The organism is Sphingobacterium sp. BIGb0165 (assembly GCF_024810095.1).
Lineage (GTDB): Bacteria > Bacteroidota > Bacteroidia > Sphingobacteriales > Sphingobacteriaceae > Sphingobacterium > Sphingobacterium detergens.
Genome location: NZ_JANUEB010000003.1, coordinates 230687 through 288357 on the forward strand (window position 1 = coordinate 230687; position 57671 = coordinate 288357).

Annotated in this window: 34 protein-coding genes (2 of these 34 running past the window's edge); 18 read left to right on the forward strand and 16 right to left on the reverse strand. The window is 40.4% G+C overall.

The window, feature by feature from the left end; genetic code table 11:
• Positions 1-996: the 5' portion of an aminopeptidase P family protein gene (locus M2408_RS07580; protein ID WP_259180504.1), read on the reverse strand. 393 nt of this gene lie to the left of the window's left edge; 996 of the gene's 1389 nt are visible here — the first part of the coding sequence; its start codon is at positions 994-996; its stop codon lies off the left edge, out of view.
• Between the two features lie 481 nt (positions 997-1477).
• On the opposite strand from M2408_RS07580, the gene M2408_RS07585 reads away from it, so the two are divergent.
• A complete protein-coding gene (locus M2408_RS07585; RefSeq protein WP_120260770.1) occupies positions 1478-2362 on the forward strand; it encodes an AraC family transcriptional regulator in 885 nt (294 codons plus the stop codon).
• A 334-nt stretch (positions 2363-2696) separates the two neighbouring features.
• Here M2408_RS07585 and fabF read toward each other — a convergent pair whose 3' ends face one another.
• The 3 genes from fabF to M2408_RS07600 form a co-directional block, all read right to left on the reverse strand.
• Complete coding sequence (gene fabF, locus M2408_RS07590) at positions 2697-3935, reverse strand: beta-ketoacyl-ACP synthase II (protein ID WP_259180506.1); 1239 nt, start codon at positions 3933-3935, stop codon at positions 2697-2699.
• A gap of 62 nt (positions 3936-3997) precedes the next feature.
• A complete protein-coding gene (locus M2408_RS07595) occupies positions 3998-4591 on the reverse strand; it encodes a TetR/AcrR family transcriptional regulator (RefSeq protein WP_259180507.1) in 594 nt (197 codons plus the stop codon).
• Positions 4592-4676: 85 nt separating this feature from the next.
• Complete coding sequence (locus M2408_RS07600) at positions 4677-5303, reverse strand: metalloregulator ArsR/SmtB family transcription factor (RefSeq protein ID WP_259180509.1); 627 nt, start codon at positions 5301-5303, stop codon at positions 4677-4679.
• A 197-nt stretch (positions 5304-5500) separates the two neighbouring features.
• On the opposite strand from M2408_RS07600, the gene M2408_RS07605 reads away from it, so the two are divergent.
• From M2408_RS07605 to M2408_RS07625, 5 genes are all read left to right on the forward strand, one after another.
• Positions 5501-6127: a superoxide dismutase gene (locus M2408_RS07605; RefSeq protein WP_259180511.1), complete on the forward strand. Its 627-nt coding sequence runs from the start codon at positions 5501-5503 to the stop codon at positions 6125-6127.
• 45 nt (positions 6128-6172) lie between these two features.
• Positions 6173-6664, forward strand: coding sequence for a DUF2480 family protein (locus M2408_RS07610; protein WP_259180513.1), 492 nt, complete (start codon positions 6173-6175; stop codon positions 6662-6664).
• A 6-nt stretch (positions 6665-6670) separates the two neighbouring features.
• The gene (locus M2408_RS07615; RefSeq protein WP_259180516.1) at positions 6671-7243 is read left to right on the forward strand and encodes an NADPH-dependent FMN reductase; all 573 of its coding nucleotides are present in this window, start codon (positions 6671-6673) and stop codon (positions 7241-7243) included.
• Positions 7244-7526: 283 nt separating this feature from the next.
• Complete coding sequence (locus tag M2408_RS07620) at positions 7527-9449, forward strand: sensor histidine kinase (protein ID WP_259180517.1); 1923 nt, start codon at positions 7527-7529, stop codon at positions 9447-9449.
• Between the two features lie 14 nt (positions 9450-9463).
• On the forward strand, positions 9464-10087 hold the full coding sequence (locus tag M2408_RS07625; protein ID WP_259180519.1) for a response regulator transcription factor: 624 nt from the start codon (positions 9464-9466) through the stop codon (positions 10085-10087).
• A gap of 18 nt (positions 10088-10105) precedes the next feature.
• On the opposite strand, the gene cydB is transcribed toward M2408_RS07625, so the two are convergent.
• Both cydB and M2408_RS07635 read right to left on the reverse strand, forming a co-directional pair.
• Entirely contained in the window at positions 10106-11182 is a 1077-nt protein-coding gene (gene cydB, locus M2408_RS07630) for a cytochrome d ubiquinol oxidase subunit II (protein WP_259180521.1), read from the reverse strand.
• 6 nt (positions 11183-11188) lie between these two features.
• Entirely contained in the window at positions 11189-12526 is a 1338-nt protein-coding gene (locus M2408_RS07635) for a cytochrome ubiquinol oxidase subunit I (protein WP_259180523.1), read from the reverse strand.
• A 136-nt stretch (positions 12527-12662) separates the two neighbouring features.
• Here M2408_RS07635 and M2408_RS07640 point away from each other — a divergent pair, with 136 nt between their 5' ends.
• Positions 12663-13649, forward strand: a complete 987-nt coding sequence (locus M2408_RS07640) for a hypothetical protein (RefSeq protein ID WP_259180524.1) — start codon at positions 12663-12665, stop codon at positions 13647-13649.
• A 291-nt stretch (positions 13650-13940) separates the two neighbouring features.
• Complete coding sequence (locus M2408_RS07645) at positions 13941-15305, forward strand: sulfatase-like hydrolase/transferase (protein ID WP_259180525.1); 1365 nt, start codon at positions 13941-13943, stop codon at positions 15303-15305.
• Positions 15306-15638: 333 nt separating this feature from the next.
• On the opposite strand, the gene bglX is transcribed toward M2408_RS07645, so the two are convergent.
• The 5 genes from bglX to M2408_RS07670 form a co-directional block, all read right to left on the reverse strand.
• A complete protein-coding gene (bglX, locus tag M2408_RS07650) occupies positions 15639-17915 on the reverse strand; it encodes a beta-glucosidase BglX (RefSeq protein WP_259180527.1) in 2277 nt (758 codons plus the stop codon).
• Between the two features lie 255 nt (positions 17916-18170).
• Positions 18171-19556, reverse strand: a complete 1386-nt coding sequence (locus M2408_RS07655; RefSeq protein WP_259180529.1) for a glucoamylase family protein — start codon at positions 19554-19556, stop codon at positions 18171-18173.
• 77 nt (positions 19557-19633) lie between these two features.
• Positions 19634-21064, reverse strand: coding sequence for a RagB/SusD family nutrient uptake outer membrane protein (locus M2408_RS07660; RefSeq protein ID WP_223582504.1), 1431 nt, complete (start codon positions 21062-21064; stop codon positions 19634-19636).
• A 21-nt stretch (positions 21065-21085) separates the two neighbouring features.
• Complete coding sequence (locus M2408_RS07665; protein WP_259180531.1) at positions 21086-24190, reverse strand: TonB-dependent receptor; 3105 nt, start codon at positions 24188-24190, stop codon at positions 21086-21088.
• A gap of 265 nt (positions 24191-24455) precedes the next feature.
• The gene (locus M2408_RS07670; RefSeq protein WP_259180533.1) at positions 24456-27341 is read right to left on the reverse strand and encodes a triple tyrosine motif-containing protein; all 2886 of its coding nucleotides are present in this window, start codon (positions 27339-27341) and stop codon (positions 24456-24458) included.
• A gap of 320 nt (positions 27342-27661) precedes the next feature.
• Here M2408_RS07670 and M2408_RS07675 point away from each other — a divergent pair, with 320 nt between their 5' ends.
• From M2408_RS07675 to M2408_RS07720, 10 genes are all read left to right on the forward strand, one after another.
• Positions 27662-30763 carry a TonB-dependent receptor gene (locus M2408_RS07675; RefSeq protein WP_259180534.1) on the forward strand — a complete coding sequence of 1034 codons (3102 nt, stop codon included), beginning with the start codon at positions 27662-27664 and terminating at the stop codon, positions 30761-30763.
• Between the two features lie 116 nt (positions 30764-30879).
• Positions 30880-32394 (forward strand): RagB/SusD family nutrient uptake outer membrane protein, encoded by a 1515-nt coding sequence (locus M2408_RS07680; protein ID WP_259180535.1) that lies wholly within the window; start codon positions 30880-30882, stop codon positions 32392-32394.
• A 289-nt stretch (positions 32395-32683) separates the two neighbouring features.
• Positions 32684-35773: a TonB-dependent receptor gene (locus tag M2408_RS07685; protein WP_259180536.1), complete on the forward strand. Its 3090-nt coding sequence runs from the start codon at positions 32684-32686 to the stop codon at positions 35771-35773.
• 11 nt (positions 35774-35784) lie between these two features.
• Positions 35785-37353 (forward strand): RagB/SusD family nutrient uptake outer membrane protein, encoded by a 1569-nt coding sequence (locus tag M2408_RS07690; RefSeq protein ID WP_259180537.1) that lies wholly within the window; start codon positions 35785-35787, stop codon positions 37351-37353.
• 18 nt (positions 37354-37371) lie between these two features.
• Positions 37372-38826 (forward strand): alpha-L-fucosidase, encoded by a 1455-nt coding sequence (locus M2408_RS07695; protein WP_259180539.1) that lies wholly within the window; start codon positions 37372-37374, stop codon positions 38824-38826.
• The gene (locus M2408_RS07700; protein ID WP_259180541.1) at positions 38819-41338 is read left to right on the forward strand and encodes a glycoside hydrolase family 2 TIM barrel-domain containing protein; all 2520 of its coding nucleotides are present in this window, start codon (positions 38819-38821) and stop codon (positions 41336-41338) included. Before M2408_RS07695 ends, M2408_RS07700 begins: the two co-directional genes overlap by 8 nt.
• A 4-nt stretch (positions 41339-41342) precedes the next feature.
• The gene (locus M2408_RS07705) at positions 41343-43913 is read left to right on the forward strand and encodes a glycoside hydrolase family 95 protein (RefSeq protein ID WP_259180544.1); all 2571 of its coding nucleotides are present in this window, start codon (positions 41343-41345) and stop codon (positions 43911-43913) included.
• A 19-nt stretch (positions 43914-43932) separates the two neighbouring features.
• Positions 43933-45120 carry an alginate lyase family protein gene (locus M2408_RS07710; RefSeq protein WP_259180547.1) on the forward strand — a complete coding sequence of 396 codons (1188 nt, stop codon included), beginning with the start codon at positions 43933-43935 and terminating at the stop codon, positions 45118-45120.
• Positions 45121-45193: 73 nt separating this feature from the next.
• Positions 45194-47899 (forward strand): glycoside hydrolase family 88 protein, encoded by a 2706-nt coding sequence (locus M2408_RS26305; RefSeq protein WP_310446526.1) that lies wholly within the window; start codon positions 45194-45196, stop codon positions 47897-47899.
• A 62-nt stretch (positions 47900-47961) separates the two neighbouring features.
• Positions 47962-52137, forward strand: a complete 4176-nt coding sequence (locus M2408_RS07720) for a hybrid sensor histidine kinase/response regulator transcription factor (RefSeq protein ID WP_259180548.1) — start codon at positions 47962-47964, stop codon at positions 52135-52137.
• Positions 52138-52406: 269 nt separating this feature from the next.
• Here the strand turns inward: M2408_RS07720 and M2408_RS07725 are convergent, their stop codons facing one another.
• From M2408_RS07725 to M2408_RS07745, 5 genes are all read right to left on the reverse strand, one after another.
• A complete protein-coding gene (locus M2408_RS07725; RefSeq protein ID WP_120260794.1) occupies positions 52407-53606 on the reverse strand; it encodes an MFS transporter in 1200 nt (399 codons plus the stop codon).
• A 198-nt stretch (positions 53607-53804) separates the two neighbouring features.
• Positions 53805-54863, reverse strand: a complete 1059-nt coding sequence (locus M2408_RS07730; protein WP_259180553.1) for a dihydrodipicolinate synthase family protein — start codon at positions 54861-54863, stop codon at positions 53805-53807.
• Between the two features lie 18 nt (positions 54864-54881).
• The gene (locus M2408_RS07735) at positions 54882-55904 is read right to left on the reverse strand and encodes an NAD(P)-dependent oxidoreductase (protein WP_259180555.1); all 1023 of its coding nucleotides are present in this window, start codon (positions 55902-55904) and stop codon (positions 54882-54884) included.
• 7 nt (positions 55905-55911) lie between these two features.
• The gene (locus M2408_RS07740) at positions 55912-57141 is read right to left on the reverse strand and encodes an Nramp family divalent metal transporter (RefSeq protein WP_259180556.1); all 1230 of its coding nucleotides are present in this window, start codon (positions 57139-57141) and stop codon (positions 55912-55914) included.
• Positions 57142-57145: 4 nt separating this feature from the next.
• On the reverse strand, positions 57146-57671 hold the final stretch of the coding sequence (locus M2408_RS07745; protein ID WP_259180559.1) for a PQQ-dependent sugar dehydrogenase. The gene runs 998 nt beyond the window's last position; 526 of the gene's 1524 nt are visible here — the last part of the coding sequence; its start codon lies off the right edge, out of view; its stop codon occupies positions 57146-57148.

Below are 57671 nucleotides of genomic sequence, written 5' to 3' on the forward strand. Positions count from 1 at the left end.
GAATAAGGTATGAGCATGGTTGGCAACAGCATCTTGAGAGTTGCCTTTCATAAACCCGACCTGTATCAGTCCCTCCACGAGTGCTTCACAGGCTTTTAGATGGATATCTTTAAAACGGATTCCCGGGCTTAATAACTGTTCAGCGGATTTAAATGCGTGTAAAACGACTTGGTAAATTTCCTCCTGTAAAGAGGTAAAACGTTTACCAACAGGAAAGGTACGCGTTAAGTCGGAAGCATATCCCAATGATGTTTCAACCCCAGAGTCATTCAGAAGAAGGTCGCCTTCATGAACTTGATGGAACTGCATATGGTTGTGCAAGATTTCACCTCTTTTGGTCACGATTGGTGGATAAGAAAAAGACATACCCTGATCCTGTGCAAAATGCTGCATGGCATTGCTAATTTGATATTCATAACGCCCGGGTTTGGTCATCTGGATAGCTAGACGGTGCATATCTACAGCAACATCTACAGCTTTTTCCAGTTCGATAATTTCCTCCACTGATTTAATGCTGCGTTGTGCAGCAACCGCTTGAATTAAAGCTATAGATGGTTGAAGCAGATCAACGGGGCAATTAAACAATTTCCCAAGCAATATTTTATTGTGCGATTGATAGGGGGGAAGGTAATGGAGTGTATTTTGATCGCTTTTTTTCAGATAGTCGAAGAGTTGATCAAATGGTAGTAATTTACTGATCCCCGAAAGAGCCGCTTTTTCTGCTAAGGTCTGTTGTTGTCCCATCCAGACGATATCGTCGATGGTCATTTCATTACCAAATAGTAATGTTTCTCCCAAATCAATATCGAGTACAGCAGCTAGTCGCGGGCTTTTTATACCGATATAATATAAAAAACTACTGTCTTGACGAAAAGGATAGGTATTGTGTTCGAAATTGATTGGGTTTTCAATATTTCCTAAAAAAAGGATTTTTCCAGAAGAAAATTTTGAAATGAGTTCGTTTCTGCGGGTAGTATAGATTTCTTTCTTAAACATATTTGTGAAAATTAAGAGAGGCAACGTATAATTAAGATTTAAAGCGATATTATTTGCATAAATAATACAGAAGCTAATATCGCAAAATTTAATCTTTTAATCTTGAAGACTCTTATTCAATAACGGTATTATGGTTGGTATTTTAACGTTGTTACAATTGCTTATTTTTAATGATTGATACATGAAAATAAAATAATATTGGGATTTAATAAAGTTCTAGGTTTCTATTGAATATTAATTATCACAATTTATCAAAGTCTAATTGTATTTTAACCTTGTTTTTATAAGATATCAAGTTTTAATACTTGATTTTATTAAATACTGAATGGAAAATCTGTCGATTGCTAAATATTATCACATTATATACATATTTTGTTTTTATTTTTTCATGGATTATGATTGATATGTTTACTTGTTTCGTAGTTGTTATATTTATATTAACTAAACAGTGGTAATTACAAATATAAACTTATGAAAACCTATGAAAGCGCTCCAATTTAATGTGCCGACAATGCAAGGCCAAAGCCTAACTATACAAGAAGATATTTTAGAAACTTTTTATCCGCACCTACATAGGCATCAGGAAGCACAGCTCATGTGGATAGTAAAGGGAAGGGGAGTGTTGATTGTTGAAGATACTTTACATCCTTTTAAGGAAAATGATATTTTTTTTTTAGGGGCAAATCAGCCACATGTATTTAAGTCTTCTTCCTTGGATGGTTTTTCAAATGAGTCTCGTTCTATCTCGATTTTTTTTGATCCGAATGGTAAGCTCAAGTTCTTGTTCTCATTGGAAGAATTTGAATCATTAAATCAGTTTATTTATACTAATTCCTGTGGTTTTAAAATTCCAGTGGAATACTTTGATCAAATTTCAGAACGAGTACTACAACTGAAATCTTCAGATCAAATGGATAAATTGATGCATTTTTTCTATCTATTAAGATCTTTGGCGAATATATCAAGGGAGACAGATCCGCTTTGTGCAGAAAGAGCAGAGGTAATCTTAGATACGATTCATAGTTCAAATCGAATCAATATAATCTGTAATTATATTAAAGAAAATCACAAACACGACCTTAGTCTGGAAGAAGTTGCTGATTATGCAAATCTTACACCACAGGCTTTTTGTCGATATTTCAAAAAACATTGTGGCGTTACCTTTGTAACTTATCTCAACAGAATTCGAGTGAAAGAGGTCTGCAATCAACTGACCGAAGATCACTTAGATAGTGTTTCGTTTATCGCATACAGTTGTGGATTTAATAGTATTACAAATTTTAATAGAGTATTTAAACAGATCATTGGCTGCAATCCAAAAGAATATGTACAACAATATAAGCAAACACTGTATTCCGTTATATAACCGGTAAGTGAAATGAGTCGTTCCCAAAATAACGGTCTTCTTGATCTTGGGAATAGAATCAATTATCATCGCGTAGGTGTGTGGGGCATTTCGATGGCTTTCATAGCAGCAGAGATGGTCAAAATGTTGATTTATAAACACTTTTCATTAGGTCTATTGTGTAGGGAAAATAAAGATGGTCCGATTTATCTATCTTTAATGAAGTTGAATAGGCATAAAAAAAGGTTTTCAAACGGGGAGAATAAAAACCTTAAATAACCAATTATAAACCTAAATTATGATACAACAAAGATAGTGTGTTTATTACACTTTGTCAAGATATTTCTAAAAAATATTAAATCTTTTTAAAGAGAATACTTGAATTGTGCCCACCAAAGCCGAAAGCATTGCTCATTGCCGTTTGAACAGTCTTTTCCATGGGTTGATTGACAACGATATTGATGCCTTCAGGAATTGCAGGATCAATATTTTCGATATTTATCGTTGCTGGAATTACATTATTGTTGATTGACTTTATGGCGATAATTGCTTCAATTGCTCCTGCCGCACCGAGTAGATGCCCAGTCATTGACTTGGTTGAGCTGACCCAGAGGTTTTTGGATTTGCCAAATGCAAGTTGCATAGCCTTTAGTTCAGCGATATCACCAACAGGGGTAGATGTGGCATGAAGATTCAGATAGTCCAATTGGTCACTGTTGATTTGAGCTTCTTCCATTGCAAGTGACATTGCCTTAGCTGCGCCTATGCCTTCGGGATGAGGTGAAGTCATATGGTAGGCATCGGCAGTCATCGAAGCACCGACAAGTTCGGCATATATCTTTGCACCTCTTTTCTTAGCATGCTCATATTCTTCCAATATCAAAGCTCCAGCCCCTTCACCCATGACAAATCCATCGCGATCCCGATCAAAGGGTCTACTTGCCGTTTTAGGATCATCATGTCTGCTGGACATTGCTTTCATTGCGGAAAAGCCGCCAACTGAAGCCGGAGTAATAGGAGCTTCTGAACCGCCACTAATAAAAACTTTAGCCTTGCCTAATCGAATATAATTGAATGCATCCATGAAAGCAGTATTGGAGGTCGCACAGGCGGATACCGTTGTATAATTAATTCCCTTCAAGCCAAATTTCATCGATATCATTCCTGAAGCCATATTGACAATCAGTCTAGGGACGAAAAATGGACTAAACCGTGGAATATAATTGCCTTTTACATAACTTTCAACTTCATTCTCAAAGGTTTCCATTCCGCCCTGACCAACACCCCAAATGACCCCAATATCAAATGGATCCATGCTGCTGGGGTCTAAACCGGAATCTTCTAAGGCCTGAGATGCGCTATACAAAGCATATTGCGTAAATAGGTCACTTCTCTTGATCTCATTTCTATCCAAGTATTTCTCCGGTTGAAAGTTCTTGACTTCACTTGCGATTTGCGTTCGAAACAGAGACGCATCAAAACGGCTGATGATCGCTGTGTGATTTTCACCACGTAAGATATTATCCCAGAATATATCAACGTTCTCTCCCAATGGGTTAATTGTTCCCATGCCGGTAATTACAACTCTTTTCATTTTTTTGTTTTTTTAGAATTAATGTGTCAATATACCGATTGGTATCTGTTTTGTTAAAAAAATTAAATTTTGATCTCCCGATCTACCATTTCTTTCATATTGTCTAATACGATGGTAAGATCTTTACCCCGCCCAGAGATTTTTGCAAGTAAAATTCCACCTTCAATCATCGCCATGAAGGTAATCGCAAAGTGTTCAGCAGAAATATGCTGTTTAAACTCTTCATTCGTAATTCCTTCTTCTAATATTGAAATCAATCGTTGCCGCCAAAGCGTAAATGATCGTTTAACTTTTGGCGTTAAAAAAGGGAGCGAATCATCTGCCTCAATAGCAGCATTCATCAATGGGCATCCTCCTGATGCAGCGATGTTTTTGAAATTTTCTTTGTAAAAATCAAAAAATGCGAAAAGCTTTTTTAAAGCTGTTCTGTGTTGGCTAAGCTGTTGATCTACGCCGTCAGCTATTTTTTTACTTTGATAGGTATAAACCTGAAGTGCCAAGTCATCTTTGTCTTTAAAATTACCATAGATACTGCCTTTAGTTAAACCTGTAGCTGTAGTGATGTCTGAAAGTGAGGTAGCATAGTATCCTTTTTTATTAAAGATAGAGGCTGTCTTTTCAATGATAAATTGTCGGGTCTGTTCTGCTTTTGACATGATGAGACTGTTCTTTGGTTTCAAAGATAAAAAATACTTTTTGGTATATTATTGATTTTTGTAGGATGCGACTGAAAAAGTTACATTATTTTCTTTCCGTTATACGATAAGTGCAACGGGAACCGTTTTCGATAATGTATTCTATTCTGCTGATCGAATATGATGGGCCGATAAGTTGTTGAAAATTGTGAAGCTCTGAACGACAAAAACCTTGACATTCAGTAGCTGCGGCACATATGGGACAGTGATTTTCAATAAGGAGATAGGACTCGGCTTCTTTTTTCCATTCGGCCATATATCCCTCTTCCGTTCTCTTGCTTGCGATAATATCCAGTTTTTTTTCGATTGATTTGGTATTCGACAAGGCATTCATATATTTCTGATATACTTTAGATTCTCGATCTGTAATCAATAGATCCAAGGCATTCTCACCAAGCAATTGTTTTATGGATTGCAGGAGTTGTACGGTAATGTCAGCATGACTATCTGGAAATTTTGCGAGCCCTAATGTTGAAAGGCAATAGTAGGTAGATGGTCGGCCTATGCCCTCACTTCTCGCATAAGATTCGATTAGGCCCTGATTGGCAAGATTGAGCAGGTGTTTGCGGGCGCCCTCTTTTGTAATACCCAGCTCTGCAGCAATAAGCGCAGCGGTAACCTCGCCTCGCATTTTTAATAACATTAATATTCTATCTGCTGGAGTCTTCTGCATTTGGCAATTAAAAAGTTGTTTTAATGTTTTCTAAACAAAGATACTATTTTTTCAATTGTTGCTATAATGAATAGCATTAAAGTTTTTTTCTAGTAAAGGCGTAATTTTATGACATTAATAAAACAACTAAATAGTTGTTTTATTAATGTCTATTATTTAGTTTTGATTCATTATTAAAACAATAAAACTAAAATAACATGAGCAAATTTCAATTACCAGATTTATCATATGCCTATGGGGCACTTGAACCTTATTTTGATCAGGAGACAATGACGATTCATCATCAAAAACATCATCAGGCCTATGTTGATAATTTGAATAAAGCCATGGTCGGTACAGGGGCTGAAGGTGTTGAATTGCAAGATATCCTAGCTCAGGTGAGTCAATATAGTCCTGCTATTCGCAACAATGCAGGCGGACACTACAATCATTCCTTGTTTTGGAAAATTTTATCAGCAACACCGAAAACAGTGCCTACCGGAAAGTTGGCAAAGGAAATCGATGCAACTTTTGGTTCTTTAGACGAGTTGAAAACGAGGATAAAAAACGCGGGACTTGGACAATTTGGCTCTGGATGGTCTTGGCTTTATATCAAATACAATGGTACTTTGGACGTCGTAGCGACACCTAATCAGGATAATCCATTGATGGATACACAATTGACGAGTAGAGGTCTGCCAATCTTGGGTGTTGATGTATGGGAACATGCCTACTATTTGAAATATCAGAATAAAAGGGCAGATTATTTGGATGCGTTTTGGTCTGTCTTAGATTGGTCTGCCGTCGAAAAGCAGTATGAAGAAGTGATAGATAAATTGATTTAAAACCTTGAAGATTCGATCAAGCGGAGATAATAATTATAAAATAACATGTTTGTAAATAAGGTTGAAAATTCGGGTATATTGGCGCTCGATCTCATTGATTTCAAAACCACACTTGAGATTATAGAATTTGACATCAAGATACTGTTTTACCAAGAAATGATCGTCAAAGAAAAGGAGTTTAAAGCGGCTCTTGCTGCATTGGAATTGACACCCTTTATAGGCAAAGCCGTTGCTTTTACTTGTTCTGTTGATGCCATCATTCCCCCTTGGATCTATATGGCTTTAGCCGATAAATTCCATCCTGATGTGGCTTATTACGATTTTAAAAGTGTGGAAACATTGGAATTGGAATTATGGACCCAGAATTTGAAGCGGGCAGATTTGTCTCAGTATCAGGATCAAAAAGTGGTTGTGAGGGCAAGGCCAAATATGCCAGAATCACTTTATATGCTAGCTTCTGCACGCTTAATTCCGATTGTTACAACATTGATGTACGGAGAGGTCGGAATGCCAAAGGTTATTTTTAAAAGAGCATAAGAAACAATGAAAGCATTAATATTTAATGGCGCCTTGGAGCGTAGGCAAGAATCTACTTCCGGAGTATTGTCTAATTATTTCGCTGAACAATTGAATCAGCTTGGTGTTGAGAATAGAGTTTTTAACCTTGCGGATAGTGGAATACCACTATTTGATACAAGCCTCAGCAGGATACCCAATAGTGTAAAGATCATGAACAATCTCTTTCTGGAGGCAGACGTGCATTTTTGGTTATCTCCTTTATATCACGGAAGTGTACCGGGGGTAATGAAAAACTGTTTGGATTGGCTAGAGATAAGCGCAAAGAACAGTCCGGCATATCTCACCGATAAAAATATAGGACTGGTTTGTTGGGCGGATGGCGTACAAGCTCTACAAGGGATCAACGCTATGGATGCAATAGCAAAATCATTACGGGCATGGACTTTACCTTTTAGTGTACCTATTGTTAAAAGGGAACTATTTGAAAACACAGGCTCAAAGGAGATATCGTCGGATTATAAACGTAAATTGGACCTGTTGATCAATATCGCAACCACACGTGCAGCAGTATTTGAAACACTGTTGGGACGTTCCTGAAAATAGTATTTTCCTAAAAGCAGTTTAAAAATTATTGCTGCATCATTAATAATAAAGCACCTCGATCTCCATTGAGGTGCTTTATATGTTTTCAAAATTGCTTAGTTTTGAGAAACTGTGTGTTGAAGTGTTCGTAGTATCCACTCAATTTTCCAGAATAGCACATCTATAGCGTTGCATCTCAAAAAAATGCAATAAACTGTTATTATTGTTTCATATTATATAAGGTATCTGATTAATGAGGTTACATTGTAGAGTTTTGTTAAAGTTAATTACCTGTTGTATGCTGTGTTTCACTATACAGCTTACATATGCCCAAAGTTTTCTGCCATTAAATGAGGATAAATATCGGGCGGATGCCGAAATGCTATTGAAGTCGACCTCAAGTGATAGTGTACAGGCACTACAATACTTTTATCTGGCAGATTACTACCGCTTTCGGGATACTGTGAAATTCTGGGAAAATATGCGACAAGGGGAGCGATTGGCTAAGCCTTTTCGAAGCCTTCACGCAATGGGTGCGCTTTACAAAAGCTTCTACTATGGACAATTTTTAGACAGTAAACGTGCTGGGATTGAAGCTCAAAAGTGCGTAGATATTCTTGGAGATGCCAAACAGCCTTTTCAACAGGGACTTTTAGCCAAAGCTTGGTATAATCTGGGGCTAATTCGATTTCCAAAAAAAGGTTTTGCTGATTTACTGGATATACTCAATGGTAAATGTATGCCCTATGCCAAGGCACACGATCCTCTCATGGAAGGTGCAATAAATACCATGATCGGTATGGCCTTTATGTCATCCAATCAATTGGCAAAAGCAGATGAGTATCATCAGATCGCGATCAAACAGTTGGAACAACAACCAGAGAGTACAGCACTACTGGTAGCCTATTTAAATGCCGTTAGCAACTATTGCTACCAGGTTAAATCAAAAGAGGCCCGGCAATTGTTAGATAAGGTCAAGGCAATGTTGGGAGACAAGCCCAACTCTGCCCAACTCCCCAATTATTATTATAATGAAGCGCTCTATTTTACGACAAAGCAACAGACAGATGAAGCGTTACGTATGTTGAATATTGGTTTGGAATGGTCGAAGAAAATGAACAATTGGAAATCCTATCAGATGATGCTTTTTAGAAAGTTTAATGTCTATTTGATGCAGAAAAAATATGCTGAAGCGAAATTGCCATTGGAGGAGATCATAAAAAATGGATTGTTGACACGCGATCTTTACAACAGTAAAATTGTTTATAGCCAATTGGCTGCTGTGAATGAATTGATGGGGGATTACAAAGAAGCACTTAAGATGTCCAATGTAGCGGGTAAACTCTCTGATAGTATTCAGAAAGTCCAGCTTTTGGAGAAGATGAACGAAATGGAGGCGAAATACAAAACCGTAGAAAAAGAAAAATTGATTTTAAATCTGCGCGCTGAGAAAGATCGCAATCAATTTAAGATCTTTCTTGTTTTAGGCATTGCTATTTTACTTTTCATCGTTGTTTTATTCGTCACCTTTTCCTATCGAAAACAACGGAAGTTGAATCGACAGATCCAGATCAATCATGAGATTGCTTTGGAGAAATTGGCGAAGGAAAAACAGTTGCAAATCTCCGAGTCCATGCTCAAAGCTGAAGAACAAGAACGGCAGCGTATTGCGCAAGATTTGCACGATAGTATTGGTGGTATGTTGACAGGATTGAAATATAGGATCTCTGGGGAGCAGAAGGGCGAATTCGATTTGACGAATGAATTACCGCACAAACTGAACGATATTTTGGGTGAAGTTCGACGAATATCGCATAATCTGATGCCCGATTCATTACGGCAATTTGGTCTAATAGCAGCATTGGAACAATTATGTCTTTCGATGAGAAATAATAAGGTGCAAATCCAATTTGAAAATTATGAGGACGACGTACGTCTGGACTTTCAAAAAGGGTTGGCAATATATCGGATCGTCCAGGAAGCGATCTCAAACGCATTGAAATATGCAGATGCAGACCTTATTATTGTTCAGGTAAGTAAATCACAGGGAATATTGCAGGTTTTGATAGAAGACAATGGAAAAGGGTTTGACTCTTCTGCGGCAAATTATGGAATGGGATTAAATAATATGGTCAACAGAATCAAATGGATCAATGGATCTATTGATATGCAGAGCAAACTTGGATCGGGCACACAGATTGAAATAGGAGTAAGAGTTTAGTTAAAAACTAATGTATGAAAATTATCGCGGTGTTAGACGATCATCCCTTATTATTGGAAGGGGTGACTTCTTTTCTCAATAACCAAATCGGGTATAAAGTATATTCATTTCTGGAGGAAGTATCATTGATCGAATTTTTGGATAAGACGAAAGTAGACTTGGTACTCATGGATATGCAGCTTTTGAATACCAGCGGATTGGACGTCTGTCTACAGGTGAAGAAGCTGTTTCCCGTGGTTCCAGTTGTTGCATTGAGTAATTTAGCGGATCGTAATCTTATTTTTCAGTTTATGCGAAATGGCGGGAATGGTTATATACTAAAGGATGTTTCTAATGACGAATTCCTTCGTTGTGTGCAACTTGGACTTGATGGAAAAAAAGCGCTTTGCGATAAAGCCAAGGATCTTTATGCCGGGGCTGTCACTTCCATGGAAGATCTTCCACGTTTAACACGAAGGGAAAAGGAGATTTTGACGATGGTTGCCGATGGCTATACCAGTAATCAGATTGCGGAGAAACTATTTTTAAGTCCCGTTACAATTGAAACACACCGACGCAATCTTCTGACCAAATTTAAAGTGAAAAATATGATCGAATTGGTACAACTTGCGCTAACGCATAAATTGTTGGGGCTCTAGCTTGTCTGAGCGACTATGCTAATGCTCACCATAACCGACATCATCCAGTTTTCCTTTAAAGACCCTAAATTGAATAATAAAATAAGCCACGACCAAAATTGCTGCAAAAATAAACCATCCCAAACCTACGGATAGACCATATTCATGTGCTGCGGCATTCTGGATGGTAAGCGAGGGGTTTACCTTATTGGTTGATGGTAATAAGGTTGGAAACATAGAGGCCACTGTGCTTGCGAAGCTTCCCAGTATAAATAGGGAAGAGAACATAAAACCCGTACCATCTTTTTTGAACTTCCTGATCCAAAATTGTCCCAGCAGGCCAATGGCTGCAATCAAGGGGAATATCCAGAGCCAATAATGATTTTGCAGATTATTTAAGGAGATTGGTTTTACATAATGCCAGACATAAGCAGATAGTATGACCAATACAAGTAATACGAAATTCAATTTAAATATGATGTCTTTAAGACGCTGATTTAGGGTACTGGATGTTTTTAATATAACCCATCCTGCACCATGGATAGTCAGGGTGACGACCGCTACTAAGCCTAGTATCAATGTAAACCAGTCGATGATACCTTGATGTTCAGCCAAAGGATCGAAAGTTGGGTTCCAGAGTGCGAGGAAGAAATAATGTGGTTCTTGTGTGGATATCCCGTTTTCAACCATCCCCAGATTGACTCCGCGAACAACGTTGCCTAAGGCAGCGCCAAAAAATAGTGCTAGAAGTAAGCTCGCTAAACCAAAAGCTTTATCCCATAACGCTTCCCAAAGTCGGTGATGAATTTGTCCTCTCAGCTCAAGACTTATTGCCCTAAAGATCAGTAACCATAATACGAGCATCAGAGGGAGGTAGAATCCACTAAAAGATGAAGCATAAAGTGTTGGAAAAGCAAAAAATAAAACACCACCAGATGCGATCAGCCAAACTTCATTAGCGTCCCAAAAAGGGCCGATTGCATTTGTTACGGCCTTTTTCTCCTCTTCGGTCTTTGCGAAGAATAAATGTACAATTCCCGCTCCAAAATCATAACCATCGAGGACAACATAAATGCCCAACATAAAAGTCAATACTATAAACCAGAATATTTCCATAACAAATTAGTTTAAAGCAATATGAGGCTCGGGGCCTTTTCGAATAATTTTCAATACTAACATAAGGAACAACAATCCCAAAAGAATATAGAGTCCAACAAAACCCAGTAAAGTAAATAACGTATTGCCAGAAGATACCGTGGGCGATACCCCATCTACCATACGCATCAGGTTGTAAACCAACCAAGGTTGTCGTCCCAGTTCGGATGTATACCAACCTGCCGTATTGGCGATATAAGGAAAAGGAATCATAAACATAATGATCCACAATAACCATTTGGTCTGATATAACTTATTTCGCCAAAGTAAGAAGCTACCCAATACCATGATTCCAATGAATATTGTGCCTAAACCAACCATGATGTGATAGCTATAATAGAGGCCGGGGACATTCGTTGGATGTAATGAGTCGTCAAACTCATTCAGTCCTTTTATTTCTGCATCCCAACGTTGATAGGTAAGGAAGCTTAAAACATTAGGTACTGCAATTTTATTGTCCAGTTTTTTGTTTTCCATATCAGGTTGACCGATTAGGATAATTTCGGATCCCCCTTTTTCTGTTTTGAAGATACCCTCCATCGCCGCGAATGATGCAGGTTGATATTTTACCACATTTTTGGCAGCTAGATCTCCTGTAGGAAATGCGAGCATGACAGATGAAATGGCACCAAAGATTACGCCGCTTTTAACGAATATCTTTCCAAATTTGCTATGTCTATCGCTGAGGAGGTAGAAGGCTCCTATAGAGGCAACAAAAAAAGAACTTGTAACCAGAGATCCAGCTTGATTGTGGAGATAAGAAGGCCATAACCATGGATTGGTAAATAAAGAACTGAAATTGTTCAGCACAAACTTGCCATTTTCGAGAATTTCATAACCTACTGGGTGCTGCATCCAGGAATGCGTGGCAATAATTAAAAATCCACTGGCCCAAGATCCAATGAATACCATCAAACCAGATAGAAAGTGTAGCTTGTGACCAAGTAATTTTTCTCCGAAGAGAAACATTCCCAAAAAGGAAGACTCCAGGAAAAATGAAAACATTCCTTCCATGGCTAAGGTCTGCCCAATGATTCCCCCTGTAAGCTCAGAGAATTTTGCCCAATTTGTGCCAAATTGAAATTCCATGGGTATACCTGTTACAACACCCATTGTAAAATTTAGTGCAAAGATTTTCATCCAAAACTTTGAAGCACTGTTGTAATCTTCATTGTGCGTTTGTAGAAATTTCCATTTGAAATAAACAATCATCAATGATAATCCCATAGTCAGTTGGGGAAATAAGTAGTGGAATGTGATTGTAAAGGCAAATTGAAGCCGATTGTAAAGAATCATGTCTTCCATGGATCCGATTTTTGGTTAATGACATTTAAATATAGCTATTTTTTTGTCGTACCTACCCTTCAAAGTGTTTTATTTTTTTGTCTTATCTTCGTCCCAACAATAGAAAATAGCGAAAGGGAAGCGGAGCACAAGAGGCATGAAAAAAGCGATAATTTTAATGGGTATTTTGCTAATACCCATACTTTTTATTCTATTCAACAACAAGGACAGAGGTAAATTAGTAGCCGACAATGTCGTATTTAGAGATAAATTATCCGATTACGGATTGTTCAAAGGGAAAATAGCTGATCTCGTACCCAATGATCAAGGGGTTTCTTATGAGCTGGCTTCCGCACTGTTTACAGATTATGCCGACAAAAAACGTGTTATTTTCCTGCCAAAAGGAAAGAAAATAGTGGCTTCTGATGATGGATTGCCAGATTTTCCAGATGGAACCATTATCGCCAAATCTTTTTTTTACCCAAAGAAAGACACTATACAAGCGTCTACATTCGTACTGCTTGAAACACGTCTCCTGATCAACAAAGAGGGGCAGTGGAATGCAGCAACCTATCAATGGAATTCGACCCAAGATGAGGCCTTCTTATTAGCCGATAGTGCAGTTGTACCGGTTTCATTTTTAGATAATAAAGGCGTGAAACGACAGACAAATTATACCATTCCTTCACGTACAGACTGTATTGCATGTCATCGTCAGGGGGATCGTATGCTCCCGATAGGCCCCAAAGTCAAAAATTTAAATCGGGTCGTGCTTCGGGATCGAGACACAATTCAACAGTTAGCATATCTGAAAGATAAAGGTATAATAGATATCACGCTATTGAGACAGCTAAGTTCGTTACCTAGCTATGATGACCTTGGCCAATCTACTGAGCGCCGGGCAAGAGCTTATCTTGAGGTGAATTGCGCGCATTGTCATAATCCTATGGGAACTGCTTATATGACTATGCTTGATCTCAGATTTGAAAGTCCAATAAACGAAACTGGGATTTGGCTCAAACAGGCAAAAATTATCGGACGAATGTCTGTACTAGGTGAGATGCATATGCCTCAAAAAGGAACTACTATACTTCATGAGGAAGGTGTAATACTAATCAAGGATTATCTTAAGTCCTTGAAATAAATAAATTTTAAATTTATAATATACTGTTTATTAGGGTTTAACGGGGTGTTTTTCTACTCCTGAATCGGATTTTGTATACGTTTTAATAAAATCTATAGAATTAGTAGATTATATTGAAATATCTTTTATATTTGTGATAGATAAATTTCCCTTATCTTTTCTCAAATTGACAGCAGGGGAGGCGCTCGCCTCCCTCAATGTCTTCAAAATAGAAACAAGTTTTCGATTGGCGTTGGCACTTGTTTGTATTTTCTTATATTGTGACAATGTTTCCAATTAAATAATGCTATCATGATGCAGTATACCAAACTTTTCATGGCAATGGCCATGTTTCTCTTCGTTACATTTGTTAATGCACAAAATAAGAAGCCTAATATAATTCTGATTCTTACAGATGATTTAGGGTACAGTGACCTCGGCTGTTATGGCAGTCCGAATATTTCAACCCCTTTTTTGGATTCGATCGCCAGTAAAGGTGTACGGGCAACAAACTTTATGGTATCAACCCCCTCTTGTACCCCCTCGCGGGCATCTTTGCTGACTGGGCGCTATGCTTCCCGTTATAATCTACCTGCCCCAATCGGTCCGGGATCAAATCTCGGACTACCGGATGAGGAAGAAACTATTGCGGAGCTACTAAAAAAAGTAGGGTATCGTACAGGCCTGATCGGTAAGTGGCATCTTGGTGATAAACAAGCTTATCATCATCCCAATAAACAAGGATTCGATTTTTTCTATGGTATGTTGTATAGTCATGACTATCGCGATCCTTACGTAAAAACAGATTCTATAATTAAAATTTTTAGAAATAGAAAACCGGAGGTTATGGCACCTGATGATTCGGATTTAAGTGCCTTATACCATAAGGAAACAGTCGATTTTATAGAAAATCAAGATAAAGACCATCCATTCTTTTTATATTATGCACACAATTTTCCACATCTTCCATTGGCTTTTGCGAACAAAAAGAATAAGTTTGCAGATCAGCAGAATGCAGGCCCATTAGGAGCGGTGATGCGTGAGCTGGATCATAACTTTGCCGAACTTTGGAAGACAGTTGAGAAAAAAGGATTGGCAGATAATACTATTCTGATTTTCTCAAGTGACAACGGCCCGTGGATTGCCTATCCTTCACGGATGTCAGATGACCATGCAACAAAAAATTGGCATGTGGGTACCGCTGGAGTATTTAAGGGGTCAAAAGCCGAAACGACCGAGGGTGGAGTACGTGTTCCATTCATCGTGTACGGAAAAGGATATGCGCAAGAAGGTAAGGTAATTAGACAGGCGATCAGTAATTTGGATGTGTTACCGACAATAGCGAAATGGACGGGAGCTCCTCTTCCAAAAAAATCCATCGATGGACAGGTAATAGATGATTTATTGAGTGGTAAAACAGAAGATTTAAAGGCTGTCCATCGACCTATATTTTTAGTAAACTATGGTCACGTTGAAGCTGTTCGATCAGGTGATTGGAAATATAGACGAGTACCGGCAGGTGTCAACCAGATATCGGGAAAGCCCTATGACGCGGTAGAAGAATTGCATAATATAGCTTGGGATCCAAGTGAGCGAACCAATATCTTAGCGGAATATCCCGAGAAAGCGGCGGAATTACGTTTACTGTTTGAAAACTTTGATGGGAATATGAAATAACAAAGAGGTTAAGGATTTACGCTAACAGTACTAATTTCTCGATAAGGAGTATCGGATCTATTTTTGAAATCGTCCTATTTGTTTTATTGGGTTGTTTACAGATGCTGGTACTTTACTTATGATCAAGTTAATACCATCTTCATCAGTAACCCCCTATTAGCAGGTACTTTATAAGGTTTTAACAGGGGGTTAACAGGGGTAAACCCCTGTTAACCCCCTGTTAATGCTGAAGTTGGTGTTAATCAATAGTTAAGTTGTGCTTCAGCACTAAGCCGACAATTAAAAACTATCTAAAAGGGAAAGTCCGCCCCCGATAATGGGAGTGGATCGACTTTAAAGCAGCTTAAAATCCTTTTCCTTAACATCGCGACTATTAGGTCCAATGTAAACTTTGAAATCTCCCGGCTCAGCAATATAATTCAGATTGTTATCAAAAAACTTGAGATCTTTAAGTTTAATCTCAAATTCTATCGTCTTGACTTCGCCTTTCTTTAAAAATATTTTTTGAAAACCTTTTAACTCTTTGACTGGGCGCGTGACCGAACCGACCAAATCCTGGATATATAATTGAACAGTTTCTTCGGCATCATAATGACCTGTATTGCTAATGTTAATACGCGCTTGAATATTACTGCTGCTGTCCAATGTGTTTTTATCTAGATGAATCTCACCATAGGTAAAGCTCGTGTAGCTCAATCCATAACCGAAAGGGTAGAGCGGGGAGTTGCTTACATCTAAATAATTCGACTTAAATTTTTCAAAATCCCCAGAATTACCATAAGGTCTTCCGGTGTTTTTGTGAGCATAATAGATAGGGATCTGTCCGACATTACGCGGAAAAGTTGCCGTAATTTTCCCCGAAGGAACAACATCTCCAAACAATACGTCTGCAACAGCCTTTCCAGTTTCTGAGCCTCCGAACCAAACATTTAATATGGCTGGAACATGTGCATCTTCCCAGGTAAGGGTGAGTGGTCTACCAGTAAATAGTACGAGTACAACTGGTTTTCCTGTTGACAACAACGCTTTTAAAAGGTTTTGCTGATTGGCGGGAATATCCAATTCGGAGCGGCTTGAGCTTTCACCTGACATTTCCGAGGATTCTCCAAGTGCAGCCACAACAACATCGGATTGTTGCGCAACTTTCACTGCTTCTGCAATAATTTCATCTTCTTTTCGGGGATCCCTAGTTATTGTACGACCAAACATTGTCGCATGCTTTTGGTAGGTAGGATCTTCCAATAAGTTACTTCCCAGATGGGTGAGGATATTTACTTTGTCTCCCAATACTGCTTTCATTCCTTCTACCAAAGATGCTGTTTTCTCCAATTCTGCACTCACACTCCAGGTCCCCGGCATATTGGCACCTGAGTTGGCCAGGGGGCCAATCACAGCGATCGTACCTGTTTTTTTTAATGGGAGCGTCTGATTTTCATTTTTCAGTAAAACAAATGATTTAGTCGCAATTTCTCTTGCCTTTGCATGATTAGCTGCGGAACCGATTACCGTTTTCGCACGCTGCTCATTGCAATAACGATAAGGATCTTCGAATAATCCCAGTTTATACTTCGCTTTCAGTACAAACCGACAAGCTCTATCAATATCAGTGATTTTAACTTTACCTTCATCAAGTGATTTTTTCAACGTGGTGAGAAAACCTTCGCCCACCATATCCATGTCAACTCCTGCATTTAAGCTTAAAGCCGAAACTTGTTGCAGATCCCCAAGTCCATGCGCGGTTAGTTCGTTAACAGCTGTATAGTCGGTTACAACCAGACCTTTAAAGCCCCATTGTTTGCGTAATACATCGCTCATCAACCATTTATTGGCCGAAGCAGGTACGCCATTAATATCGTTGAAGGAGGTCATTATACTGCCGGCTCCGGCATCTATGGCAGCTTTGTAAGGAGGTAGGTATTCATTGTACATGCGATGGAGACTCATATCTGTGCTATTATAGTCTCGGCCACCTTCTGCCGCACCGTATAATGCAAAATGTTTGACACAGGCCATCATGGTGTTATGTGCGGCTAGATTATCGCCTTGAAAACCATGAACGATGGCCTCAGCAACTTTTGAACTTAGGTAAGTATCTTCACCTGCACCTTCGGAAATACGTCCCCATCTTGGATCTTTCGAAATATCAACCATTGGCGAAAACGCCCAGTTAATACCATCAGCTGTAGCCTCTTCTGCGGCAATACGGGCGGACTGCTGAATTAACCCCATGTCCCACGTCGCTGCAAGCCCCAAGGGAATAGGGAAAACAGTGCGATAACCATGAATAACATCCATCCCAAAGATAATCGGAATCTTAAGTCTAGACTGCTTGATTGCAATTTCTTGAGTTTTGCGAATCTTGGTTGGTGTACTCATACTGAAGATACCGCCAATTTGACCATTTCGTATTTTGGCTTCCACATCGGTGGAAACGGTAGTTCCTGTTGTCGCCTCACCGCCGGTGACTAGATTTAGCTGTCCGATCTTTTCTTCGATGGTCATTTTGGCCATAAGTTGGCCAATAAACTGATCCATTTTCTGATTTGACTGCGCTGGACTCGTATGCCAAGCTAAAAATGCAAGAAGGAATGTTCCTACTACTTTTTTCATTATATTAATTTTTATGGGGGTCTGAACTAATGCTATAAATGAGTTTATCACACCCGAATTTGTCGATGATTGAAGTTTCAATAGATAACGATTGCATTGTATATCTATATTATTTGCAGTTCATCTTCATCTATTTTTGTTATTTATAAAATATGCTTGATAATTAGTTCAAGCATGATATTGACGATTTTATATTTTCGTGGATGGAACCATTTTCAACGTGTGACGGATTAAAAATGATTCCGGAATTTGCCACTACTTTAAATAAGGACTTGTAAAACCAAGTTTTTTCAATCCTTGCTGAATCTCTGGTGCTTGCATGAACAAGTCCCAGATTTTTCCTGTTCTATAGTTCTCGATCATGACAATGATCGGTCCTTGATCGATCGCTAGGTAGCGTTGCGGAAACCAATTGGCAGTTTCACTATAGGCGTCATAATAGCCATATTTACCCCAAACTTTGGCCCCCAGCTGTCTATTCAGATATTGTGCAAATTGAATACTTTCATGCGGCGAATAGGGCATAGAAGATAATGCTGCTGTGGGTGAGATTACTCCTGGGTCATTGTCCGGATGATGTGCATCGTATCCCTTGATGGAATAACTAGCTGTCCAGCCCCAACCTTTGTCTACACCATAACCTTTATAACCTTTTGGATTTTGCTGTGCATAAGCCAAGTTTATTTTGACATGATTGCGTGTCGCTTCCCAATAATCAGCATACTGATCTTTAAGTCCTTTCGGACTTAAACCCAAGTAAGAATAATGTTCCCAAAACAAGGGACCTACTTCGCCTTCTTTGGCATTGTGTTTAAGTACTAATGGGATATCATATTTTTTAGCATTGCTTTTAATCCCTCCAGATCTAGCCCATCCTTCATGGTATACACTTGGAGCGATAGGGTGAGAGGGCGAAGAGGCAGCTAAAACATAAGTGATTAGACATTCATCGTAGCCCTTGATTGGATGGTTCTGCTGAAAATTAAATTTTGGACTCCAATGCCAATAGAGCACATTTTGTCCATTTGTATAATGATTCCAGTCTATTTCTTTCCAAAGCTTATCGGCTTTTTGTGCGACTACTTTGGCGGCATCGCTTTTATCTTTCAGATACTCACGAACAGTGATGAGACCTTGTGCTAAAAAAGCTGTTTCAACAATATCTCCACCATTGTCTTTTTCGCTGAAAGGTTTGGCTGTGCCTAATTCGCCGTCATACCAATGTGCCCATGCACCACGAAATCGCTCTATTTTCGATAAATAATCCATAATGTGGTTGAGCTTTTGAGTACCTTGGTCCGCGGTGATAAATCCACGTTCCATGGCGACGATCATCCCCATCAGACCGAAACCACTTCCACCGATAGTTACGACGTTACGATCATTCTCGGGATAGACACCATCCATATGAATGCGTTCGCGGGCTAGCCCTGATGTTGGCTCAGCACCTTCCCAAAAATATTGAAAGGTTTGTTGCTGAATATTCGTCAATAGGGAGTCTTCATTTACTTTATTTTGACCTATAGAATCTTTTGTGGGCGGATCCCCGGATCCGTTGGTAGAGGTATTTTGGCATGAACTGCTGAGAAGAAGGGCCAAAGCAATACCAGTAAGGCTCGGATATGCTATTCGTTTTCTCATGGATAAAATATTTTTTAAGAGTCTTGAAAAATGTCCAAACGACTTACAGGTCGTTTGGACGGTTTATAGTTTGTGTGTTACCAACCTGGATTTTGTGGCATTTCTGGAGTCTGAATACGTTGGTCTTCCGGAATTGGAAAGAGCAGCATTTTATCCTGAAACGTTTTTCCATTCGCAGCCATAGCTGTTTTTGCTTGTTTAGTACGAACAAGATCAAACCAGCGGTCGTGTTCAAAGGCTAGTTCGAGACGTCTCTCTTTCCAGATCAATTGACGAAGTTGAGCTTGGTCTGTGGTTGTTATATTAGACAATTTTACACGTGTACGTATAGCATTTAAGGCACTCAGTGATTCGTTGCTATTACCTAATTCGTTGGAAGCTTCCGCTAATATTAAGTAAATTTCACCTAAGCGAAGATAGCGGACATTTTTGTCCGTGTATTCGGCACCACCATTTGCGGATGAATATGCCTTCATATTATACATAGGGTTTTCGACACCGTTGTCAATTACTCGTCCGTCATAAAGAGTAGAATTTCTAAAGATGATCGTGGCATCGCGACGGATATTATCTTTTTCAGCGTTGAAAGCATCTAATAAATTTTGACTAGGTGTATTAAACCCCCAACCAAGCCTGACAAGCCCTCCGCGGGGAGCTTGCACTTGGCTATATTGCTTAACCCCAAGGGCAATTGAGGTTCCTCGAGCCTGCCATTCAAACAATGATTCTGGACCATTCTCACCTTCCAGTCTCCAAATTTTTGCATAATCAGTCTCTAAACTGTAGCCACCCGAGCTGATCACTGTTTTTGCTAGATCGGCAGCCTGTTGCCATTTACTTTGATATAAATAAACTTTTGCCAACAGACCTTGGGCGGCCCCTTTGGTTGCACGTCCTAAATCTTTGGCAGCATATGCAGATTTTAGAGGTAGGTTGTCAATAGCAAATTGAAGATCAGCTTCGATATAGGCATAAACCGCAGATGCTGGTTCTCTTTTGATAAGATCGCGATCTTGAATTGGAACATCTCCCCAGCCACGTACAAGGTAGAAGTAATTTAATGCACGTAGAAAACGTGCTTCACCAATTAATCTATTTTTATAAGCTACATCGGTCAAACCAAATTTTTCGGTATAGTCTATTGCTTGCGTGGCTCGTCCTATTGACTTATACCAACGAGACCACATAGATTTAATCGAACCTGTTGTAGTTGTATAGGTTAGATTGTCTAGATCTGCTTTGTCCCCACCATTGTCTGTCGCAGAACTTCCTTTATCCGCATTGTCAGAAATCATATCGGTGATGCCGATATAAGAAAAAGAGTAGTCCCAGTCTGTAAACATGCCATAGACTCCATTAATAAATTGTTCTGGAGTAAATACCTGCTCACTATCATTTGCTTCAACCCTTTCACGTGAAGGAACATCTAAAAAATTACTGTCTTTACATCCTTGCATAACTACGCCGGTTGTTGCAAGTAGTACTATATAGAGTTTATTTATTTTCATTGTTAGTAAGATTTAATAATGTTAAAATTGCATATTAAGCCCGAACAGGAAATTACGTGTAGTAGGATAAGCAGATAGTTCTATCCCAGAAGTTAAATTGGGACTACCATCGCCCGCCAATTCTGGCGAGAAACCGCTATACTTGGTGAACATAAATGGATTTTGGGCAGTTACATATAATCGTAAGTTAGATTTTGAGCTGTACAGATTACGGAAAGTATAACCTAATGTGATATTATTGATACGGAAATAACTGCCTGATTCAAGGAAATAGCTTGACGCCCAATAGGCACGCTCCGCACCCGGGTGTACATTATTCGGGTTATCTTTGGTCCATCTTTCTTGAAATGTAGATAATGTAAGGTTTTCCCCCGCATCTTGTCTTACACTTTTTAGGCCATTATATACTTTATTACCTGCAACGCCATAACCTGATAGATTGAAGTCAATTGCTTTATAATTTATGCCTATATTGATCCCGTAAGTCGAAGAAGGTAAGAATGAGCCAAAGAATTTTTTATCTCGGGTATCAATTACACCATCACTATTTTGATCTTTATATTTTAAGTAACCTGGTTTAGCAGGTCCGAAAGAAGGGTTATTCGCGATATCATTTGCATCCTGAAATACACCAATAGACTCAAACATCCACCAACCATAGATTGGTTGTCCGACACGAAGCTGTTTCGTTATTTCTCCATTGTTCAAGCTACCCCCTGTTGCGCCGTCGTAGGCTGGTTGAACTTCGGTAACTTTATTCTTGTTGTAGGCATAATTTATACCAACGGTGTAACTGAAATCGGGACTTATACTTTTATTCCAATTTAAAACAACTTCCACACCTTGGTTTAAGACTTTCGCTCCATGCGCGTAAAAGTTCTGTTCTGAAGGAGAGGTTAACGTTGGCGTTACATTTAGTATCGTGTTCGTATTTAATTTATGATAGTAGTCAATTGAACCCGACAAGTTATTGTTTAAGAAAGCGAAATCAATACCGGCTCCGGTTTCACGGGTTACTTCCCAGGTGAGGTCTACTGCTGGAGTACCATATGCACTACCATATACCAAATTCTGTTCTGGACCAAAGACATAATTGTAATTAGATGCACCTGGACTATTCATTATTGTAGAAACATTAAGTGGAATATCTTGATTTCCTAATTTCCCCCAGTTTCCGCGAATTTTTAGTAAATTAACCCATGAGGCGTCCTTCATAAATTCCTCATTAGAAATATTCCATCCAAATCCTAGAGAAGGAAATGTTCCCCAATACTTACCCGTATTTTTAAATACGCTGGATCCATCTCGACGAATTGTTCCTGTGAAGTAATATCGACTATCATAATTGTATTGTACTCGACCAAAATACGAAGCTAATGCACGTGGAGTATAATAAGTTTGACGGCTAATCAGTTCGTATTCGTCGGAAGCCAAATCAATGTTCCAATACTGTTCTTGCTCCGGTACACTGTAGCCTGTTTGGCTATTCATACTGTTAATATCATATTTCTCACGAGACATACCTAATACGGCCTCGATATGATGTTTATCAAAACTTCTATTGAATGTTAGGAAGTTTTCCCATGACCATCGAAATTGTTCAAGGTTTTCATATTTTAGACTATTATTCGCAAAAGTTATATTCCCGGGCTTTCCATCGGCTTTCTCTTTATAAAAATCCGCTTCTGTTTTTAGTGGATTAGCATTAAGATAATTTTCTTTGATGTTTACAAATTGTCTGTCCTTTGAATAAAACTTATTGCCACCAATACGTGAATTTATTTTAAGATAGTCGGTAATTTTAAATTCACCTTCAAAGCTACCCTGTAAACGCAAAGTATTTGTCAGTTGATTCTGACGAAGAACTTCATATACCGGATTCCCCTGAGAGTTTAGATTGCCTAAGCTTTCGCCTGGTGCAGTTTCAATACCAACTATGCCTGTATTGATATTGACACTATTTGTACCGTATCTTCCATTACCATACATTACAGGTACCAACGGTGACTGTCTGTAAGCTGTACTAAATGCACTATATGGTTTTGGCGTAGCTTTGGTTAAAGTCAAATTTACATTTTGACTAAATTTAAGACGATTATTCAATAATTTGTAAACATTATTGTTCCGTATCGTATTACGAGTAAATTTTGACCCTTCCAGAATACCGTTTTCTGTATAGTTATTTGCAGAGACAAAGTAATCAATCGTTTCTGAGCCCCCGGAAATATTTATCGCATTGTTAAAAACGCTACCTGTTTTTAAAATTTCGTCAAACCAGTCTGTATTTGTAGCTTGTCCTGTTTTTAATCTATAACTACCAGGTTTATTGACTGATTCTAAAAATTCATTCGCAAAAGTGGTGAATTGTTCTGAATTAGCCATTTTAACACGGTTGAGAATTTTCTTCATTCCCGCAAAGCTTTCATAATTGATATTAACCGTGCCAGTCTTACCTTTTTTTGTTGTAACGATAATGACACCATTCGCAGCTCTTAAACCATAGATAGAAGCCGAAGAAGCATCTTTCAACACATCCATTGATTCGATATCCGAAGGGTTGATGTTGTTGATGTCCGTTTGTGCAATACCATCAACGATATATAATGGATTTCTTCCACCCAAAGCTGTTCCCAAACCTCTGATAATGACATTTGGAGATGAACCCGGAGCTTCATTGGCTATAATATTTAATCCCGCCGCTTTACCCTGAATGGATTGCATTGCTGACATCGCTGGTTGTTTGGCAATATCCGAAGATTTCAATGAGCTAATTGATCCGGTGAGATCGGCTTTTTTCTGCGTACCATAACCGATTACGACAACCTCCTCCAACGCTTTATTCTCGTTCTCTAGAAAAACATTAAGTTGCGTTTGGTTTCCGATGTATACCGTTTGTGTGCGGTAGCCTAGAAAATTGAAAACTAAAGAGTCGGTAGGAGAGGCGTTGATTTGAAATTTACCCGTTGCGTCGGTTTTGGTAGATGCTGCTTTCCCCTTGATACTAATGGTGACCCCTGGCATGGATATCATGCTGGAACCATCTTTGACCACTCCTTGTATAGAAGTTTGTCCATAGGCAACCGAGAAGACCATGGATGTCAAAAATAATGCGGATAGATTCCTCATATCGTAAAATTTTGGTGTTTGTTTAAAAATTCAATTGGTTATTCCCTCAGCAAATATGTTGATGTAGTACAAGTTTGCCAAAATTTAACGTTTGCACATCACTACTACACTGTATTTGTACTTTCTCAATGTAATTTTAGTCCAGTTTTAATGTATTGTTATTGAGTTGTTTAATGTTTGTTTTTGTGTAAAAAAAAGAGCGCTTTAGTGTTGTTTTTACACTAAAGCGCTTGTGTGGTAATGATGTAGTCTTTGTAGCGAAATTTTAACGTTCCAACAGAAATTCGGACAGGTTTTTGTCTGTTGGTATGCCCAGTTTTTTGCGCAAACGGTAGCGTCTGATCTCTACACCTCGCGTACTAATGTTGAGTAGTGAAGCAATCTCTTTACTGGACATATTGAGTCGTAAATAAGCGCATAGTTTTAGATCATTGGGAACGAGATCCGGAAACTCCTGCTTTAATTTTTTAAAGAAATTCTCATGTGATTCATTAAAACTTTTCTCAAAAATATGCCAGTCACGATCGTCGTTATGCGCGTCTTCAATTAGCTTATTTATTTTTTTCAATTCGTCAGAACTGAGTTTGTTTCCTTCTGCATCTTTGAGCTGTTTGAGTTCATCATGTAGATTATTCAACATTTCATTTTTATAAACGATATTGAGCGCAGCATTGGCTAGCTCCTTATTCTTTAGGCTGAGCTGAGCTTCCAACTGTTGGTTCTTTAATTTAATCCATTCCTTCTCCTGTTGTTCGGCATCTCTTTCCAATGCAATTTTCTTTTCTTCCAGCCATTTTCGCTTCGCTTGAAACTGTCTCTTTCTTTCTCGTTGAAGATTGAAATTATAAATAAGATAGATCAACCCCGTAACCATCAAGATATAGCAGATTTTTGCCCACCATGATAGGTACCAGGGATATTTAATTGTAAAAGATATTGTCCGTATTTCGGAAGTCAAGCCGGTATTGGTTCTAGCTCTTATCTTAATTTCAAAATGTCCATAAGGTAGGTTTGTGAAATCTTGATACGCTGTTTCACTCCAGTCCGACCATTTATCTGAATAACCTTCTAAGTAATACTGATATTGTAAGGGAGAAGAAGAGTAATAGGGGCTTGAGAAACTCACCCTGAGGTTATTCTCGGATGAAGCCAACCTAAGATCTCCATTTGGTATGATTGTTTCTCCAGTTGTGAGATTGGTCAATTGCGCAATCTGGGGCGGGGGCAATACGTATTTATGATCTTGACCTGAATTCCGATAAATGGCAAAACCATCGTCTAACCCGATGAGATAATAATGATTTTCGATCGGTAGAATATTTTCATAATTACTCATCATGCGATCTTGCAAGGGACTGAGTAAATTGGAATCTATTTTAAGCTTTCCTTTACTATCAAAATCTACTTTAGCGATTTTTGTTTTCTGGATAAACCAATAGCTGTTGGTATTGATGGGGATGACCTTATTAGCATTTTTATAACTTCCTAAGGCATTATTTAATTCGCTTGCATAACTAAAGCGTTTGACGATATTATCAAACTGCATGAATCCACTGTCAGTAGCAAAAACGAGATTGTTTTCTAATGTGTAAATGCCCGTAAATCTTCTTTTGGAAGCAAGACTATCTTGCTTCGATGTAAACTGAATTTGTGCTTGTTGAAAGCTTGGGTCAAGACCGATCAGCTGCACTTGTCCCCAATCTCCGATCCAGAATGAATGATTGTCTTTTTGGGCGAGGAATCGAACAGGTTCCTTAATCGAGGAAAATTGCTGTGCAAATCGGAGCTGCATATCATCAAATACGAACCTTGATAGTCCCGTATAATTCCCCTGAAGAATATTCTTTGTACCGAATATAGGTTTGAATATCCAACCGCCCGTAATTTTGGAAATCTTTTCCAATTTGCCGTCAACCAGTTTAAAGGTTCCTTCGTTATGACCGCAGATCAGTTCGGTACCAAATATAGCCAACGTCCAGACCTGACCATTTGAATTGGGAACCTGAACGAAATCTAAGGAATTGTAATTGTTTAGTCCCTTCCATTCACTGACAAATAAGCCCTTATTTGTCCCTAAGTAAATTTTCCCCTGATAGATGATTGATGTATATACGGTACCGATTTTGCCTACAAAATCAGTATAAAAAGACAAAGAAGAGTTGATTTCAATCCGGTCAATCCCATTGTCCAGCCCTACCCAGATATTCTGTTGTTTATCTTTTGCGATGCTGAGTACAGTATTGTTCTGTAGTCCGTTATTTTTATTGATATGTTGAACTACTTCTCCATTTTTATTGATAATAATTACACCATTTTGAATGGTTCCAAACGCATACTGCCCTCCGAATAAATAAATTCCATTATTGATTTGGGATTGACTTAGTATTGGATTAGCGGGAATTGACCAAGGCCTGATATTTCCGCTGGAATCCATAAGATAGAGCCCGTGATGGGCGGTTGCGATAAGAGAATTATTTTTATCAAATGGTAATATTGCCAGTACATTTTTGTCTTTAAGGATATCCTTACCTGGTACAGGTACTAATTTGTCCGCTTTGAATTCATGAAGACCACTCGGGAGCTGTTCAAAAAACAGTTGATCGTTGAGTTGATGTGGAAATAAAAAAGGCTCACCTTTAGCTGTAAGTGGCCTAATTGTATTATTCTCCCATATATAGGCTTTGGAGAAAGTATGAAAAAATACACGATGATCCTCAACGATGATTTTCCATATTTCCTCGTTTGGAAAATAAGTCTTGTCTTTGACCAGCTTGGAAAGGCTATGATAACTCATCTCTCCAAAAGCCTTTGAAGTCCAATAGCCAAATTCTCCTCGTCCACCCGTGTATACTTTTCCCGTTTTATCAACAGCTACACTACGGACAGTCGAATGGTTTGGGAGTGGGTACATGCGCCAGTATTGTCCATCAAACCGCAATAATCCCTCTGTATTGGCACTGTAGATTCGCCCTTCATGATCAATAGCCAATGACCAATTTTGGTTTCCTGCTTTGTATTGGCTTTTTTTGTATTGCTTTACAAAGGGTGTGCCCGTAGGTATGATTGTCTGACAATAGCCAGTATTCATATAAAGAACAAAAAAAGCACAAAACCAAAAGATATAGGCTATGCTATATTTTCTCGAGACCATCTAACACCTCACTTTAAATTAATTTGAAAAGCAATATATAGATTTTATCGCAAAAGGGAGAATGCCTACGGCAGATGAATGTCATTATAGACATTCAAGCTTATTTTTTTGACTAAAAAGTCGAAATCGTTTTCGCATTTTTAATAGCCCAATTCATTGAAGGCTACTCGTTTTTTAATTACCTTGGAAACAAATAACCAAACAAAACACGACTATGACTTGATCAAATCTTTAAAAATTAGATTTGGATTCAAACGAATTGCTCAAGGAGTGAATCCATCAATTTAAAACTAAACCCAAAAACACTAAACAGTAAAATTATGAAATCAAAGCTTTTCAGAAGAGGGCCCTGTGCGCTTATTCCCTTTGCTTCCATGGCAATATTTTTGTCACCGGGACTATCATTGGGGATAACTAAAGGCGATGACAGAGGTATCTATCATCAAATTAATCAAGAAGAATCAGAAATCAGAGGTAAGGTTGTCAACAAAGATAACTCCCCCTTGCAGGGAGTTTCTATAAGTGTAAAGGGAGCCCCTGGCCGGAGTACACAGACTAACGATAAAGGTGAGTTTATGTTGAAGGTACCTGCAAATGCAACATTAACTTTTTCTTCCATTGGTTACGCTGGACAAGAAGTCAAACTTGCGGTAAATCAAAAGACAGTACAGCTCACCTTACAATCGAACGAGTCAGTTATGGATGAGGTCGTCGTCGTGGGCTATGGAACACAACGAAAAAGTGATTTAACAGGTTCCGTGTCTTCCATTAACGCGAATCAAATTAATGCATTTCCATTGGCAGGTACTGCACAAGCATTACAGGGGAGAGCCCCTGGGGTCTCAGTGACCAGCACAAATGGAGAGCCCGGTAAAGCCCCCCGTGTACGGATTAGGGGCGGTAGTTCCATCAATGCGAGTAGTGATCCATTGTATGTGGTTGATGGCTTTCCCGGTAGTTCGGCCCCTGCTCCCGAAGATGTTGAATCTATCGAAGTGTTAAAAGACGCTTCTGCAACAGCTATTTATGGTTCCCGAGGTGCCAATGGAGTGATCATGATAACAACGAAAAAAGGACGTTCGGGCAAACCTGTTATTGAATTAAATAATTCCTTTGCTTCACAGAAAGTAGGGAAGCGTCTTTCGCTATTAAATGCGTCGGAATTTGCGTCCTATATTAACGATACCTATAAGAATGCTGGGAACAATAATCTACCATTTAAAGATCCGGGATCCCTGGGTGAAGGAACCGATTGGCAGGACCTTATTTTTAGAAATGGAAATCAGTTGAATAATCAGGTCTCCGTGTCGGGAGGCAGTGACAATATCAGATATTATACTTCCGTCAGTCATTTTGGACAAAAGGGAACTGTGATCAACTCGGATTTTAGAAGACTTTCAGGGACTTCAAATTTAGAGATGAAGGTTTCTGATCGCATCAAAATCGGAACAAGACTGCTGTTTAATCGCAATAAATTAAACGGCGTAAGAACACAGGAAGGAAGTAGCGGAACGACAGGTGCGGGAGTGATCTCCGCAGCCTTGCGTTTTGAACCTACACAGGGAGTTTACGATGACGAAGGAAAATACACCTTGAAGCAGTTCGGTGACCCGCATGATAATCCGGTGGCTGCTGCGATGGAAAGGAAAAACGAAGTGATTACAGATCTGTTTCAGGGGAATGGATTTGTTGAGTTGGGGATTCTCAAAAATCTGATCTTTCGCAGCACCTTTGGTGTACAGGTCAGCAATCAACGTACAGGTAATTATGTCTCAAAAGAACTTGTCGAAGGAAGAAATTTCGGTGGAGTTGGATCGATCGCGGCACATAAAAATACCAATTTGATCAATGAAAACTTCCTGACATATACGCAAACCATTCACGAAGACCATAATCTGAATGCGATGGCTGGTTATTCCTATCAGAGTTCTAGAAATGAAACCTGGCAGGCCAATAATCGAAATTTCATTTCAGACAGCTTTAGCTATTGGAATCTAGGTGCTGGTTCCAATTATCAAAATGCATCTTCGAATCTTGAAGATTGGGTAATGTCTTCATTTTATGGACGTTTAAACTACAATTACAAAAATCGTTACTTTATTACTGCTACAGGTAGGTATGATGGTTCCTCGAAGTTTGGTGACAACAATAAATGGGCTTTCTTTCCTTCTGGGGCGCTTGCCTGGAACCTGAGTCAGGAGCCGTTTATGAAATCGATCGATTGGCTGAGCAATTTAAAATTGCGAACAAGTTATGGCGAAACCGGAAACTCGGAAATTGGTTCCTACCAATCCTTGGCTAGATTTTCACCTACCTTGACAACAATGGGCGGAAGTCCAGTTAACGCAGTGCGCCCCACGAATGTCGCCAACCCGAATCTGACTTGGGAAACGACTAAACAGACAGATGCCGGATTGGATATCGGTATTCTAAAGAGCCGAATCAACCTATCAGTAGACTATTATTACAAAAAAACGATCAATCTCTTGTATCAGGTGCCACTGCCGCTCTATTCAGGTTTTACTACGGCGCTCCAAAATGTGGGAAGTGTACAAAACAAAGGTTGGGAATTTGGTTTGCAGACAACCAATCTCAACGGTGCCTTTGGATGGAAAACAGATTTTAACATCAGTTTCAATCGCAACAAGATTTTGCAGCTTCCTGGAGGCGAGATTCGATATAATACGATCCCTGGTCACATGCTTTCAACGGATTCGCAGCTGCTACGTGAAGGAGAGGTACTCGGCGCATTTTTTGGATGGGTGACAGATGGAATTTATCAGCAGGGCGACGATTTTAGCGCACAACCAAATAAGAAACCTGGAGATATTCGCTATCAGGATTTATTTGGGCGCGATAAAAATAATCAATTGATCGCCGGTGCTAATGGTGTTGTCAATGCTGACGACCGTACGATTATAGGTAATCCAAATCCTGATTTCACCTTCGGTTTTAACAATGATTTTAAGTATAAGAATTTTGATCTGAATATTTTTATGCAAGGAAGTTATGGCAATGATATGTTGAACATCACACGAATGGAACTGGATTGGATGGCCGGAAAAGGAAATGCGACAAAGGATGCACTACGACGCTGGACACCCGAAAATACCAATACTGACGTACCAAGGGCAAGCTCAACCAACAATCCCGAAGTTTCCTCGCGCTGGGTGGAAGATGGCTCTTACCTTCGGTTAAAGAATCTTGCTCTTGGCTATAATTTTTCAGAAAAGTCACTCGAGAAAATTCATCTAAAATATTTAAGAATATATGTCAGTGCACAAAATATATGGACATGGACCAACTACACGGGTTTTGATCCTGAAGTAAGCTATCAGGACTCTAACCGAAATGTCGGATTAGATTACATGGGCTACCCCAATATTAAATCGTATACCCTTGGCTTAAATATAAGGTTTTGACATTACTAAGAACCATCTAAGTACTATTGATGGTAGTTAAATGAAAAATAAATAATCTGGGTGCAGCAATTTTCAGCTAGATGCTCGAAATAGGCACCTGTTAATAATTCATGCTCATGAAAAAGATAACTATATATCGTATTATACTTACGACGCTGTGTTTTACCAGCTTGTTTTCCTGTACCAAACTGAACGAGGAACCGGTAAGTATTTTGGATCCTAAACAATATTTTAAGACGGAAGCGGATGCAGAAGCTTCCGTGATGGGGATTTACGGGCTTTTAGCCAATGCAGATTTTTATGGACGGCGATTGACCATGGTACTGCAATTGCTGGGTGATGATATTGATATTGCGGATATTGGTACGCAATCTAGTCGGATTCAGTTGAACAGTTTTACACATGATGCGAGCAATCAGGATCTGCTCGCGGTATGGAAAACCGCTTATCTGGGCATTGGCGCTGCAAATGCCGCAATAGATGGTATTCCAGCCGTCACAATGAATGAGGCTAAAAAATCCGCCCTCATTGCCGAAGCGAGGTTACTTCGGGCGCTATATTACTATCACTTGGTTCAACTATTTGGGGATATCCCCTATATTGGAGAATTCGTCAGTGATCCAAGCAAGGTAATTGCTATCAGCAAAACTCCAGCAGCAAAGGTTTATGACAATATCATCGCAGATTGTGAATATGCGATAGTGAATTTGCCAGATACCTATGCCAATAACAACAAAGCAAGACCATCCAAAGGCGCCGCTCAGACTTTGTTGGCTTCGGTCTATATGGTCTTGAAAAAATGGGATGATGCCGCTAAGATGGCTGAGGCTGTAATCAATGATGCAAACAAATACCAGTATGCTCTGGTCAAAGATTATAATAGTCTATGGGATGCTGATCTTGGTTTTCAGACCGAGCATGTTTGGGTAGTTGATTTTCTGGGAGGAATTACCGGAGAAAATGCGTCCAACCAAGATTATACGGCGCCGATGACCGGTGTGCGGGACGCCGATATGTTGGGATGGAGTGTTATTGTACCATCAAATGGTGTATATGATAGCTTTTCTGATCAAGATTACAGAAAGAAAATTAGTTTTCTGACCGAAACACCGGTAAAAGGAGTGATGACACCCTATCAGAAGTGGAAATGGCCTCGTATACATACCGCAAAATGGTGTTTGCATCCGGGTACTAATGCTGGAGCGGATGGTTCCGACTCCGATATCAAACATGTTATCTTTCGCTATGCCGAAGTTCTTTTAATGGCAGCTGAGGCATTAAATGAAAGTAAAGGCGGACCAACGGAAAAGGCATATAGCTATATAAATGCTGTTCGGGCTAGAGCAAGGTATACGCCACAGGGAGTACAGAATTATCCTGCCGACCTGGCAACGGGTATGTCGCAGGCAGACTTTCGAAAAGCAGTGCAGGAAGAACGTCGTGTTGAATTAGCTTTTGAATGGAAAAGATGGTACGATATCAAACGTTGGGGACAAGTAGTAGATGTATTTACTAGGCAGGGAGCCTATGAAAGCCAACCAAAAGTAAAAGATTTTCATGCACTGATGCCTATTCCTCAGGATGAAATCGCACGTAATACAAATTTACTGCCTCAAAATCCGGGGTATTAGAATAGTAATATCAGACTTCTTTGGAGCTAAATGAAAGAAAATATCAACTTGTAAATAGGTTGATATTTTCTTTTTAAGAATAGATAACATGTTTTTTATACCATCGTCAAGAATGAAACAGCGATTGAAAATTTAATTTTCTTCAAAATCCGTTTAATTCTGCTGGAAATCAAGAAAAAAGACATTTTTTCCACCTATTCGAACGAAAAATCTCCCTCTAGAGACCGACTATTTTTGATATTTGGTTTCATTTATTGAGTTCACAATAACCACATAAACCAAGAGAACTATGATAACACCGATAACCAAAACGGTAGGGAAGGGTTTGCTTTTATTTTCGCTGATGAGTATGGCTGCACCAAATGTATTTGCACAGTCTCAGCTAAAAATATCCGGAAAAGTAACCTCACCTGCAGGCGAACCACTTGCAGGGGTGACAGTACAGATTAAAGGCGCAAAGAATGGAACCGTTACAGATGTATCCGGCAATTATCAGATTCTTGCCAAGGATATTGATGTATTGATTTTTTCACTGGTAGGTAGAGAAAAAACAGAAATAGCTGTTGATAAAAAAGATCATATCAATCTAGTACTACAAGAGTCAAGTAGCCTAATGGACGAGGTCGTCGTTGTAGGTTACGGAACACAGAAAAAGAGCAATTTGACAGGAGCCGTTGCTGCAGTAGACGGAAAAGTGCTGAATAAACGAATTGCGACTAATCCTACACAATTGCTTCAAGGGCGTATGCCGGGACTTCGTGTGACACAAGGATCCGGAGAGGCAGGTAATGAAAATGTGAATTTACAAGTTAGGGGATTAGGATCTTATGGTGCTTCCTCCGCACCATTGGTCATTGTGGATGGGATTCCCGGTAGTTTGGAGAACCTGAATCCACAGGCGATTGAAAATATTACGGTATTAAAAGACGCCGCCTCAGCAGCAATCTATGGAGCAAGAGCAGCAAACGGTGTGATCCTCGTGACAACCAAACAGGGTAAATCCGGAAAAGCACAACTGAGCTACGATTACAATGTTGGAATAACAAAAGCTTCAGCATTACCTGATTTGGTCTATAATTCGGTAGATTATATGACCCTATATAATCAAGCTGCTAAAAATTCAGGCATCACCAATGCGAATTCGCTGTTCAGCCAGGAAATGATTGATGCATATAAAAATGCGACAGACAAAACGCTTTATCCTGACTTTAACTGGTTGGATGCCGTATTTAAAACTGTACCCGTACAAACGCATAATTTAAGTTTAAGTGGAGGTGCTAATGGGACCAATTATAACGTCATCCTTGGTTATGTCGATCAGCCCGATATTATGATTGGTACTTCCTTTAAAAAGTATAACCTCCAATTGAACCTGAACTCGAAAATCAACGATCGAATAAGTTTTGGTTCGAGTATTACATTGAATTATCGTGATCGAAAATATCCGAGAAACGGAGCTGAAGATCAGTTCCTGTCCACAATAAGCCAGTCTCCGTTATATGGTCCTGTGCTTCCAGATGGAAGTGGCCGATATACTTCCCGAGCTTACCCATTTCAGTCACCCAATAAAAACCCCGTTGCGGTTGCAGACAACGCATTGACAAGACTGAACAATTACTTTATGCAGGGCAATATCTTTGTGAATATAAAGCTATTGGAGGGTTTAGAATGGAAAACCAGCGGTGGTTTAACCTATAGTTTTAACAAAAACTATACAAACAAACCAGTGATCAATCAGTATATGTGGCAGGCAAAACCAGATGCACTTCCTGCACGCCAATTGGATGTCGGAGGACAAGGATTGGAGGTGACTGATGATAACAATGTATATCCTGTGGGGTATACCCAACTGACTTACGACAAGTCATTTGGAGACCATAATTTGAAAGTACTAGCCGGCACACAAGCAGAATATAACAAGACGCAAAAATTATTCGGTAGCAGATTACAATTCCCTAATAAAGACCTGCTTGAATTGGATGGTGGTGGTGCGGGACAACAGTCAAATAGTGGGTTGACTGATGAATGGTCTTTAAGATCTTATTACGGTCGGTTAAATTATGATTATAAAGGCAAATACCTGTTGGAGGGAAATGCCCGTTATGATGCTTCTTCACGTTTTCCCGAAAATCGAAAATGGGCCTTTTTCCCGTCTGTATCAGCAGGATGGAAGATCTCAGATGAAGCTTTTTTTGGCGAACGGCTTAAAGAGACAGTCAATGAAGTCAAACTCAGGGCTTCCATCGGAACCCTCGGGAATCAGAATATCGGAAACTATCCCTATCAAACTGTTTACAGCTCTGCTTTTGCCTATCCATTTGAAGAAACCCTACAACAGGGCGCACGTCAGGTTGCTATGGCAAATGAACGTATAAAGTGGGAAAGTACCAAAGTATTGGATTTTGGTATTGATCTCGGATTCTGGAATAATAAGTTGACAGCCTCTTTTGATTGGTACAATAAAGTGACCTCCGATATTCTGTCGTCATCGACAGCATTCCCTTCCTATATCGGTCTTACTGCACCGACCGTAAATTATGGAACCTTGCGTAATAGGGGGATCGAACTCGGACTTCAATACCGTGAAAAAATTGGGGAGGTATCCTTAACGTTAAATGGTAATATCCAAGCCAATAGCAATAAGGTTATAAAATATGGCGCTGAACGTATTTCAGGAAATACAATTGTTCGGGAGGGGTTACCATATGGCAGTTTCTACTTACTGGAAAGTGTAGGAATATTTCGCTCGAAGGAAGAGATCGCAAGTTCGCCAAAACAACAAGTCCCAGCGCAACCTGGCTATTTGAAATTTGCGGATGTCGATGGCGATAACAAGGTGGACAATAATGACCGCGTTGTGGTACCTGGGGCATTTCCAGATTTTGATTATTCATTTAATGCTACCGCAGTATGGAAAAACTTTGATTTTACAGCATTTTTCTTTGGATCTCAAGGCCAAAAAATATTTGTTAGCGAATGGGGAATTGTTCCTTTTAGACAAGGTGGGACTTTCACGCGAGAATGGATGGACGCTTGGACACCGGAAAATCCAAATGCATCGTTGCCGATTGTAGGATTAGACAATTCACCAGCAGCAAATAATGTACGGACGGCCTCTACATTTTTCTTGAAAGATGGATCTTTCTTACGATTGAAAAATATTCAAATAGGTTACAGTATTCCACAGAATACATTATCAAAGGCAGGTATTTCGGGACTACGTGTTTATTTTGCTGCGGATAATCTGGTTACTTTTTCGAAGTTCCCCGGTTTAGATCCTGAAAGAGGTGTATCGTCCAGTGGTGGAGCGACTTCAGGACGTTATGTAACCCATCCTCAAAATAAAGTTTTTGCATTTGGTGCAAATATCACCTTCTAACTGATGAGATCATGAAAATTAAACTAAAAAAGACATATCTATATTTTTGTTTGGCGGCTACGACAGCGCTGGGCAGTTGTGCGAAAGATTTCTTAGATAAAAACCCAACGGATAAAATACCTGAATCAACTTTTTGGAAAACTCAAGCAGATGCAGACCTTGCACTATCGGGCGTGTATGAATTCTTATGTAGGGGATATAATTCTACATCCTCTTCCAATGCCCGAGGGGGCTGGGGTGGGGCAAGCATGTTCTGGGACGGCTTGTCCGATGATGCATTCATATCAAGCACATCCAATAATTTTAATACAATTTCTAGAGGTGGATTGACCTCAACGACAGGCGGTATGCAAGCGGAAGGCTATGAAATCTCCTATCAAGCAATCGCAGCCTGTAATAAATTGATTGCCAATATAGACCGTATCACCAGCATGAGCCAGCAGGATCGGGATCGCTATAAAGCCGAAACCCGTTTCATTCGTGCGCATTATTATTTTTTACTGACTAATCTTTATGGTGATGTACCACTGACACTTGAGCCACTGGGTTTGGATGATGCCAGCGCTAGACTGGGAAGGACTGAAAAAAGCAAAGTTTTAGAGGCTGTTTTAGCAGATCTTGATTATGCCATTGAAAAGTTGCCAAACACCGCATATAAAGGACATGCTGTCAGAGGTGCCGCACTCGGTTATAAAGCAAAAGTATTATTGACAAATAAAAAATGGGCTGAAGCTGCCGCAGTGGCAAAGATGGTCATGGATGAAAACAAATTTTCGATCTATCAAGGTGGCTATCGGGATTTATTTAGAAAACCTGGTCAAAATAGTAATCCTGAAATCATGTTTTCAGCGCGTTTTCTACCACCTAATATGTATAGCCCTGCAGATATGATGTACTCCTATTTAATGACGGTGCAACCGCTGGGGTATCTGGTTGATTCCTACTATTGTATTGATGGTAAGGATATCAATACTTCTGCCAAATATGATGCGAAAAATCCTTATGAAAATCGTGATCCCCGATTGAAGGCATCTATTATCTATCAGGGGGTATGGCGTGGAACGACAGCTTCTTCTGCTTTTGATCCTGTAGCAGCGGATGTTAAGGGAGGCTTCTTGCCCAGGAAATATATCAATGAAGCCAAATGGCCAACCAGCTACGCTACACAAAGTGATCAAGATTGGGTATTTCTTCGTTACGCAGATATTCTGCTGATGTATGCAGAAGCAAAAAACGAAAGTGCTGGACCTGAGCAAACAGCCATCGATGCATTGAATCAGGTACGATCCCGTGCAGATGTGAAAATGCCTTTGCTGCAATTTAGTTCCGGATTGACAAAAGAAGAATTTCGCGATATTATCCGTCACGAGCGACGTGTTGAATTGGCTCTGGAAGGACAGCGTTACTTTGATCTAAAACGTTGGGGACTTATAAAACAAGTCATGGACAAAACCAAAGATCCCGATGGTGCAATGCGCTTATTTGCTGAGCGGGATACCTTATGGCCTGTACCGCAGTCCGAAGTAGATATTGCTAAAAGTTTGGGAAATGATAAATTTACGCAGACAAAAGGTTTCTAACATATAACCATTATAGGCATGAAAACTAAACTCAAGATGTATAAAATACTATTACTGATACTCTTGGTCTCAGGAATCTCAAGTGGCGCATCAATGGCGCAAGAAAATAAGCTACCTGATAGTCTACGGATGAAATGGTGGGAGGAAGCCAGATTTGGTATGTTTATCCATTGGGGCGTATATGCACAATTTGGCGGTGTCTATCGTGGTCATGAACAAGCTCGGGGTGGAGCGGAATGGATTATGAACCGTTCAAAAATTCCTGTTGATGAATATCAGGCAATGGCGAGCCAGTTTAATCCTATACAATATAATCCCGACGAATGGGTGCGAATGGCGAAAGATGCCGGCATGAAATACCTCATTATTACAGCCAAACATCACGACGGTTTTGCGTTGTTCGAAACCAAAACCAGCAAATGGAATATGGTCGATGCGACTCCTTATGGTAAAGATCTGTTAAAGCCTTTGGCCGCCGCCTGTAAAAAGTATGGTGTCAAATTGGGTTTCTACTATTCACAAGCGCAAGATTGGAATAATCCTGGAGGTTCGGCAGCGCGAAAGGTAATGCGAGAAGGCTGGGCCAATCCGGACTCGGCTAAAATAGATGCCTATACCTTAGCGCATAAAGGCCATTGGGACCCAAAGCAAGAAACTGCGAGTTTTGATGACTATATCAAAAATGTATCTGTACCACAGGTGAAAGAACTTTTGAGTAATTATGGTGATATTTCCGTCTTGTGGTGGGATACGCCAACAAATATGACTGATGAAGCTGCAAGCATGTTACAGGAACAACTGCGCCTGCAACCCAATATTATTACCAATGATCGCTTGAAAAGACCAAATTTTCCGGGGGATACAAAGACGCCAGAACAGAAAATTCCAGATTGGAGTGAATTGGAAGGAAAGCATTGGGAAACTTGTATGACTATGAACGGAACCTGGGGATTTCGTACGTCTGACCATAAATGGAAGTCGGCAGAAACATTGATCCGTAATTTGGTTGATATCGCATCAAAAGGCGGGAATTATTTGCTCAATGTCGGTCCGAAACACGATGGAAGCTTTCCACAGGAAAGCATAGACAGATTGGCGACGATAGGTAAGTGGATGAAAATAAACAGTGAGGCAATTTATGCAACCAAAAGCAGCCCGCTGCAACCCTTTGAGTGGGGAAGATGCACAATGAAGGAACAGGGCAACAAGACCCTGCTTTACCTGACCATATTTGACTGGCCTCAAGATGGAACGGTCGTTCTTCCAGTAAAAAATAAAGTTTTAAAAGCCAGTTTTTTAGCGAATGGTAAAACGCTTAAAGTGAAATCTCAGTCTGATGCGATCAAAATTGACGTTTCCAGACAGGCAATTGATCCTGTCGCAACTGTGATCAAAATTGAGTTGGCTGGAAAACTAGAAAGAGATAAGACTGCCACAGCAAAGAAAATGAAAACCGGAGCCTTGGATGAATAAGCTGAATCCAAAGATTAAGAAAAGAGAACCATATTTAATGATAAAGGAAAATAAGTTTTATAAAATACTTGCATTGCTATTGGGATTTGGAGCTTTACAGCTCCAGGCTCAGGAATCAAAGCGAATCGACCGGGAATGGGACTTTCTGAAGAGCGATCTTGGGGGGATTTGGGAAGCTGTACGGCCGGTCGGGGCGGGCAATCCAGAATCCGTTCCACTGTGGCAAACCGTTAGTTTGCCTCATTGTTACAATGCCTTAGATGCTGTTGATCCAGCTGTCAATTATTATCAGGGCCCAGGTTGGTATAGAAAGACATTAACCATAGAAAATCCCTATCCAAATGGTCGTACATTGCTTCATTTTGAAGGTGCAGGACAAAAGTCTACGGTTTATATCCATACGCAAAAGGTTGGGGAACATGTCGGCGGCTATGACGAATGGACAGTAGATATTACTGAGGCTGTCGAACAGTTTAAAAAAACCGAAGCCTATAAAACACAGTTTAAAGGGAAGATACCGGTTTCAATTCGGGTAGATAACTCGCGTGACCTCGAAATGATTCCCTCAGACCTGTCCGATTTTAACGTATATGGAGGTATCTATCGCCATCTGAATTTGAAATATGTACCCCAGACGGCCTTAGAAAGAGTCTTTGTTAGCTCTACAGTGGATGCAGATGGAAAACAGGGGGTATTGCAAATCCGTGGTCGCCTATTAACACAATCCAACAGCTCAAATTTTGATGTCGAAACACAGCTTTATGACCCTTCGGGTAAATTGCTACTGAGTCAGACGCCGGTTGTTCGTTCGGTGGAAGGATCTCTTGACTTTGGAAAATTAACGGTTAAAAAACCTGAATTGTGGAGCCCAGATCATCCCGCTTTGTATCGTTTGGTAACCATCGTCAAAAGCAATGGACAGACATTTAAAGAAGAGAGCCTTTTTGGTTTCCGGCATGTAGAATTTAAAGATAATGGCCCCTTTTTATTAAACGGGAAAAGACTTTTGCTTCGGGGCACGCATCGTCATGAAGATCATGCTGCTGTAGGAGCGGCCATGACAGATGCACAGATTTTACAGGAAATGACGATGATGAAAGAGATGGGCGTAAATTTCATTCGGCTGGGTCATTATCAACAGAGCCGCCGGGTTCTCGAAGCCTGTGATAGTCTTGGTATTTTGGTTTGGGAGGAAATCCCTTGGTGCCGTGGTGGCTTGGGCGGTGAAATCTATCAGCAACAAGGGAAACGGATGTTGACAAATATGATTGAGCAGCACTATAATCACCCTTCGATCATTATTTGGGGGCTGGGTAATGAAAATGATTGGCCCGGCGATTTCCCCGAATTCGACAAGGAGAAAATCAGGACATTTATGCGGGAATTGCATTTACTTTCCCACCAATTGGATCCCAGTCGAAAAACGGCCATACGACGTTGTGACTTTTGTAAAGATATTGTTGATGTGTATTCACCCTCTATCTGGGCTGGTTGGTATCGTGGAGTGTATACAGACTATAAAACGGCCTCGGCGGAGGAAATGAAAAAGGTCAAACATTTTCTTCATGTGGAATGGGGCGGAGATAGTCATGCTCGCCGCCATGCAGAGGATCCTGATCGTGCACTAGCCAAAATAGAAGGCGATGGTACCACCGATGAACGGGCTGGCGATGCATCTCTCGTGGGTGGTGCTGCAAGAGTTTCCAAGGATGGTGACTGGAGTGAAAGCTATATCTGTAATTTGATCGATTGGCACCTCAAGGAGCAAGAAACCATGCCTTGGCTTACGGGTACCGCGTATTGGCCCTTTAAAGATTTTTCGACACCTGTTCGTCCAGATAATCCGGTTCCCTATGTCAATCAGAAGGGTGTTGTCGAACGCGATTTTACGAAGAAGGAATCCTATTACGTATTTCAATCGTATTGGACTTCAAAACCCATGCTCCATATCTATGGACACTCTTGGCCTGTTCGTTGGGGCGGGGCGGATGAGGCAAAGATGATCAAAGTATATTCCAATGCGAAGGAGGTCGAGCTATTTGTCAATGGCGAAAGTCAGGGGGTAAAGAAAAGAAATAGCCAAGATTTTCCCGCTGCCGGATTGCGTTGGATGGTGAAGTTACGCGAGGGAAAAAATCAAATCAAAGCTGTTACCAAAAATGGTAAGGAGCTTATGACAGATCAGATTGAACAAGTGTATCAGACACAGCGTTGGGGCAAACCTGCGAAATTACAGGTTGAAGAAATTGCACGGGAAGATGATATCATAACGGTGCAGGCCAAGGTATTGGATAAAGATGGTATTCTTTGTCTGGATGCCAAAAACTGGATCTATTTTGATGCTATAGGTGATGGTGAGCTGATCATTGATCAGGGAACATCCATAGGCGCGAGAAAAGTACAGGCATACAATGGAAGAGCCCTGATACGGCTTCGCTTATCCGCAGGAAAAGCAGTTGTGTCCGGACGGATGGACGAATCAAAAAGTACTTTGTTGACAATTGAAAAATAGTGAGATGATAAAATTAAACACTAATTTGAGCTTTTTTCTTTTGCTCGGGATAATGACCACTGTTACCTGTGGTCATGCACAACATCAACAAAAGAAGCGCCAACTGTGGTATGATAAACCTGCTGCATATTGGGAGGAGGCACTACCTTTGGGTAACGGTACGACTGGAGCAATGGTCTTTGGCGGGGTGAGCAGGGATCGTTTTCAGATTAATGATAATACCCTGTGGTCTGGCGAACCTGAGGCTGGAAACAACCCCAATGGCCCGCAAATTTTACCATCGGTACGTGAAGCTATTTTAGCTGGGAAATATGAAGAGGCTGCTGTTCTCTGGAAGAAAATGCAAGGCCCTTATTCAGCACGTTATTTACCCATGGGTGATCTGTGGCTGGATTTTCATCAAGAGGAGAAAGAGGTAAAAGCTTACCGGAGAGATTTGGATTTGGAAGGGGCGGTAAGTACGGTAAGTTATACCTATCAAGGTGTTCAATATCAAAGAGAGAGCTTTGTCAGCTACCCCGACAAAGCTTTGATCATTCGCTTAAAAGCAAATAAAGCTAAATCGATCACTTTGGATCTGTCCATGACCAGTAAACTGAAAAGTACCGTTTCAGCACTCGGCAATGATGTACTAAGCCTTGTGGGTAAAGCCCCCAGTTTTGTGGCCAATCGGGATTACGAACCTAAACAGGTGGTTTACGATAGCATTGAGGGAAAGGGGATGACTTTCGAGATGCGTGTTAAAGTACAGGCAAAAGGAGGGAAGGTACAGCAAGAAAAGGATAAGCTTCGTATCATTGGTGCTGATGAGGTACTATTATTACTGACAGAAGCGACCAGCTTTAATGGTTTCGACAAATCGCCGAGCCAAGCTGGAAAAGATGTAAAGGCGACAGTTAACAGTTTAATGAAACTGGTCGCAGTAAAAAACTTTACAACACTGCTTGCTGATCATCAGAAGGATTACAGATCGCTGTTTAACAGGGTAGATTTTGAACTGGCTGGAATTTCAACACATGCAAATTTACCGACCGATCAGCGGATTATGCAATTTTCAAAAGGTCCTACAGATCTGGATTTACTGACTTTGTATTATCATTTTGGACGTTACCTGCTGATCGCAAGTTCGAGACAAGGTGGAAGACCCGCCAATTTACAGGGGATTTGGAATGATCATGTACAGCCGCCTTGGGGAAGTAATTACACCACGAATATCAATACCGAAATGAACTATTGGTTGGCAGAAAATACCAACTTGTCCGAATGCCATCAGCCACTATTTGATTTTATGGAGGAACTGGCGGTCAATGGAGCGCAAACTGCCGCTGTAAATTACAATATAAAGGAAGGTTGGGTAGTTCACCATAATTCGGACCTGTGGGCCAAGACCTCTCCTCCGGGAGGCTATGACTGGGACCCTAAAGGTATGCCACGATGGTCTGCATGGCCAATGGCCGCAGCGTGGTTCAGCACACATCTGTGGGAGCATTATCGCTTTACAGGAGATAAATCTTTTCTCCAAAATAAAGCCTATCCACTGATGAAGGGGGCGGCTCAGTTTATGTTACATTGGCTGATCGCTGATCCTGAAAATAAATATTTGATAACAAATCCTTCTACATCGCCTGAAAATACAATTAAAATAGCAGGAAAGGAATATCAATTGACCATGGCATCCACGATGGATATGGCAATTATCCGCGAGCTATTTACTGCGGTTATTCGCTCTTGCGATGTACTGCAGATCGACCCTGAGTTTAAGTCGACATTGGAACAGGCGAGTGCAAAATTATATCCTTATCAGGTTGGACAATATGGTCAACTGCAAGAATGGTTTAAAGATTGGGATGATCCCAAAGATCAGCATAGACATATTTCGCATCTTTTTGGACTCTATCCTGGTAACCAGATTAGCGTTACAGAAAATAGTGAATTGGCCGCTGCGGCAAAAAAATCACTGCTTTTGCGCGGTGACGTGAGTACAGGTTGGTCGATGGCATGGAAAACAAATTGGTGGGCAAGATTACAGGATGGAAACCACGCCTATAAAATACTTAAGGATGCGCTGAACTTTATTGATCCCAAACTGGATCGCGCTCAGATGAGCGGTGGTGGTGCTTATCCAAACTTATTTGATGCACATCCTCCTTTTCAGATCGACGGCAATTTTGGCGCAACGGCCGGAATGACTGAAATGCTTTTGCAAAGTCACGATGGTGCTATTCATTTATTGCCAGCGCTGCCCGATGAGTGGTCGACAGGGCATATTAAGGGAATTAAAGCCAGGGGAAACTTTACGGTAGACATCGATTGGAAGGATAATAAATTGCAACAGACACGCATCGTTTCCAATATAGGTGGAATATGCAAGTTGCGGACCTCTATATCAGTGAAAGTAATTGGAACGAGTGGGAATAAAGTCAATGGGGCTGAAAATGAATTGCTATACAAACCAAGTTCATTGAAATACCATATCCTTGACCGCGAAAAATTATCGCCTTTATCAACCAAAGAAACTTTTGAAATTGAATTTCAAACAGTCGAGGGCAAGGAGTACCGCATTATCCCGATATAGCTCATAAAAATCTAAGGAAATGAATTTAAAATCAATCTTCAGACTAGCGTGCACATTTATTGGGATTGTGCTGCTCCCCCTGTTCGCTGGGGCGAATGAACCCAATGGATCTTTCAAGAGTAAAATCGTGACGGTTTTGCGTCCTATTATAAAAAAGCAATCAAAATGGGCCATGAAGCAAAAGCCCCTGACCGTGACGGCTTACCCTGCAGTTCGAAGTAGCGGTGGTATCCATGACTTTTACTCGGAAGGCGACTATTGGTGGCCAGATCCAATGGATGCGGGTGCGCCCTATGTCCAACGGGATGGTATGAGCAATCCAGCCAACTTTGTTGACCATCGAAAAGCCATGATCCGTTTTAGCCAAATTATCGGCGCGCTAGCTTCGGCCTACCGTTTGAATCCGGATAAAAAATATGTGCAGCAGGCCTTGGTTCATTTGCAAGCTTGGTTTGTCGACTCGGAGACGATGATGAATCCAAATCTGCTGTATGCCCAAGCTGTACAAGGGCGATTTACAGGTCGCGGTATAGGCATTATTGATACCATTCATTTAATGGAAGTGGCACAGGGCGTAAAAGTGCTCGAAAATGATCCAAACTTTCCACAGTCAGCCAAAGATGCCATCCATCGTTGGTTTGCAACATATCTGCGCTGGTTGACTGAGCACCAATACGGTAAAGACGAAATGAATGCAGCAAACAATCATGGCACCTGTTGGGTTATGCAGGTGGCATCCTTTGCCAGTCTAGTGCAGGATACAGCTTTGCTCAAGATGTGTGCTGAACGCTACCAGCAAATTTTATTACCCAGCCAGATGGAAAAAGATGGTAGCTTTCCCCGGGAGCTCCAACGGACCAAGCCCTTTGGATATTCCCTATTTAATCTAGATGCCATGACCATGATCTGCCATATCCTGTCTACAACAAATGAACCGCTATGGCAATATACGTTACCCGATGGACGTACAATCAAAAAAGGGGTGGATTTTATGATACCTTATATCGGTGATAAGAACAAATGGCCTTATCAAAAAGACGTGATGTACTGGGAGCAATGGCCTATTGCTCAACCTGCTCTTATCTTTGCTGCAACCGCTTACCAAGACAGCAGCTATCTGAAACTTTGGGCTGAGCTCGATCATAATCCCAAGGAGGAAGAGGTCATTCGCAACTTGCCCATCCGTAATCCTTTAATATGGTTGTAATGCTGGAAGACCATTTTTATCCAGCTATAAATCTTACCAATTAACCTTTTACTTAAACAAACCTAAATGTAATATGATTTTCAATATGAATATGCTGCTGTCAAAACATGGAGATGTTTCGAATCGTTTTATCCCAAAAAGGCGATTTATTATTTCGATACTGAGCTTGACAACTATCCTTTGTGGCATTCAGGAAACAAAAGCGCAGAACGCAAACCAATTGAAAAAAGCCTGGGATCTTGCGGATCGACAGTCGCAATTGCTCTATAAAGAGCTACAGCTGCTAAAAAAAGCTGATTCTACATTAGCATCTCCACGTACACTCTCCGAAAATAACGAGTTGGTGGCCGTTAAACGTGGCGATTGGACCAGTGGTTTTTATCCTGGGGTTTTATGGTATTTATACGAGAAATCCGGAAAACATAAATGGAAAGAACTGGCGGGTGAATTGACCGGAGGTATAGAAGGTGAACAGTATAATGGGAAAACCCATGATATGGGTTTTAAGATTTTCTGTAGTGTTGGTAACGGTTATCGTCTTACAGCCAATGCACATTATCGGGATGTCATTATCCAATCCGCTAAAACTTTGGCAACACGCTTTAATCCTAAGGTCGGATGCATCCGTTCTTGGGATCATAATAGCCATCGTTGGGATTTTCCGGTCATTATTGATAACATGCTCAATCTGGAATTGCTTTTTGAAGCAACAAAATTGACCGGGGACTCTAGCTATTATCATATCGCTGTAAGTCATGCAAACACGACAATGAAAAACCACTTTAGGTCGGACTATAGCACCTATCATGTTATTGACTATAATCCTGCGACAGGTGAAGTACAGCACAAAAATACACATCAAGGATTTAGTGATGAGTCTACCTGGGCTCGGGGAGAAGCATGGGCGCTCTATGGTTATACCATGTGCTATCGTGAGACCGGCGATCCAAAATACCTGCAGCAAGCTGAGAAGGTTGCGTACTGGCTTTTTGGCCATCCACGTATGCCTAAGGATTTAATCCCTTATTGGGATTTCGATGCACCTCATATTCCGAATGAACCGAGGGATGTTTCAGCTGCCACCGTGATCGCGTCGGGATTATTGGAGTTGAGTACATTCAGCAATCAGGGAAAAGACTATTTGAGCAAAGCGCAGACAATAATGTCTAATCTGATTGACCACTATATGTCCCCTCCAAATAAAAATAAAGGGTTTATTTTACTGCATAGTACAGGGTCAAAACCCTCCAATACCGAAGTAGATAAGCCATTAAGTTACGCAGATTACTATTTTTTAGAAGCCTTGCTTCGGGAGGAAAACTTGCGTTCGGGACGGGCACAGTCTAGCCTGGTTCGAAAAGACCCCGAGGGTAAACTCATCTATTTTCCGGATGATAGGGGAAATATCATCCCTGATTTCAGTCGGGTTGGTTATCATCAAGGAAATCGACAGCTCCCCACTGTAGCCAGCGCTATTTCGTTACATCCTACAGCAGATGGAACTGATCAACAGATGATACAACGTGCCATCGATGAAATCTCAAACAAAACCCTTGATAAAAACGGATATAGAGGGGCGATAACGCTGAAAAAAGGAATTTACAATATACCTGGAAGTCTACTGATCAAATCGAGTGGTATTGTGTTGAGAGGAGAGGGGGATGCGGAAGGTGAAACCTTATTGCGTGCCACAGGAAAGCAACAACGTAGCTTATTGAAAATTTCTGGTGACGGAAACTATGTCGAAGATCAGGCTAAAGCACAAATGCTTGAAGCAATATATATACCTGTCGGAAGTAAGTATGTCGTTGTCGATGATAGTCGTGATTTTCAGAAAGGGGCACCAGTACTCCTTTCTTATGAACTCAATGCGGCGTGGATTAAAGCGGTCAAAATGGATCAAATAATAGCAAGGGAAGGAACAAAACAATGGACAACGAAGGAATATAAACTAAAATTTGAACGTGTTATTTCTTCCATTAGTGGAGACACGCTGTTTTTAGATAATCCAGTTGTCATGGCCATAGACCCACAGTTTGGTAAAGTATCTGTCGTACCTTTTAAGTTTGCGGGACGTATTCAGGAAGTGGGGGTTGAAAATCTACGTTTTGAATCCGAATTTGCCAATGAAACAGACGAAAATCATGCTTGGATAGCTATTGAGTTTGATAAAATTGAGAATGCATGGGTACGCAACATTACCGCACGCTATTTTGGTTATGCGGCAGTAAGCTTGGGAGCCTTTGCAAAACAAACATCCGTTATCAATTCGAAATGCCTGGATCCCAAATCTCAAATTACTGGGGGACGTAGATATTCATTCATTAACAATGGTCAACTCAATTTATTTAGACAATTATATACCACAGAAGGGCGGCATGACTATGTCACGGGAGCAAGAACTTTGGGGCCAAATGTTTTTAGCTTGTCCACTGCAACGAATACCCATGCGGATATTGGACCACATCATCGTTGGGCAGTAGGCACCCTGTACGATCAGATTACAACCGATGGCGAGATTAATGTTCAGGATCGCGGTAACTGGGGCAGTGGACACGGTTGGGCCGGCGTGACACAGGTATTGTGGAATTGCAAAGTCAAGAGTGCGGCCGTACAACAACCTTGGGCTTCTGGGCAAAATTTTGCAATAGGGGTGAATGGCGAAAACAATCATGGTCGGTTTAAAGACAGGACTGCCGGTTTTTGGGAAAATCAAAATAAAAAATTGCTCTTAGAGTCACTTTATGAGCAACAATTGAACGATAGATTAAATAAATAACTATTGGTGTTTATAGAATGGAATGATTATTTTTATCGTATCCAATTTCAATTATATTCCTCATGATGCCATTACGTATTTGTATACTTTGGGTTTTTAGTACGCTGTTTGTCCTTTCTATTTCTAATGCACAGGAGAAGAACTATCGTTTTTTACATCTTGATGTAAACGAAGGTTTATCACAAGGGAGTGTTTTTGCTATCGAACAAGATCACCTGGGCTTTATGTGGATTGGTACCCGTGATGGCCTGAATAAATATGATGCACGTAAGTTTACAATTTATAGAAGCAATCCGCAGGATAGCCTTTCCCTGGAACATAATTTTATACAAGCAATTACCCAGGACAAGAAACAGCGACTTTGGGTAGGGACAACAGGCGGCCTTAATTTATACAATCGGAATGCAGATAATTTTACGCGTATTCCTTTGCCAGTAGTTGAGAGCACAAGTGGGAAAATAGAAGTGAATGTGCATCAAATTTTCCAAGATTCAAATGGTGTAATTTGGATTGCTACAAATGTTGGATTATATCGGATAAAAGAAGGTGCTCATTTGGAGGCAGAACTTGTTTTCAATGAAATTACGGTTGAAGGGAGCAATGGCCGCTCGTATTTTAGAAATTTTAGAACGATATACGAGGACGGGAAGAAAAGATTATGGTTTTGTACAGATGATGCAATCGTGCTGATGCAGTCAGCTTCCAGGGATGGCAATAGATTGAAAGTGTTGCGGACCTATTTCAATCAGAAAGGATTGGTTAATAAAGTAAATCAACGATTTCAGGCCGTTCTGGAATTTGCTCCTGGTGTGTTTTGGGTAGGAACAAAATACAACGGCATAAAAATAATCAATGAAAATACAGGAGAGGTATCTTCTTTGAATACTGATGATAGTCCTGCTGCAAATTTGGCAAATCAGGATGTACGCTCTTTGAAGAAGGCTGACGATGGGAGCATCTGGATTGGAACATTCAATGGCCTTTATTTATACCGAAACGGGAAAATATTATTTATACAGGCTGACGATAACAATCCCAATAGTTTGAGTAACAACTCCATTCGACCGATATTTCAGGATAAAAGAGGCTCTATCTGGATCGGTACTTATTTTGGCGGGATTAATATCTACGATAAAGATATCCCCAATTTCCAAAATTTCACCCATCAATCTCGACGAAATAGCTTGAGCTACAATGTTGTCAGTGCTTTTTTAGAGAATCCAAATGGCGAGCTAGTCATTGGGACAGAGGGTGGTGGATTGAATTATTTCAACCGATATACCAATTCATTTTTTAACGAGCGACATGATAAAAGTAGTGCGGGAAGCCTAAGCCATAATAATGTAAAGTCTATCTGTCGCGATCGGGCGGGTAATTTATGGGTCGGCACTTATGATGGTGGATTAAATTTAAGACGTAAAGGGCAGCAGACCTACGAACATTTTCGTTTTGATCCAAATGTCATCAATGGACTGGCAAACAATAACGTGTATGCGCTACTGGAGGATCGCCAGGGCGATATTTGGATCGGAACATTCGGTGGCGGTTTGCAGGTACAGCGGAAAAATCAAAAACCAGGTTATTTCCAGACCTTCAACGTTGCCGGTAAACAGTTGAGCTCAAATATGGTCAGAGCACTCATGGAGGATTCCAGAGGTAATTTATGGATCGGCACTTCTAATGGACTAAATCTTAAAATAGCAGGTACTGATAAGTTCATATCGTTTTTGAATCACAAAAATGACTCGCTTTCAATCAGTGGTAACGATATTATTAGTATTCACGAAGATAGAAAAGGACAAATCTGGATTGGAACTTATATGGGAGGTTTAAATCGCTATCTGCCCGAAAAGAAAGCCTTTAAACGTTTCAATGAACAAAATGGCCTTCCAGTCAATAATGTTTTTGGTATTCTGAGTGATCTAAAGAACAAATTGTGGCTAAGCACAAACACAGGGATTACCTGTTTCGATCCGCAAGCAGGAAGTGTTAGAAGTTATACAAAAGTGGATGGTTTGCCTGGTAACGAATATATTCAAAATGCGGCCACCATACTTCGGGACGGAAAATTTGCTTTTGGTAGCTTTTCTGGTTTTACCCTATTCAATCCAGACAGTCTTAGCGTCAATAGCTATGTTCCACCGATACAGTTTACTGATCTTAAATTGTTTAATCGTACCATTAGACCCGGAATTGATGGTGTAATCCCCAAGGACATATCCATGATGGATGAATTGGTATTAGACCACAATCAGAATGTATTCAGTCTTGAATTCAGTGTGTTAAATTATGTTCATCCTGAAAAAAATAACTATGCCTATTATTTAAAAGGTTTTGATCAGGAATGGAATTATGTCACCAATCCAGTCGCTACCTATACAAACTTGGATCCGGGGAATTATGAACTCTGGATAAAAGGGTCAAATAATGACGGTATCTGGAATGAAAAGGCGCGGGTTTTAAAAATAAGAATTCTCCCAGCACCTTGGAAAACATGGTGGGCTTATACAGGTTATTTCTTGATTTTGGGTTTTATTGTGTTCTTGATTATCCGTTTTTTTCATGGTAGAAATAAGCTAAAACGTGACCTTTTGATCCGAAAGATTGCTTCCGAGAAGCAGGAGGAACTGCATGAAGCCAAACTGAATTTCTTTACAAATATCTCGCATGAATTCCGTACACCCCTGTCTTTGATTATAGGACCATTGAATCAATTGAAAACGGATCATTCGCTATCTGACTATGCACAGGAACATTTGGGCTACGCCACACGAAATGCCGATCGCTTGATGAATTTGGTCAATCAACTACTTGATTTTCGAAAACATGAAGGCGGAAAAATGGAGCTGCACAGTCAGAAAGTTCTTGTATCCGAATATCTTAAAAACGTTTTATTAAATTTCCATTTTATAGCAGAGAAGAATAATATCCAGTTTTTTCTTGAGAATAATATTTCCACCGATTACCAGGCATATTTTGACCCTGAGCAGTTTGAGAAAGTGCTTGTCAATCTGATTTACAATGCCTTTAAATTTACCGATAAGGGGGGACGGATAAAAGTACAAGTTGAACTTGAAGGCAATGACGATGCGGCTAAATTACTTGTTTCCGTCTGGGATTCCGGCAGAGGCATCCCCGCAAAAGATATACCCTTTGTATTTGAACAATTCTATCAGGCAAACACCGAGGGTTTTGTGGCCACTAGTAGCGGTATAGGACTTGCATTGTCAAGGTCCATTATCCATTTACATGGCGGCTTGTTAACTGTTGAAAGTAATATGGCCGCAGAACCTTTAGCTTATAATACAGTCTTTAGGATCAGTCTGCCGCAGCAGAATGTACATATAGATACTTCATTTACAACCGATATGTTAAGCGGAATTGAAGAAACGAATGTCTCTGAGCAGTATGCTCAATTGGTCGACGATCAGGATCTTGTGGAAGTTGAAAATGACCGGACAGCAGATGAGAAGCCGATTATTCTTGTTGCCGAAGATAATGTCGAGCTGAGATGTTTTCTTTGCGAAAACCTACGCAAGAAATATGTGGTTTTAGAAGCAAACGATGGAAACGAGGCGCTGGCATTGGTTCACGCCAGACAACCGGATATTATTATTTCAGATGTGACGATGCCAAACTGTGATGGGATAACACTGTTGCAACAAATAAAGAATGATAATAGCACTAATCACATTCCGGTTATTTTATTGACGGCGCGAACCGCAGACCCCTATATCACCGAGGCTTTTGAAGTGGGAACGGATGATTATATTACCAAACCGTTCAGTATGCCACATTTGATTCAGAAAATATCAAACATCATACAGACGAGAAAACGTTTGGAGGAAAAATTTGTTCAAAATTATCTTTTGGGAGGACAGGGGACAGAGACTACCGAAAGAACACGCTTTTTGGATCAGGTATTGCGTATTGTGGAGGAAAACCTAGGCTGCGAGGATTTCGGTGTGCAGGAGCTGACGAAGGCTATAGGCGTGAGCCGATCAGTTTTATACCGTAAGATAAAACAGCAGACTGGTTTGAATCTGGTTGAATTTATCAATATGGTACGTTTGAAAAAAGCCGCACAAATACTGCTGAATAATAGTGAATTGAGTATTAGCGAAGTTGCTTATCAAGTAGGCTTCAATGATCCAAAATATTTTAGTAAAACCTTTAAGAAATTCTATAAAGAAAGTCCACGTACCTATATCGAGAAATTTAGTGTTAAAAATAATTAAGGGCTCACAAGCACCAACAACCATGAAAATCAACTGAAGGTTCTTTCTAGCCAATAAACCAGGCGTAGCGAGTTCATTAATACCTTAATAAAAAAACGAATCAATAAAAAAAGGTTTTCAAACGGGGAGAATGAAAACCTTCAATAACCAATTATAAACCTAAATTATGATAGTACAAATATAGCTGTTTTAAACTTCACCTGAAAATAAATTAGCAACCTTATTGGATTATGTAGCTTAAAATCGACAAAGTCTTTTATGTGTTTTAGCTATAGCCTATTCGTTTTAGCTAGCTTACTGATAAAAAAAAGTGTGAGCAGCCCCAAAGCCGCAAATACGGCGTATCCCAATCCGATTTCAAGTTGAGAAGAGGGATTGATTAAACTGACTGTACCGTAACTCAGGGAGGAGGTTAACAGGTAAGTAATTCCACCGACCAATCCGCCGGCTATTCCTGCAGACAATGGAAATCGACCCAAACAATAACTGAAATAATTATTGAATATAAATCCGGCGGAACAATGTACCGCAAATGCGAAGAACGTCAGTGTATATAAATTTGTCTGATAAGGGGATACCACAATCATCAATAATACCAGGATAATCTGGATAAAATTAGCAATTCGCAACTTCGGTATTAAGGCTCTTTTGATCAGCGCTTTTCCAATAAAACCACCGCACATCCAAGCTAATCCCATGATCAGTGAGGTGTAGCCTGTCGTGATTGCTCCGTAACCCAATTGATGCTCGATAAAAAATGGGCCACTAAGGTTATAAAACATGACTAATCCATAAGATATTCCGCACATCAACACGCCAAAAGTAAAATCGTTTGTCTTTAACATCATTTTAAATTCGCCGATAAGATAGTTGACATGTAACGGTTTTCTTTGTTTAATTGTCTCGCCAGAGAAGATAAATTCCAGGACAAAAAGTACCGCACTATAAACTGCGAGGACCATAAAATTTGAACGCCATCCAAACTGCGTTTGTAAGTATCCACCAATAAAGGGGGCGACAATAGGTCCAATAGACCAGACGATGGTCATGATACTGAGATAGTGCTTGCGTTGCTCGCCCTCGTACACATCGACAAAGTAAGCCCGTTTGGAAATGACAACGAATGCTGAAAGAATACCCTGCAAAATACGCATGCAGTAAATTGTCCAGATATCATTTGTAGTGGCGGTGATCCAAAAACTAAGGATAAAAAGGAACAACGAAATTAGATTGATCCGGTATCTACCCCATGCGTCAACGAGCGCACCGGTAAAGAATTGAGCTACACCGTAGCTGATTAGAAACAATGATAATGTTAACTGGATACGGCTTTCACTGAGACCAAACTCCAAGGCCATTTGAGGCATCGAAGGAAGATAGATATCAGTAGCAAGACCTGTAATTGGAACAAGTGCAAAAGCCAGTATCGTTGGAACAAAAGATTGTCTGGGTTTAGTGTTTTTTTCCATCGTGATAATTTGTCGACAAAAATAATTCCATTGATGGATACAAAATATATAGAATTCAAACAAATTATTGTGAAAATCAAACAGCCTGACCTCAGGACGTCAATAACAACAATGTTGACCCTAAAATGACTCAACATTGTTGTAGAAATACTGCTGGACCAAGATTCTGAAAATATTTTTGGACTGCAGCTGTCGGTATTATCTGGAATTTAGGAAGCGCTGTACAAAAGCATCATCGTTTAGTTCAGGATAATCGCTGTACACACGGTTAATTTCTTCTTTTTGACCCGAAGATAGTTGTTCTTTTGGATTGATACACCAAGTACCCTTCATCAAGCCCTGGCGTGTGAGGACTTCATGGAGTCCGGGTATACAGCCATGAAAAGCGTTTGCCGGATCAAAAAATGCAGCATTACTGTCTGTTATTGCAATGGCTTTGCTTAAAAGGTGGCTTGCTGTCTGATTGTCAGGATGGCGCTTGTAATGCTTAATTTCATCCAGAAGTGTAACCGCTTTTTGCGTCCACACCGCCCAATGCCCTAGTAAGCCCCCTTTAAAATCTATAGCAACCGTCTTCCCATTCACTGGAAATTGATAGGTAGTCATTAGATCATTGACGATATTGTCATCATTGCCTGTATACATGGCGATTTGATCGCTACGATTTGAATTTGCGAGCGCACGCATGACATCCAAGGTTTGGTAACGATTGAAAGAAGCACATTTGATGGCAACAACATTCTCTATCTCAACAAACTCCTGCCAGAAGGAATAGGAAAAAATACGACCACCTACCGAAGGTTGGAGATAAAACCCAAATACTGGAATGATGGCAGCGACTGCACGAACCCGATCAAGTATAGCCTTTTCTGTCCAGTCGTTGAGTCCACCCATGCTCAATAAACCGATATCATAACCATATTTTATTGCCGTCTTTGCTTCCTGTACAGCTTGTTCGGTAGGCCCACAGATACCTGCAATTTTAAGGAAGGGGCGTTGAAGCTCTGCCTTGTCCACCTCTTCGCTAGCCCATTTTAAAACAGTTTCGAACAGGTTGATTTTCGGATCACGAATTTCGAACTGGGTAGAATGTACGGCGACGGCAATTCCTCCGGCACCACTTGCGATATAATATTTTGTCAGAAGACGTTGAGACTCCTCATCTATACTACGATCCTCGTGAAGAGCCAGGGGATGAGCGGGGATGACGGTTCCAGCCCAGAGATGTTGTTGTAAATTAGCGTCTAATTTTTTCATTAGAATAATTGTTTTTCCTTAAAATTTTCCCTTTCTTTCTTGAAAATGGGTGTCTTTGTTCCAAAGTTCACCGCCGTTCATTAACCAGTGTGCGGTAATATCAATGGCTTCCCGGATGGTCGTTTTTGGATAGCCAAATAGACGGTGACATTCAGAGGCATTATTGAGTAAAGCGGTTCCTACAGCTTGGTTTACAAATACCGGTGTGGTATTAAAATGTTCCGCAAAGCGCTCGGCGATCCAACGGATAGATAGGATCTCAGGACCAGTTACATTCAATATTTTGGCTGGTGTCTGGCAATGAAGCAGGGATCTTAATGCAATTTCATTGGCGTCTCCTTGCCAGATTACATTGACGTTTTCGGTTGTTAGGTCTATGGGTAATTGCTCTTTGACCGCTTTTGCTATTTCAACCAATACACCATAGCGAAAATCAACAGCATAGTTTAAACGATAGATAAGCGTTGGCGTATGATTTTTCTTGGCGAAATATTCGAAAATACGTTCTCGCCCCAAACAAGACTGTGCGTATTCACCCACAGGTTCTGGTGTAGTTTCTTCGGATACACCCGCTCGATTGATGGGGACAAAAGGAAGTACATTTCCTGACGAAAAGGCCACAATATTGGATTTTTCAAAATGTGAGGCAACCATTCCGGGGAGGTAGGTATTCATCGCCCAGGTGAAGTCTTCATTTCCCGTTGTGCCAAATTTATGACCAGCCAGATAGATGACATTGGGAACCTGTGGAAGCTGTTTGAGCTGTTCGGGATCCAATAGGTCACAGGCAATAGTCGAGATGCCAGTTTCTTCTAATTCTTGCTGGAGCTCTTTTGTTGAAAAGCGCGATACGCCAATAACCTTTTTTTCAATGCCAGCGGCCTTAATCGCCCGAATAGCTAATTTAGCCATACTTGGCCCCATTTTTCCGCCGATTCCTAAGAACAGGATATCTCCCTGGATTTTTTTTATGTCTTCAATGAGCTCCGCCGATGGTGCGAGTATCTGCCGCTCTAAAGCTGCTAAAGTGTTGTTATCCATAGCTGGTTTATGTGATTAAATTGTAAAAATTACTGATAGCGAGGGCGACGAGCAATACGAGTCCTAAAATCGCCCACAATTTCGTCAAAGGTTTGTTTTGGAGATCACCCATGATCTCCTTATCATTAGCGACAAGAAATAAGACAATACCAATAAATGGGACAAGGAAAATGGTGATGCTTTGCGCAAAAACAATAAGTTCTAGGGGTAGATTCCCGAAGATAAGTGCAATGACAGAACCAAAAATCATCACTAGGGATATGAACAGTTTGACTTTTGGGTGGTTTAGGTTATTGCCATATCCAAAAGTATCACCGAGTAATGAACCCCCAAGGACGGCATTTCCAATTAAGGAAGAAAAAGAAGCACCAAAGAGACCAATGAAAAAGAGGTGCGAAGCGTAGGTTCCCAAAAGTGGCTCCAGGGCACGGCCCATTTCGGCTGCCGAACTCAGTTTAATACCCTGAGGATGCAGTGTGTTCGCTGCGCATACCATCACCGCCGCACTCATGATACCAAGAATAATAATGCCAATCCGGCTTCCCATAAGCTGCCTTTGGGTGGTCTGCTGATCGTTGGATAATTTGCGTCTGGATTGCACCAGATAACTCTGATAGAAGGCGCCCACGATCGAAAAACAAGAAGCTGTAAAAGCGATGATCAGACCTACCGAGCCTGGTGGAATACTGGGTACAAATCCTTTGAAAAAGTCAGCTATAGGAGTCTCAATCATAATCGCTGTTGAAAGAAAGGCAAAGAGCATAAGAATAATCAGTGCCAGCATTAATTTTTCCAGCAGCGCATAAAATGATTTAAAGAAAAGCAGCAGGATACCGATCACGTTAAACACAATAATCCATATTTGGGGATTTGTCCCTGTTGCTTCTGAGATGGAGATTGATACCCCCGTCGCATTGCCCGATTGGAAACAGGTAGCGACAAGAAAAATACCGATACCAATAATGATGGCTGTTGTTTTTCCAAACTTATTACGAATCAAAGCGAGCAGGGATTCGTCACGGGCAATACCGATACGTGCCGCCATATTGGTGAAGACTGTCATGAAACAGATGGCAACAACCACAACCCAAAGGAGTGAAAAGCCGTAATCAGCACCCATTTTTGACGTAATAGTCATTTTGCTTGGGCCAAAAACCAAAGCTGCGGTAATGATTCCTGGCCCTAGGATGGATAGCCAGTTCTTGAATAAGGAGCGTTTAGGAGCTTGTTGTTCCATAAATTTAGCGTAATGAGGTTAAGTTTTGTTGGTTGATTTTAGTCGCATTATTCCCAAAATGAGTTCGAATATAATTTGCAACAGCGATGACTTCCTCGTCTTTGAGAAACGAAAATGCCGGCATTGCGCCCTCATATTTGACTCCATTGATCGATTGACCGTTCAGTCCATGCAAGAGCAGTTTTAGAAGTGCTTTTGGTTCACCATTGACCATCGTTGACTGTGCTAATGGCGGAAACGTATTTGTGAGTCCTTTGCCATCAGATTTGTGGCAGGAAGTGCAGTAAGAATCGTATAATGTCTGTCCGTTTTTTACACCGGGAACGATACTGTTGGCCGTTTGTGGCTTGAGGATAGGGGCCAGCGCTTTATCTGAAAGCCGTAGCCGGTAAATTACATCATCATCTGGTTTCGGAAATCCTTTTTGTGGATTCCAGTCCCTGTTGCTGGAACAGAAGTAAATATCACCATTGGGTAAAACCAGTACCGAACGCAGGCGGCCAAGTTGATCTTTAAATAGAACTTTTTCA

Coding starts and splice junctions, on each gene's coding strand:
- M2408_RS07695 (WP_259180539.1), top strand. CDS start 37,372: ATGAAAACTAAACTCAAGATGTATAAAATACTATTACTGATACTCTTG.
- M2408_RS07640 (WP_259180524.1), top strand. CDS start 12,663: ATGAAAAAAGCGATAATTTTAATGGGTATTTTGCTAATACCCATACTT.
- M2408_RS07605 (WP_259180511.1), top strand. CDS start 5,501: ATGAGCAAATTTCAATTACCAGATTTATCATATGCCTATGGGGCACTT.
- M2408_RS07635 (WP_259180523.1), bottom strand. CDS start 12,526: ATGGAAGACATGATTCTTTACAATCGGCTTCAATTTGCCTTTACAATC.
- M2408_RS07735 (WP_259180555.1), bottom strand. CDS start 55,904: ATGGATAACAACACTTTAGCAGCTTTAGAGCGGCAGATACTCGCACCA.
- fabF (WP_259180506.1), bottom strand. CDS start 3,935: ATGAAAAGAGTTGTAATTACCGGCATGGGAACAATTAACCCATTGGGA.
- M2408_RS07615 (WP_259180516.1), top strand. CDS start 6,671: ATGAAAGCATTAATATTTAATGGCGCCTTGGAGCGTAGGCAAGAATCT.
- M2408_RS07710 (WP_259180547.1), top strand. CDS start 43,933: ATGAATTTAAAATCAATCTTCAGACTAGCGTGCACATTTATTGGGATT.
- cydB (WP_259180521.1), bottom strand. CDS start 11,182: ATGGAAATATTCTGGTTTATAGTATTGACTTTTATGTTGGGCATTTAT.
- M2408_RS07680 (WP_259180535.1), top strand. CDS start 30,880: ATGAAAAAGATAACTATATATCGTATTATACTTACGACGCTGTGTTTT.
- M2408_RS07665 (WP_259180531.1), bottom strand. CDS start 24,190: ATGAGGAATCTATCCGCATTATTTTTGACATCCATGGTCTTCTCGGTT.
- M2408_RS07670 (WP_259180533.1), bottom strand. CDS start 27,341: ATGGTCTCGAGAAAATATAGCATAGCCTATATCTTTTGGTTTTGTGCT.
- M2408_RS07730 (WP_259180553.1), bottom strand. CDS start 54,863: ATGAAAAAATTAGACGCTAATTTACAACAACATCTCTGGGCTGGAACC.
- M2408_RS07700 (WP_259180541.1), top strand. CDS start 38,819: ATGAATAAGCTGAATCCAAAGATTAAGAAAAGAGAACCATATTTAATG.
- M2408_RS07725 (WP_120260794.1), bottom strand. CDS start 53,606: ATGGAAAAAAACACTAAACCCAGACAATCTTTTGTTCCAACGATACTG.
- M2408_RS07720 (WP_259180548.1), top strand. CDS start 47,962: ATGATGCCATTACGTATTTGTATACTTTGGGTTTTTAGTACGCTGTTT.
- M2408_RS07675 (WP_259180534.1), top strand. CDS start 27,662: ATGAAATCAAAGCTTTTCAGAAGAGGGCCCTGTGCGCTTATTCCCTTT.
- M2408_RS26305 (WP_310446526.1), top strand. CDS start 45,194: ATGATTTTCAATATGAATATGCTGCTGTCAAAACATGGAGATGTTTCG.
- bglX (WP_259180527.1), bottom strand. CDS start 17,915: ATGAAAAAAGTAGTAGGAACATTCCTTCTTGCATTTTTAGCTTGGCAT.
- M2408_RS07645 (WP_259180525.1), top strand. CDS start 13,941: ATGATGCAGTATACCAAACTTTTCATGGCAATGGCCATGTTTCTCTTC.
- M2408_RS07690 (WP_259180537.1), top strand. CDS start 35,785: ATGAAAATTAAACTAAAAAAGACATATCTATATTTTTGTTTGGCGGCT.
- M2408_RS07620 (WP_259180517.1), top strand. CDS start 7,527: ATGCTGTGTTTCACTATACAGCTTACATATGCCCAAAGTTTTCTGCCA.
- M2408_RS07600 (WP_259180509.1), bottom strand. CDS start 5,303: ATGCAGAAGACTCCAGCAGATAGAATATTAATGTTATTAAAAATGCGA.
- M2408_RS07660 (WP_223582504.1), bottom strand. CDS start 21,064: ATGAAAATAAATAAACTCTATATAGTACTACTTGCAACAACCGGCGTA.
- M2408_RS07705 (WP_259180544.1), top strand. CDS start 41,343: ATGATAAAATTAAACACTAATTTGAGCTTTTTTCTTTTGCTCGGGATA.
- M2408_RS07595 (WP_259180507.1), bottom strand. CDS start 4,591: ATGTCAAAAGCAGAACAGACCCGACAATTTATCATTGAAAAGACAGCC.
- M2408_RS07655 (WP_259180529.1), bottom strand. CDS start 19,556: ATGAGAAAACGAATAGCATATCCGAGCCTTACTGGTATTGCTTTGGCC.
- M2408_RS07685 (WP_259180536.1), top strand. CDS start 32,684: ATGATAACACCGATAACCAAAACGGTAGGGAAGGGTTTGCTTTTATTT.
- M2408_RS07610 (WP_259180513.1), top strand. CDS start 6,173: ATGTTTGTAAATAAGGTTGAAAATTCGGGTATATTGGCGCTCGATCTC.
- M2408_RS07740 (WP_259180556.1), bottom strand. CDS start 57,141: ATGGAACAACAAGCTCCTAAACGCTCCTTATTCAAGAACTGGCTATCC.
- M2408_RS07585 (WP_120260770.1), top strand. CDS start 1,478: ATGAAAGCGCTCCAATTTAATGTGCCGACAATGCAAGGCCAAAGCCTA.
- M2408_RS07625 (WP_259180519.1), top strand. CDS start 9,464: ATGAAAATTATCGCGGTGTTAGACGATCATCCCTTATTATTGGAAGGG.